Origin of the sequence: Massilia cavernae (genome assembly GCF_003590855.1) — a bacterium.
Lineage (GTDB): Bacteria > Pseudomonadota > Gammaproteobacteria > Burkholderiales > Burkholderiaceae_D > Telluria_A > Telluria_A cavernae.
In genome coordinates this window covers 1-56,324 of the sequence record NZ_QYUP01000087.1, presented here as the reverse complement: position 1 = coordinate 56,324, position 56,324 = coordinate 1, and the positions used below count along the sequence as shown (strand labels likewise).

Annotated in this window: 52 protein-coding genes (1 of these 52 running past the window's edge); 28 read left to right on the top strand and 24 right to left on the bottom strand. The window is 66.6% G+C overall.

The window, feature by feature from the left end:
- On the top strand, positions 1–809 hold the 3' portion of the coding sequence (locus tag D3872_RS08895) for a 4-hydroxyproline epimerase (protein WP_119810428.1). The gene continues 127 nt to the left of window position 1, outside the view; 809 of the gene's 936 nt are visible here — the last part of the coding sequence; its start codon lies beyond the left edge, outside the window; its stop codon occupies positions 807–809.
- A 3-nt stretch (positions 810–812) separates the two neighbouring features.
- Here D3872_RS08895 and D3872_RS08890 read toward each other — a convergent pair whose 3' ends face one another.
- Positions 813–1,790, bottom strand: a complete 978-nt coding sequence (locus D3872_RS08890; RefSeq protein WP_119810449.1) for a M14 family metallopeptidase — start codon at positions 1,788–1,790, stop codon at positions 813–815.
- Positions 1,791–1,890: 100 nt separating this feature from the next.
- On the opposite strand from D3872_RS08890, the gene D3872_RS08885 reads away from it, so the two are divergent.
- Complete coding sequence (locus D3872_RS08885) at positions 1,891–3,072, top strand: acyltransferase family protein (RefSeq protein WP_307719418.1); 1,182 nt, start codon at positions 1,891–1,893, stop codon at positions 3,070–3,072.
- Here D3872_RS08885 and D3872_RS08880 read toward each other — a convergent pair.
- From D3872_RS08880 to D3872_RS08870, 3 genes are read right to left on the bottom strand one after another with little or no spacing between them, the layout of a single operon-like run.
- Positions 3,053–3,526: a hypothetical protein gene (locus D3872_RS08880; protein ID WP_182915740.1), complete on the bottom strand. Its 474-nt coding sequence runs from the start codon at positions 3,524–3,526 to the stop codon at positions 3,053–3,055. The two genes, D3872_RS08885 and D3872_RS08880, sit on opposite strands and share 20 nt — an antisense overlap.
- A 36-nt stretch (positions 3,527–3,562) precedes the next feature.
- Positions 3,563–4,447 carry a pirin family protein gene (locus D3872_RS08875; protein WP_119810447.1) on the bottom strand — a complete coding sequence of 295 codons (885 nt, stop codon included), beginning with the start codon at positions 4,445–4,447 and terminating at the stop codon, positions 3,563–3,565.
- Positions 4,448–4,483: 36 nt separating this feature from the next.
- On the bottom strand, positions 4,484–5,080 hold the full coding sequence (locus tag D3872_RS08870) for an FMN-dependent NADH-azoreductase (protein ID WP_119810426.1): 597 nt from the start codon (positions 5,078–5,080) through the stop codon (positions 4,484–4,486).
- Between the two features lie 114 nt (positions 5,081–5,194).
- On the opposite strand from D3872_RS08870, the gene D3872_RS08865 reads away from it, so the two are divergent.
- On the top strand, positions 5,195–6,112 hold the full coding sequence (locus D3872_RS08865) for a LysR family transcriptional regulator (RefSeq protein WP_119810446.1): 918 nt from the start codon (positions 5,195–5,197) through the stop codon (positions 6,110–6,112).
- 8 nt (positions 6,113–6,120) lie between these two features.
- Here the strand turns inward: D3872_RS08865 and asd are convergent, their stop codons facing one another.
- Positions 6,121–6,969, bottom strand: coding sequence for an archaetidylserine decarboxylase (gene asd / locus D3872_RS08860; RefSeq protein ID WP_119810425.1), 849 nt, complete (start codon positions 6,967–6,969; stop codon positions 6,121–6,123).
- 161 nt (positions 6,970–7,130) lie between these two features.
- On the opposite strand from asd, the gene D3872_RS08855 reads away from it, so the two are divergent.
- Both D3872_RS08855 and D3872_RS08850 read left to right on the top strand, forming a co-directional pair.
- A complete protein-coding gene (locus D3872_RS08855; RefSeq protein ID WP_182915739.1) occupies positions 7,131–9,269 on the top strand; it encodes a TonB-dependent receptor plug domain-containing protein in 2,139 nt (712 codons plus the stop codon).
- 153 nt (positions 9,270–9,422) lie between these two features.
- Entirely contained in the window at positions 9,423–11,609 is a 2,187-nt protein-coding gene (locus D3872_RS08850; protein WP_119810423.1) for a TonB-dependent receptor plug domain-containing protein, read from the top strand.
- 1 nt (position 11,610) lies between these two features.
- Here D3872_RS08850 and D3872_RS08845 read toward each other — a convergent pair whose 3' ends face one another.
- Positions 11,611–12,849 carry an MFS transporter gene (locus D3872_RS08845; protein ID WP_119810422.1) on the bottom strand — a complete coding sequence of 413 codons (1,239 nt, stop codon included), beginning with the start codon at positions 12,847–12,849 and terminating at the stop codon, positions 11,611–11,613.
- 69 nt (positions 12,850–12,918) lie between these two features.
- On the bottom strand, positions 12,919–13,581 hold the full coding sequence (locus tag D3872_RS08840; RefSeq protein WP_119810421.1) for a ribonuclease HI family protein: 663 nt from the start codon (positions 13,579–13,581) through the stop codon (positions 12,919–12,921).
- A 129-nt stretch (positions 13,582–13,710) separates the two neighbouring features.
- Between D3872_RS08840 and D3872_RS08835 the strand changes: the two genes are divergently transcribed.
- Together D3872_RS08835 and cydB are read left to right on the top strand one after the other, a co-directional pair.
- Positions 13,711–15,108 (top strand): cytochrome ubiquinol oxidase subunit I, encoded by a 1,398-nt coding sequence (locus D3872_RS08835; RefSeq protein ID WP_119810420.1) that lies wholly within the window; start codon positions 13,711–13,713, stop codon positions 15,106–15,108.
- Positions 15,105–16,118, top strand: a complete 1,014-nt coding sequence (gene cydB, locus D3872_RS08830) for a cytochrome d ubiquinol oxidase subunit II (RefSeq protein WP_119810419.1) — start codon at positions 15,105–15,107, stop codon at positions 16,116–16,118. Before D3872_RS08835 ends, cydB begins: the two co-directional genes overlap by 4 nt.
- A 57-nt stretch (positions 16,119–16,175) precedes the next feature.
- Here the strand turns inward: cydB and D3872_RS08825 are convergent, their stop codons facing one another.
- Complete coding sequence (locus D3872_RS08825) at positions 16,176–16,874, bottom strand: YXWGXW repeat-containing protein (RefSeq protein WP_119810418.1); 699 nt, start codon at positions 16,872–16,874, stop codon at positions 16,176–16,178.
- A gap of 200 nt (positions 16,875–17,074) precedes the next feature.
- Positions 17,075–17,338: a hypothetical protein gene (locus D3872_RS08820; RefSeq protein ID WP_182915738.1), complete on the bottom strand. Its 264-nt coding sequence runs from the start codon at positions 17,336–17,338 to the stop codon at positions 17,075–17,077.
- Between the two features lie 223 nt (positions 17,339–17,561).
- Here D3872_RS08820 and D3872_RS08815 point away from each other — a divergent pair, with 223 nt between their 5' ends.
- The 8 genes from D3872_RS08815 to D3872_RS08780 all read left to right on the top strand — a co-directional run bounded on the left by D3872_RS08815 (position 17,562) and on the right by D3872_RS08780 (position 28,851).
- Positions 17,562–18,533 (top strand): hypothetical protein, encoded by a 972-nt coding sequence (locus D3872_RS08815; protein ID WP_119810417.1) that lies wholly within the window; start codon positions 17,562–17,564, stop codon positions 18,531–18,533.
- 27 nt (positions 18,534–18,560) lie between these two features.
- On the top strand, positions 18,561–20,723 hold the full coding sequence (locus tag D3872_RS08810; RefSeq protein ID WP_119810416.1) for a penicillin-binding transpeptidase domain-containing protein: 2,163 nt from the start codon (positions 18,561–18,563) through the stop codon (positions 20,721–20,723).
- Positions 20,724–20,811: 88 nt separating this feature from the next.
- Complete coding sequence (locus D3872_RS08805) at positions 20,812–22,035, top strand: hypothetical protein (protein ID WP_119810415.1); 1,224 nt, start codon at positions 20,812–20,814, stop codon at positions 22,033–22,035.
- 10 nt (positions 22,036–22,045) lie between these two features.
- The gene (locus tag D3872_RS08800; protein WP_119810414.1) at positions 22,046–22,597 is read left to right on the top strand and encodes a hypothetical protein; all 552 of its coding nucleotides are present in this window, start codon (positions 22,046–22,048) and stop codon (positions 22,595–22,597) included.
- 9 nt (positions 22,598–22,606) lie between these two features.
- Positions 22,607–23,620 (top strand): hypothetical protein, encoded by a 1,014-nt coding sequence (locus D3872_RS08795; RefSeq protein ID WP_119810413.1) that lies wholly within the window; start codon positions 22,607–22,609, stop codon positions 23,618–23,620.
- Positions 23,617–24,609: a hypothetical protein gene (locus tag D3872_RS08790; RefSeq protein ID WP_119810412.1), complete on the top strand. Its 993-nt coding sequence runs from the start codon at positions 23,617–23,619 to the stop codon at positions 24,607–24,609. The genes D3872_RS08795 and D3872_RS08790 overlap by 4 nt, the downstream gene beginning before the upstream one ends.
- Before the next feature lie 107 nt (positions 24,610–24,716).
- Complete coding sequence (locus tag D3872_RS08785) at positions 24,717–26,699, top strand: SPFH domain-containing protein (protein WP_119810411.1); 1,983 nt, start codon at positions 24,717–24,719, stop codon at positions 26,697–26,699.
- A 7-nt stretch (positions 26,700–26,706) separates the two neighbouring features.
- Positions 26,707–28,851: a bifunctional serine/threonine-protein kinase/formylglycine-generating enzyme family protein gene (locus tag D3872_RS08780; protein ID WP_119810410.1), complete on the top strand. Its 2,145-nt coding sequence runs from the start codon at positions 26,707–26,709 to the stop codon at positions 28,849–28,851.
- 168 nt (positions 28,852–29,019) lie between these two features.
- Here the strand turns inward: D3872_RS08780 and D3872_RS08775 are convergent, their stop codons facing one another.
- The 9 genes from D3872_RS08775 to D3872_RS08735 form a co-directional block, all read right to left on the bottom strand.
- The gene (locus D3872_RS08775) at positions 29,020–29,526 is read right to left on the bottom strand and encodes a DUF1801 domain-containing protein (protein WP_119810409.1); all 507 of its coding nucleotides are present in this window, start codon (positions 29,524–29,526) and stop codon (positions 29,020–29,022) included.
- Positions 29,527–29,542: 16 nt separating this feature from the next.
- Entirely contained in the window at positions 29,543–30,862 is a 1,320-nt protein-coding gene (locus D3872_RS08770; RefSeq protein WP_182915737.1) for an FHA domain-containing protein, read from the bottom strand.
- Between the two features lie 64 nt (positions 30,863–30,926).
- Positions 30,927–31,889, bottom strand: coding sequence for a PP2C family protein-serine/threonine phosphatase (locus D3872_RS08765; protein WP_119810407.1), 963 nt, complete (start codon positions 31,887–31,889; stop codon positions 30,927–30,929).
- A gap of 5 nt (positions 31,890–31,894) precedes the next feature.
- Positions 31,895–33,148: an MFS transporter gene (locus D3872_RS08760; protein WP_119810406.1), complete on the bottom strand. Its 1,254-nt coding sequence runs from the start codon at positions 33,146–33,148 to the stop codon at positions 31,895–31,897.
- Positions 33,149–33,266: 118 nt separating this feature from the next.
- Positions 33,267–33,719, bottom strand: a complete 453-nt coding sequence (locus D3872_RS08755; protein WP_119810405.1) for an SH3 domain-containing protein — start codon at positions 33,717–33,719, stop codon at positions 33,267–33,269.
- An 11-nt stretch (positions 33,720–33,730) separates the two neighbouring features.
- Positions 33,731–35,158, bottom strand: a complete 1,428-nt coding sequence (locus D3872_RS08750) for a hypothetical protein (protein ID WP_229459231.1) — start codon at positions 35,156–35,158, stop codon at positions 33,731–33,733.
- Positions 35,133–37,493, bottom strand: a complete 2,361-nt coding sequence (locus D3872_RS08745; RefSeq protein ID WP_119810404.1) for an FtsW/RodA/SpoVE family cell cycle protein — start codon at positions 37,491–37,493, stop codon at positions 35,133–35,135. Before D3872_RS08745 ends, D3872_RS08750 begins: the two co-directional genes overlap by 26 nt.
- Complete coding sequence (locus D3872_RS08740) at positions 37,490–38,464, bottom strand: protein kinase domain-containing protein (RefSeq protein ID WP_119810403.1); 975 nt, start codon at positions 38,462–38,464, stop codon at positions 37,490–37,492. Before D3872_RS08740 ends, D3872_RS08745 begins: the two co-directional genes overlap by 4 nt.
- Positions 38,465–38,535: 71 nt before the next feature.
- A complete protein-coding gene (locus tag D3872_RS08735; RefSeq protein ID WP_229459230.1) occupies positions 38,536–39,036 on the bottom strand; it encodes a YMGG-like glycine zipper-containing protein in 501 nt (166 codons plus the stop codon).
- Between the two features lie 201 nt (positions 39,037–39,237).
- Here D3872_RS08735 and D3872_RS08730 point away from each other — a divergent pair, with 201 nt between their 5' ends.
- The gene (locus tag D3872_RS08730; protein WP_119810402.1) at positions 39,238–40,371 is read left to right on the top strand and encodes a metallophosphoesterase; all 1,134 of its coding nucleotides are present in this window, start codon (positions 39,238–39,240) and stop codon (positions 40,369–40,371) included.
- Positions 40,372–40,464: 93 nt separating this feature from the next.
- Positions 40,465–41,889 carry a M20/M25/M40 family metallo-hydrolase gene (locus D3872_RS08725; RefSeq protein ID WP_119810401.1) on the top strand — a complete coding sequence of 475 codons (1,425 nt, stop codon included), beginning with the start codon at positions 40,465–40,467 and terminating at the stop codon, positions 41,887–41,889.
- 9 nt (positions 41,890–41,898) lie between these two features.
- Here the strand turns inward: D3872_RS08725 and D3872_RS08720 are convergent, their stop codons facing one another.
- Positions 41,899–42,750, bottom strand: coding sequence for an MBL fold metallo-hydrolase (locus D3872_RS08720; RefSeq protein ID WP_119810400.1), 852 nt, complete (start codon positions 42,748–42,750; stop codon positions 41,899–41,901).
- Positions 42,751–43,009: 259 nt separating this feature from the next.
- On the opposite strand from D3872_RS08720, the gene D3872_RS08715 reads away from it, so the two are divergent.
- Positions 43,010–44,179 carry a PQQ-dependent sugar dehydrogenase gene (locus D3872_RS08715; protein ID WP_119810399.1) on the top strand — a complete coding sequence of 390 codons (1,170 nt, stop codon included), beginning with the start codon at positions 43,010–43,012 and terminating at the stop codon, positions 44,177–44,179.
- Positions 44,180–44,691: 512 nt separating this feature from the next.
- Here the strand turns inward: D3872_RS08715 and D3872_RS08710 are convergent.
- Positions 44,692–45,066 (bottom strand): Lcl C-terminal domain-containing protein, encoded by a 375-nt coding sequence (locus D3872_RS08710; RefSeq protein WP_119810398.1) that lies wholly within the window; start codon positions 45,064–45,066, stop codon positions 44,692–44,694.
- Positions 45,067–45,535: 469 nt separating this feature from the next.
- On the opposite strand from D3872_RS08710, the gene D3872_RS08705 reads away from it, so the two are divergent.
- Together D3872_RS08705 and D3872_RS08700 are read left to right on the top strand one after the other, a co-directional pair.
- Positions 45,536–46,759 carry a DUF1565 domain-containing protein gene (locus tag D3872_RS08705; protein WP_119810397.1) on the top strand — a complete coding sequence of 408 codons (1,224 nt, stop codon included), beginning with the start codon at positions 45,536–45,538 and terminating at the stop codon, positions 46,757–46,759.
- Positions 46,760–47,013: 254 nt separating this feature from the next.
- Positions 47,014–48,153, top strand: coding sequence for a PEP-CTERM sorting domain-containing protein (locus D3872_RS08700; RefSeq protein ID WP_182915736.1), 1,140 nt, complete (start codon positions 47,014–47,016; stop codon positions 48,151–48,153).
- A gap of 16 nt (positions 48,154–48,169) precedes the next feature.
- Here D3872_RS08700 and D3872_RS08695 read toward each other — a convergent pair whose 3' ends face one another.
- The 4 genes from D3872_RS08695 to D3872_RS08680 all read right to left on the bottom strand — a co-directional run bounded on the left by D3872_RS08695 (position 48,170) and on the right by D3872_RS08680 (position 50,574).
- Entirely contained in the window at positions 48,170–48,553 is a 384-nt protein-coding gene (locus tag D3872_RS08695; RefSeq protein WP_502567383.1) for a DUF6841 family protein, read from the bottom strand.
- A 63-nt stretch (positions 48,554–48,616) separates the two neighbouring features.
- Positions 48,617–49,054 carry a DUF6691 family protein gene (locus tag D3872_RS08690; protein ID WP_119810394.1) on the bottom strand — a complete coding sequence of 146 codons (438 nt, stop codon included), beginning with the start codon at positions 49,052–49,054 and terminating at the stop codon, positions 48,617–48,619.
- Positions 49,055–49,064: 10 nt separating this feature from the next.
- Complete coding sequence (locus tag D3872_RS08685) at positions 49,065–49,493, bottom strand: YeeE/YedE family protein (protein ID WP_119810393.1); 429 nt, start codon at positions 49,491–49,493, stop codon at positions 49,065–49,067.
- A gap of 70 nt (positions 49,494–49,563) precedes the next feature.
- On the bottom strand, positions 49,564–50,574 hold the full coding sequence (locus D3872_RS08680; protein ID WP_119810392.1) for a porin: 1,011 nt from the start codon (positions 50,572–50,574) through the stop codon (positions 49,564–49,566).
- 135 nt (positions 50,575–50,709) lie between these two features.
- Here D3872_RS08680 and D3872_RS08675 point away from each other — a divergent pair, with 135 nt between their 5' ends.
- The 8 genes from D3872_RS08675 to soxZ form a co-directional block, all read left to right on the top strand.
- Entirely contained in the window at positions 50,710–51,678 is a 969-nt protein-coding gene (locus tag D3872_RS08675; RefSeq protein ID WP_182915735.1) for an MBL fold metallo-hydrolase, read from the top strand.
- Positions 51,679–51,700: 22 nt separating this feature from the next.
- Positions 51,701–52,126: a DsrE family protein gene (locus D3872_RS08670; protein ID WP_119810391.1), complete on the top strand. Its 426-nt coding sequence runs from the start codon at positions 51,701–51,703 to the stop codon at positions 52,124–52,126.
- 76 nt (positions 52,127–52,202) lie between these two features.
- Complete coding sequence (locus tag D3872_RS08665; protein ID WP_229459229.1) at positions 52,203–52,571, top strand: ArsR/SmtB family transcription factor; 369 nt, start codon at positions 52,203–52,205, stop codon at positions 52,569–52,571.
- A gap of 95 nt (positions 52,572–52,666) precedes the next feature.
- The gene (soxC, locus tag D3872_RS08660; RefSeq protein WP_119810389.1) at positions 52,667–54,016 is read left to right on the top strand and encodes a sulfite dehydrogenase; all 1,350 of its coding nucleotides are present in this window, start codon (positions 52,667–52,669) and stop codon (positions 54,014–54,016) included.
- Positions 54,000–55,067, top strand: a complete 1,068-nt coding sequence (locus tag D3872_RS08655) for a c-type cytochrome (protein WP_119810388.1) — start codon at positions 54,000–54,002, stop codon at positions 55,065–55,067. Before soxC ends, D3872_RS08655 begins: the two co-directional genes overlap by 17 nt.
- Before the next feature lie 74 nt (positions 55,068–55,141).
- Complete coding sequence (locus D3872_RS08650; RefSeq protein WP_119810387.1) at positions 55,142–55,576, top strand: pseudoazurin; 435 nt, start codon at positions 55,142–55,144, stop codon at positions 55,574–55,576.
- Positions 55,577–55,599: 23 nt separating this feature from the next.
- Positions 55,600–56,061, top strand: coding sequence for a thiosulfate oxidation carrier protein SoxY (soxY, locus tag D3872_RS08645; protein WP_119810386.1), 462 nt, complete (start codon positions 55,600–55,602; stop codon positions 56,059–56,061).
- A gap of 34 nt (positions 56,062–56,095) precedes the next feature.
- Positions 56,096–56,324, top strand: a 229-nt coding sequence (gene soxZ / locus D3872_RS08640) for a thiosulfate oxidation carrier complex protein SoxZ (protein WP_119810385.1), incomplete at its 3' end; no start/stop codon positions are given.

Genomic DNA, 56,324 nt, shown 5'->3' with positions numbered 1-56,324 from the left:
ACCACCTGCGCTCGGCCGTCGTGTGCGAACCGCGCGGTTCCGACGTGCTGGTCGGCGCCATTTTGGTCGAGCCTCACGAAGCCGATTGCGCGGCCGGCGTCATCTTCTTCAATAACGTCGGCTACCTGGGCATGTGCGGGCACGGCATGATCGGCGTGATCGCTTCGCTGTCCTTCATGGGTCGCATCGCGTCCGGCGTGCACCGCATCGACACGCCGGCCGGCGTGGTCGCGGCGGAGTTGCACGCGGACGGCAGCGTCACTGTCAACAACGTGGCTTCATGGCGCTCGCGGCATGCGGTAACGGTCGATGTGGATGGATACGGGCCCGTTACCGGGGATGTGGCCTACGGCGGCAACTGGTTCTTCCTCGTCGCCGATCATGGCCTCGCACTGGATCTCGCGAACGTCGAGGTGCTCACCGCGTTCTCGGTGGCGGTGGGCGAGGCGCTTGCGGCCAACGGCATCACGGGTGAGGGCGGTGCGCTAATCGATCATATCGAGCTGTTCGCGCCTTCGTCGACGGGCGCCGACAGCCAGAGCTTCGTCCTATGCCCCGGCAAGGCCTACGACCGTTCGCCTTGCGGGACCGGCACGAGCGCCAAGCTGGCCTGCCTCGCGGCAGACGGCAAGCTGGCGGAGGGAGAGGTGTGGCGCCAGGAGAGCATCATCGGCAGCGTGTTCGAAGCGTCGTACCGGCTCGATGAAGGGCGCGTGATGCCTAGCATACGCGGCAAGGCCTGGGTCAACGCCCAGGCCCAGCTGATACTCGATGACAGCGATCCCTTCGTGTTCGGGATCAGGCGCTAGTATTTACTCGTAACGCTCGAAGTCCGGATTCTTGCGCGTCATGTAGTACCACTCCTGGTTGGCACCGGCGTTCACGTCGGGGAACAGGATCTTGCCGTCGAAGTCCGCCGTCACCGGCGTGCCATCCGCGCGCACCCCAATCTGGTCGCCCGCGGCCACGTCGTCGAAGCTCGACCACACGCGGGTGAACTTGTCGCCCGGATCGAGCTTGTCGTGCACCGCCACCATCGACAGCGTTTCCATTTCCTCCAGCGGCACCGGCGCCGGTTCCGGCGCGTCGATCAGCTTCAGGAAGGCGAGGGTGTTCATGATGGCGCGGTAGGCGACTTCCGGCGCTTGCGGGTCGTTGTGCTGGCCGCATTCGAGCGTCAGCGCGTAGCCGCCGGTGCTGCGCATGTATTCGGTGGTGCCGACGCCGTAGCGGATCACGGTCTGGAGCTGGGCCGCATCGCCCTTGCCCATGCGGCGCTGCACGCCGTCGCCGTAGGTCTTGAGCCAGCCGTCGACGAAGCGGCGCACGCCCAGGCGGCGGGCCAGCGCGCGTTCCTTCTCGGCGTGCACGAACGGTTCCAGCGGGCCCTTGTTGTTGCGCGGGCCGACCATCACGAACGGCTGGCTCTCCGCGTTGAACGAGTGCAGGTCGAGCAGCACGTCGTGGCGCGCCAGCAGCGGGCAAAGCCAGTTGGCCACCTGGTCTTCGAAGTCCTGCGGATTCTCGTTCGGGAACAGGTTGCGGTTCAGGTTGCGGTCGCCGGCGCGGCGGTTGAGCGCATACGCGAGCGGGTTCACGACCGGTACGAAGGTGACGCTGCCGGCCGCGATCTTCAGTTCGCCGCTGTCGAGCTGCTCCATCACGCGCAGGATGGCCTTGGTGCCGCAGGTCTCGTTGCCGTGTACCGCGCCCTGGATGATCACCGACGGGCCCTTGCCCAGGCCGGTGTAGTTAATCGATTTGAACTGCATGTCGCGCGTTGAAGTCATTGCCGGGCTTTCCTTTGTCAGGTCGTGCTGCGGTACCGCCGTGGTCCGCCGAATCCGCTATTTTATCGGGAAACGCTGGCATCGGCAGAATCGCCGTGGCATCATCTGCCCTCGATTTTCAAGGTTCACGAATGACTGCTCCAAGCTCCCCCGCCGCATCTACGGCCTCGACACCCTCCGCGCGCTCGCCATCGTGCTGGTCATGCTGCACCATTACGTGCTGTTCGTCAGCGGTACCGATACTTTTGGCTGGGTCGGCGACATCGGCTGGGTCGGCGTCGATCTGTTTTTCGCGCTGTCCGGCTACCTGATCGGCAACCAGATATTCGCGGCGATGCGCAGCGAAGGCGGCTTCTCGCTCACCCGTTTCTATGCGCGCCGCCTGCTGCGGACGCTGCCCAACTTCTACGTGGTGCTGGCGCTGTATGCGCTGTGGCCGTGGTTCCGCAGCGGGCTCGAACTGCCGCCGCTGTGGCAATTCCTCACCTTCGTCCAGAACATCAACCTGACGCCCGGCACCGCGTTTTCGCACGCCTGGTCGCTGTGCATCGAGGAGCAGTTCTACGTCGTGCTGCCTGCGCTTGCGCTGCTGATCGCGTCGCTGCGCGGCTCGCTGCGCTGGGCATGGGTCGCCGTGGCGCTGGCCTTCGTGGCGGGAATGGTAATCCGGGCCACCTTGTGGCACGAACTGGTCGACGGCAGCGCACGACCGGGCCTGAACTACTTCAAGTACATCTACTATTCGACATTCTGCCGCTTCGACGAGCTGGTGGCCGGCGTGGCGCTGGCGCTCCTGAAGAACTACCACGGCGATGCGTGGCGCCGCCTGACGGCCCACGGCAACGTGGCGCTGGGCGTGGGTGTGGCCGTGCTGGTGTTTACCTTCACGCTGCTGCTGCCGATGGAGGACCGCCAGGACCTGCTGCAGACCGTTATCGGCTTCCCGCTGCTGGCGCTGGGTTTCTCGCTGCTGATCGTGGCCGCGCTCAGCGAACGTTCCATCCTGCGCACCACCCGCGTGCCGGGCGCAGCCAGCCTCGCGCTGTGGGCGTACGCCATCTACCTGACCCACAAGCAGGCCTGCATCCTGGCCAAGGCGCCGATGCAGGAGCTGGGCTACGGCCCGGAATCGCCGGTGACCATCGCCGCCCTGATGGCGCTGTCGCTGCTGTCGGGATGGGTGTTGTACAAGCTGGTGGAGTCACCGTTCATGGCGTTGCGCGACCGCTATGTTCCGAGCAATTCGGCACGACCCACCACTCTTACGCCTGCGCCTCAATAACGTCGAAGGCGGAGTGCATCCCGCCCAGGAAGTGCAGCAGGTCGCGCGAGCGCGCGGCCAGGTCCTCATGCGCGCTTTGCGCGATGCGGGCGCGCAGGCCGGGAATCGCTTCCTGCGTGTGCGGGCTGGCGTAGGCGTTGATCAGCAGCGCCATCAAGTCCACCGGATTGCCGCAGGAACGGCGGACCCGCGCCTCGATCACGCCAAGCAGCGCGCGCTGCATGCGCGGCGTGGGGTTGGCGATGTGCGCGAAAACGGTGGGGGTGTTGGCGATGGACTCGCACAGCGACCGCTCGATGGCGTCGGGCTTGAGGTCGGAGGCGATGTCGAAATAGGCCGGGTTCCAGTGCGTGCGCGCATAGGCGTGGCCGGCGGGGAATGAGTTGACGGTCTCGAAGCCGCAGGCGCGGCTGACGTAGGCGAGGGCGTCGAGGATTTTCGGAAGCAGTGGCATGCCGTGAGTTTAACGCATGCCACTGCGCCGGTGTTGTCAGGCCGCGAAAAGGCCGTTCCGGTAGTCTTCCACCGCCTGGACGATCTCCGCCTGCGAGTTCATCACGAACGGGCCATACTGCGCGATCGGCTCGTTGAGCGGACGCCCCGCGACCAGGATGAAGCGGCTGTCGCGCGCCGCCACGATGCGCACGCCGTCCGCTTCCGGATCGTTGGCCAGGATCGCCATGCGCGCTTCCGGCACGCAGCCTTCGTCCGCCACCACCTGGCCGCGGTACACATAGATGAAGGCATTGTGCCCCGGCGGCAGCAGCTGTTCGAAGCTGGCATGCGCCGGCAGCGTCACGTCGAGGTACAGCGGCTCGGTGCCTTCGCGCTGCACCGCGCCCGCCACGCCGTGGGTCGAACCCGCGATCACCTGGACCTGCGCGCCGGCTTCGGTCTCGAAGCGCGGGATCTCGCCGGCAGGGATGTCGCGGTACCACGGCGCCATCATCTTGTCGCGCGCCGGCAGGTTGAGCCACAGCTGGAAGCCTTCCATCAGGCCGTCGGTCTGCTCCGGCATTTCCGAGTGCGCCACGCCACGGCCTGCCGTCATCCATTGCACGCCGCCGTCGGTGATCAGGCCTTCGTTGCCGCCGCTGTCCTTGTGGCGCATGCTACCGGTCAGCATGTAGGTGATGGTTTCGAAGCCGCGGTGCGGATGCTCCGGGAAGCCTGCAATGTAGTCGCCAGGCTTGTCGCTGCCGAAGGCGTCCAGCATCAGGAACGGGTCGAGGCGGCGCTGGAGCGGCTGCGTGAGGATACGGTTGATCTTCACGCCGGCGCCATCGGTCACGAACTGGCCGTTGATCAGGCGCTCCACGCCACGGCCACGGCTTACGCGTTCACTTGTTATCTTGGTTGCCACTTGCTGTGTCATGTCCATCTCCAGTTTTGCCTCGCCGGTCCGGATGGATCAGGCGAATACTTCGTTCACTTGCGCGTCGGCGTCGGCCTGCGCCTTCGCCACTGCCTCAGGACCCATGCCCATGCCTTCCGAGTAGACGAAGGTCACGTCGGTCATGCCGAGGAAGCTGAGCAGCATTTTGATATGCGGCACCTGGGTGTCGGTCGGCGCATCCTTGTGCATGCCGCCGCGCGCCACCGCCACGAAAACCTTCTTGTCCTTCAGCAGGCCTTCCGGGCCGCTGGCGGTGTAGCGGAAGGTGACGCCGGCGCGGGCGATCGCGTCGAACCAGCTTTTCAGCTGCACCGTCATGCCGAAGTTGTACATCGGGGCGCCGATGACCACGGTGTCGGCCGCCTGGATTTCAGCGATCAGCGCGTCGTCCAGCGCCACGCGGGCAGCTTGTTCCGGGGTGCGCTGGTCGGCAGGCGTGAACAGCGCGCCGAGGGTCGCTTCGTCGATGGCCGGGTGCGGGGTGACGGCCAGGTCGCGGCGAACAACGCTGGCGTTGGCCGAAGCTGCCAGCCTGGCGACGATGCCGTCGGCGATGCGGGTGGACTCGGAACCGGTGGAGCGGGCGCTAGAGTTAATTTGCAGGATGTTCATGTGTCGTTCCTTCGTGTGTGGTTTGGTGTTCGATGAGGTACACTTTAGACGTTCCAAAACCAATCCGGAAGTCGTTAAAATGGATAACATTATTCAGCCAGTGGAACAATCATGATGGACGTCGAACCGAATGACCTGCTGTTGTTTGCCCGGATCGTCGAGGCGGGCAGCTTCAGCCAGGCCGCCGAAAGGGTGCAGTTGCCCAAGTCGACGGTGTCGCGCCGGATCTCGCTGCTGGAAGCGAAACTGGGCGAACGCCTGCTCCAGCGCACGACGCGCAAGCTGGTGCTGACCGAATTCGGCGCCAGCCTGCTGGAGCACGCGCAGAAGGTGGTGGAGGAAGTGGAGGCGGCCGCCGCGCTGGCCCAGCATCGCCAGGCGGCGCCCAGCGGGCGGCTGCGCATCTCCGCGCCTGGCGACTTCGCCAACATCGGCCTGACCGGCGTGATGGCCGAGTTCATGAAGCGCTATCCGGCGGTGTCGGTGGAGCTGGACCTGTCGCCGCGCAGGGTTGACCTGGTATCCGAGAACTTCGACATCGCGATCCGGATGGGAGACCTGCCGGAGGATTCGACCTTGAACGCGCGGCGGGTGGTGCTGGAGCGCACCGGCTTGTACGCCGCGCCGGATTACATCGCGCGGCGCGGCATGCCGCTGCATCCGGACCAGCTGGAAGGCCACGACCTGCTATGCCTCCTGAGCCGCAGCGGCGGCGCCAAGCCGTGGGTGCTCACGCGGGGAAAGACCACGTGGGAGAAGGAGCTGCCGGCGCGGATGAGGGCCAACTCGCCCGACCTGCTGGCGCGCATGGCGTTCGCGGGGGCGGGCATCGCTGCCAGTTCGGACTTGTTCGCCGGGGCTTACGAGGAACGCGGTGAACTGGTGAGGGTGCTGCCTGACTGGAGCCTGCCGGTGGCAACCGGCTGGGCGGTGTTCCCTGGCCGCAGGCTGATGCCGGCCAAGACCAGGGCCTTTCTCGACATGATGGAAACGATGTGCTGCGAGGAGGCGCGCAAGCGGCAGGTGGAGTAGATGAACCCTTAAGGCCTGTTCCCCATCATCTCCCCCAGCCGAATGTCCTTCTCGGGCGACCACTGCGGATTGAACTTGATGGCGCCCTCCTTGAACAGCATGACGATGGTCGATCCAAGCAGGAAGCGGCCCATCTCTTCACCCTTTTTCAGGACGATCTGCTTGTCGTCGTAATTCCACTCGCAGATATTGGGCGCGCGCGGCGGATTGACCACGCCGTGCCACACGGTTTCCATGCTGCCGACGATGGTGGCGCCCACCAGCGTCAGCACAAACGGGCCATATTCCTCGGACTCGAACACGCACACGACGCGCTCATTGCGGGCGAACAGGCCGGGAATACCGCGCGCTGTGGTCGGGTTCACCGAGAACAGCGCACCCGGCACATAGATCATGCGCGTCAGGCGGCCGTCGCACGGCATGTGCAGGCGATGGTAATCCTTCGGGCTCAGGTACAGGTTGGCGAAGTGCCCATGCTGGAAGTGCGCGGCCAGTTCCTTATCGCCGCCGACCAGTTGCGCGGTCGTGAAGCTGTGCCCCTTGGCCTGGAAGATCTGATGATCGTCGATGTCGCCGAACTGGCTGATCGCGCCGTCCACCGGACAAATGAAATCGGCCTGCGCCAGCGGACGCGCGCCTTCCTTGAGCGGGCGGGTGAAGAATTCGTTGAAGCTGCTGTAGCTCTCGATGTCCGGGTTGACCGCTTCGTCCATGTTGACGCCGTACTTGTCGACGAACCAGCGGATCAGGCCATGCGTCATGCTGCCGCCTTTCGCGCCCGCGACGCGGCCGGCGAAAGTGGTCAGCGCCCGTTTCGGCAGGAGGTATTGCGGCAGTACTTTAATGCGAGACACGATGGCAACCTGTAATCAAGACGATGCCGAATTATGCCTTCCCGGAGCAATATTGGCGAATTTGCTTGGCAAGCGTATTTACGGGAAGAAATATTTTTCAAGGAGACAACAATTTGCTGTGAATTTTGTAGACAATGATGTCTACTTTGACTTCCGGTATATGCATGCCTCCTGTTCTCCTTACCTTCCGCCTGCCGCTGGTACTCGCGGCGCTTGCCGCCCCGGTTGCGGCACAGACGCCGCCCACCGCAACGCCGGCCAGGCCACCCGCGCAGAAGGTGGACGAGCAAGATATCCAGAAAGTCGAGATACGCGGCAGTACGGAAACCTACAACCCGCGCCGTGACGACACCGCCACCAAGATCGTTGTCAAGGGCGACGAGATCACCAAATATGGCGATACCAACGTCATGGAGATCCTCAAGCGCCTACCCGGCGTGTCGGTTGGCCCGCGCGGAATCCAGATGCGCGGACTGGGGAGCGGTTACACCCAGTTCCTGCTCAACGGAGAGCGTCCTCCGATCGGCTTCTCGACCGACCAGATCCATCCGGACGAGATCGAGAGGATCGAGATCATGCGCGCCGCCAGCGCGGAGTACAGTACGCAGTCGATCGCGGGCACCATCAACATCATCATGAAGACGAACGTCAGGTTCAAGCCGAAGGGCGGGGCACAACGGAGCGTGTCCGTTGGAGCCGGGGCCAGCAAAGGGGGCGTATCGCCATATGTGGGCGTGTCGATGTCGGAGCCGCTCGGCAGGTTTGCGTATGCAGTCAATGCGAACGCTTCGCGCAACGTGTTCGAACGTGAATCGCACAATATGGACGAGGGTTACGACGCGGCCGGCCAGTTGATCCGCTTGCGCGGCACCAAAGTGGAAAGCCGCAACGAAAGCTCCTCCATCAGCGCGACGCCCCGCCTGACGTGGACTTTGGAAAACGGCGAGAACCTGACGCTGCTATCGTCGCTGCATGCCAACCGTTCCAAAAACCGCATGCACTGGGAAACCGAAAGCACCCTCGGCACGCCGTATACATACCGCACGGTGGACAGTTCCTCGCCGAGCGAGCGGCGTTCCATGCGTACCGATTTCAACTGGCTGCATAAGCTCGGCGCGGGAGCAAAGCTCGACCTGAAGGCCGGCGTCACCTATAACAGCTTCCGCGGCGATTCGCGCAGGCTTGCGCTGGCAGCCAACGGCGCGCCGGTGCAGGATGACCTGACCGCAAACGAGTCCGGCGAAACGGGTTTCAGCTCGATCGGCAAGTACTCCACGCCGATCTTCGAGGGGCACTCGCTGGGCGCGGGATGGGACCTTGGCTTCACCGGGCGCGACGAGGACCGCTTCGAAAGCATCGGCAGGAACGGCGCGGCGCCTGTCATCTCCGACGAGATCTACCGCTCCGAGGCAAGCCGCGTTGCAGTGTATGCGCAGGACGAATGGAACGTCACGCCGCGCTGGTCGGTGTACGCCGGCGCGCGCTGGGAAGGCATCCAGACCATCAGCTCGGGCAATACCTTCGACACCTCGCGTTCCCGTACCCGTGTCCTCAGCCCGCTGTTCCACACCCTGTACAAGCTTCCCGGCATCCGCGGCGACCAGTTGCGCGGAGCCCTGACCCGCACCTACAAGGCGCCCGCCACCCAGTCGCTGATCCCGCGCGGCTACCGTTCACTGAACAACAGCGCCACCGTGCCGGACAACCTCGGCAACCCGGACCTGAGGCCGGAACTGGCCTATGGCCTCGACCTCTCGTACGAGCATTACTGGGCGCCGAACGCGCTGCTGTCGGCCAGCGTGACGGCGCGCGAGATCGACGACTACACCCGCAACGGGCTGGTGCTGATGCCCGACGGCCGCTGGGCGATCATGCCGGTCAATAACGGCAAGGCGCATGTGCGTTCGATCGAGCTGGAAGCGAAATTCCCGGTGAAGGCGCTGAATCCGGACGCGCCGGCAATCGAACTGCGGGCTAACGTGGCGCGCAACTGGTCATGGGTGGATTCCGTTCCCGGCCCGCACAACCGTCTCGACAGCCAGACGCCCGTCACGGCCAACTTCGGCCTGGACTACCGCACCGGCCCTTACAGCATGGGCAGCAGCTACACGTTTGCCAATGGTGGACTGGTACGGGTTTCAACCGACCAGACCCGCTATCAGAACGTCAAGCGCGACCTGGAAGCCTACGTTGGGTGGAGCCGGAACAAATTCAGCCTGCGCCTCGCGTTGCAGAACATCCTGGCGCAGGACACGATCCAGGACGTTACCTACACCAACAAGGCAGGGACTACCCACAGGTAGTCAACTCGCCCGGATACGCGACCGCACGCGTTTCCGTCAATATGGGATTCTGATGTCATGCATGAGGCATAAGCCGAAGTCATTCCCCCAAAAATCACAAAATCGCCATCGCTTCGGCGACAATTGCGCCCTCGTTCTCTAGCCCGGATATTCATGCACCACGCCGAACCGCTTCGCCTCACCCTGCTGGCAGCAGCACTGTCGCTTTCCTTTTCCGCCTACGGCCAGCAGGCGATGGCGCCCGCCAAGCCTGAAGCAACGGTCAAAATGGACGACGAAGAGAAGATCCAGAAAGTCGAAGTGCGCGGCAGCGCCGACACCTACAATCCGCGCCGCGACGACACCGCCAGCAAGATCGTGGTCAGGCAGGACGAGATCGTCAAGTACGGCGACACCAATGTGCTGGACGTGATGAAGCGCCTGCCGGGCGTGACGGTCAGCGGCTCCGCGATCCGCATGCGCGGGCTGGGCAGCGGCTACACGCAAATCCTGCTTAACGGCGAACGCCCGCCGGTCGGGTTCTCCATCGATTCGCTGTCGCCCGACTCGATCGAGACCATCGAGGTCATTCGCGCGGCTAGCGCGGAGTACAGCACGCAGTCAATCGCGGGCACGGTCAACATCATCCTCAAGAAATCGGTGAAGGCGACCGCGCAGCGCGAGTTCAAGGCCGGGCTGATGGCGGGTAACGGCAATATTCAGCCGAACGCCAGCCTGACGATGTCCGACCGTGTCGGCAAGTTCTCGTACTCGGCAAGCCTGAATTTCGTGAAGAACGAGTTCGACCGCGACACGCCCTCGCAGGAGGAGGGTTTCGATGCGGCCGGCCAGTTGATCCGCCTGCGTAACACGCTGTCGGAGGACGAGGGCGGCTTCAAGGCGGTGAACTTTGGTCCGCGCCTGGTCTGGAACTTCGAGAACGGCGACACGCTGACCTCGCAGTCCTTCCTTAATTCCAGCCGCTTCGAACTGAATGCGAAGCGCGGGGTGCAAACGCCAGCCGGGGCGCCGCCGCCTTATCCCGGCATGGACGTGGTGCTGACCAACCGGAGCGATTCGTTCCGCACCGACCTTAATCTGGTGAAGAAGCTCGGCGACGGCGCCAAGCTCGACGTCAAGGCCGGAACAAGCTTCAACCACCAGCAAAACGATGCACACCGCCTGGGGTACAACGCGGCCGGCGCGCTGGCGCTGGACGACGTGAGCGATACTGCGACCGACGAAACCGGTTACAGCACCACCGGCAAATATTCGTCGCCGATGGGCGAGGGGCACGCGCTGGCGATGGGCTGGGATGCCGGCTACACCGAGCGCCAGGAAGACCGCTTCGAACGATTCGGCATGGCGATCCCGCTGCCGTTCGCGACCGACGACCGCTATCTGTCCGAGGTTGGCCGTGTTGCGCTCTGGGGCCAGGACGAATGGAACGTCACGCCGCGCTGGTCGGTCTACATGGGCATGCGCTGGGAAGGCATCCAGACCACCAGCTCCGGGAATACCTTCGACGCGTCCAGGTCGCGCACCAGCGTCTGGAGCCCGCTGTTCCAGACCCTGTACAAGCTCCCTGACAGCAAGGGCGACCAGTTGCGCCTTGCCGTGACGCGCACCTACAAGGCGCCGAACACCGGGTCGTTGATCCCGCGCGGCTTCCGCTCGCTGAACAACAGCTCCTCGGAACCCGATTACCTCGGCAATTCGAGGCTCAAGCCCGAGCTGGCGCTGGGCGTCGACGCCTCGTACGAGCACTACTGGGCGGAAGGCGCGCTGCTGTCGGTGAACGTGTCGGCACGCGAGATCGACGACTACACGCGCAGCGGCCTGGTGCTGCGCGAGGACGGCCGCTGGGTCGTCATGCCGGTCAATAATGGCAAGGCGCATAGCCGCACAATCGAACTGGAAGCGAAATTCCCGCTCAAGGCAATCCTGAAGGATGCGCCGGCGATCGACGTGCGGGCGAACATTGCGCGAAACTGGTCCTCGGTCGATGCGGTGCCCGGCCCGGATAACCGGCTGGATAACCAGACGCCGCTGTCGGCCAACTTCGGCTTCGACTACAAGCAGGGCGCGCTGACCACCGGCGCCAGCTTCAACTTCGCCAACGGCGGCGTTGTGCGCGTGTCGAACGAGCAGACACGCAACCAGAGTGTGAGGCGTGACCTGGAAGCCTACGTGCTGTGGAAGTTCAGCCCGAAGACGCAGCTGCGCGTGGCGGCGTCGAACATCCTGGCGCAAGACTTTATCAGCGACGTCACCTACGCGGACAAGTTTGGTTCCACGCGCAGCGTGTCGGTCTTCCTCGGCGGCGCCACCTTGCGCGCCACGCTGGAAATCAAGTTCTGAGCTAGCCCTTTAAGCGGTGCGTCTTGAAGTAGCGCACCGCCAGGAAGATCGCGCATGCCTGCAGCAGGGCGCAGGCGAAGAAGGTGCTGCCCACGCGCCAGTCCTGCGGCGGCAGGTGGCTGGTCATGCCGAGGATGGTGGTGCCGGCGATCGGCATCACGATGATGCCGGCACTCGATATCGACTGCAGTGACCCCATCAGCTCACCCTGTTCGTTGGCCGGCGAAGCCTTCGAGATGATCCCCTGCAGCGCCGGGCCTGCGGCGAAGGCCAGCAGGTTGGTCATGATGAACACGTACATCATCCATCCCTGCGTCGCCAGGCCGTACAGCACAAACGTGATGCAGCCCGACGTCAGGCCGAGGAGCGCCAGCCGCACCTCGCCGAAGCGCCGGATCAGGATGCCCAGCAGGCCCGCCTGCACAACGGCCGCCGCCAGGCCCACACAGAACAGGGCGATGCCGTTCTCGCGCGGCGTCCAGTCGAAGCGGAAGGTGGTAAACAGCACCCAGGTCGATTGCAGCGTCATTTGCGCGAACACCATCAGCGTGTACACGAACACCACGCCACGGATGTCCGTGCGGCGCAGCAGCTTGAGGATGGCGGAAAACGGATTCACGCGTGCCAGGGAAAACGGTGAACGGCGCGACGCCGGCAGCGATTCGGGCACGGCGAAGTAGCCGTACACCAGGTTGGCGGCCGAAAGCGCCGCGGCCACGTAGAACGGCAGGTGCAGGTTGACGCCGCCCAGCAGGCCGCCCAGCATCGGGCCGCAGATGAAGCCCAGCCCGAATGCCGCGCCGATCTTGCCGAAGCTCTTGGCGCGGTTGTCGTGGTCCGAAATGTCCGACGCGTAGGCCGACGCCACCGACATGCTGGCCGAGGACATGCCGCCGACCACGCGGCCGATGAACAGCCAGGCCAGGTTGGGCGCCCATGCGGTGATCAGGAAGTTCAGGCACATGCCGGCCATCGAGTACATCAGCACCGGACGGCGGCCCACGCGGTCGCTCAGCGCGCCCAGCGTCGGCATGAAGATGAACTGCATCAGGCCAAACACCATCGTCAGCACGCCGAACCACATGGCCTGCTGGTCGCGCGCGGCGACGAACTCGCCCACCAGCAGCGGCATCACCGGCACGATCAGACCGATGCCGAGCATATCGATGAAGATGCAGACAAGGACGAAATTGAGGTTGCCGGGGCGTGCCGGCACAGTCGCGGAGCTGCTGGAGGTCATGAAGGTCAGCCCCGTGGGGCGAGAGAAGCCGAAGCGGTAGTTTAACGCAGCTTGCCGCCTTCGGACAGGTCAGGTTTCCGCGGCCGTTGGAACGCACGCCCGTTGCGACAGGGCGTCTGCCAGGCCGTTTCTGTGGCGCGGGATCCAGCGCAGCGTTACGCCGTCCAGCCGCGCGAGCAGGGCCTGCGCCGTTGCGCGGTATTCGGCCAGCGCGCCGGCCGCTTCGCTCGGATGCGCGTGCATGTCGTCGACGACGACCTGGCTGTCGCCGTACACCGCCAGGCCATGCGCGCCGGTTTCCACCGCCGCCTCCAGCACCGCGATCAGGGCGAGGTATTCCGCCTCGCTGCTGTTGCCGTGGCCTGCGGCGCGCGAGATCTCGATGCGGGCGTCGCCGGGACCCAGCAACAGGCCGCCGATGCCGCAGCGGCCGGGGTTGGGGTGGGCCGATCCATCGAACCAGGCGCGCCAGGCGGCGGGTTCACCTTTGCGTTCAGTGCGCGCGGATGCCGTAGCGGCGCGGTGTGCCCGCGCCTGCTGCCTGACGGCGTCGGCATCGCGCAGGGCGGCGCGCGTGGCCAGCAGCGACGCCAGTCCCGCAGTCCCGGCGCTCAGCTCGAGGGTGCGGCGCAAGGCTTGTTCTTCAGGGATACCTGCGCTGGCGGACAGCCTGCGCGCGGCGCTGCGTTCAGTCTTGTAGGCAGCTGCTTGCAGCTCGGAAAAGTAGTACATGCACCGAGGATAACCGTTTTCAACACAATTGACATTGCTGGTCGTTTTTGCAACACTCGGAGGACGAACTTTTACCCGCATCCCGCGATCTGATCCATGCACGTTCACGGGAACAAGCAGGAGTGATCAATGGAAACAATCGCCGGATTCGATGCAGTCCTCCTGTCCCGGATCCAGTTTGGATTCACGATCGCCTTCCATATCATCTTCCCGGCTTTCACCATCGGCCTGTCGGCCTTCATCGCCACGCTCGAGATTTTATGGATGCGCACCGACAAGCCGCACTACCACACGCTGGCGCGCTTCTGGACCAAGATCTTCGCGGTGTCGTTCGCGATGGGCGTGGTGTCGGGCATCGTGCTCGAATACCAGCTGGGTACCAACTGGAGCCGCTTCGCCCAGGTGTTCGGCAACGTGCTTGGGCCGCTGTTCAGCTATGAAGTCCTGACCGCGTTCTTCCTCGAAGCCAGCTTCCTCGGCATCATGCTGTTTGGCTGGAACCGATTTCCGCCTTGGCTGCACACGATGGCGTCGGTGTTCGTCGCGCTCGGCACCGCCATCTCGGGTTTCTGGATCCTCGCCGCCAACAGCTGGATGCATACCCCGGCCGGCTTCGGCATCGAAAACGGCATCACCTATCCCATCAGCTGGTTCGAGATCATCTTCAACCCCAGCTTCCCCTATCGTTTCACGCACATGATGATCGCCACCTACCTGACCACCTCGCTGGTGGTGGCGGCGACCGGCGCGCGCTACATGCTGGGCGGCCGTTTCCGCACCGAGGCGCGCACGATGCTGCACATGGGGCTGGGCATGCTGGCGGTGATTGGGCCGCTGCAGGCGGTGGTGGGCGACCTGCACGGCCTGAACACGCTGCAACACCAGCCGGCCAAGATCGCCGCCATCGAAGCGCATTGGGACGGTTCGAAGCCGGCGCCGCTCATCCTGCTCGCCTGGCCCGACGCAAAGGCCGAACGCAACTACGCAGAGGTCGCGATCCCCGGCCTGGCCAGCCTGATCGTCACGCACAGCTGGGAAGGGCGCTTCAAGGGGCTGCTCGATTTTCCGAAGGAGGACCGGCCGCCGGTGTGGCCGGTGTTCTTCAGCTTCCGCATCATGGTGGGGCTGGGCGTGCTGATGATCGCCATCGGCGTGTTCGGCGTGTTCCAGTGGTGGCGCAAGCGGCTTGACGAGACGCGCTGGTTCCTCAGGCCGCTGTCGCACGCGTGGCCGGTCGGCTTCATTGCGCTGCTGGCGGGCTGGATGGTCACCGAGATCGGCCGCCAGCCGTGGATCGCCCACGGTATCTTGCGAACGCGCGATGCGGTGTCGCCGATCACTGCTGGGCAGGTGATGACCTCGCTGGTGATGTTCGTGCTGGTGTACGGCGTGGTGTTTTCGATCGGCGTCTGGTACATCAACAAGATGATCGAGAAGGGGCCGCAGCCGTCGCTGCCCGGACCCGAAACGCTGCCGAGCCGGCCGCTGGCGGGCGGACGCCCCGACAACACCGAGGAGCCGGTATGAACGAACTTTCCTATACGCTGCCGGTCATACTGGCGCTGGTGCTGGGAGTTGGCGTGGCCATGTACATCGTGCTCGACGGTTTCGACCTCGGCATCGGCATCCTGTTCCCATTTTTCCGCGAGGAGATCGAGCGCGACCAGGTGATGAATTCCGTGGCGCCATTTTGGGATGGGAACGAAACCTGGCTGGTGCTGGGCGGCATCACCCTATGGACCGGCTTTCCGAAGGCCTTCGCGATCATCCTTCCAGCCATGTACCTGCCGGTGCTGGTGCTGCTGCTGGCGCTGATCTTCCGCGGCGTCGCCTTCGAATTCCGCTGGGTGGCCAAGCCGCACCACCGCAAATGGGATGCGGCCTTCGCCGGCGGTTCGACCTTGGCGGCGTTCGCCCAAGGCCTCATCCTGGGCGGGGTGCTGCAGGAAATCAAGGTGGTGGACGGCCGGTTCGCCGGCACGCCATTCGACTGGCTGACCCCGTTCTCCGTCATGTGCGGGCTGGGGATGGTGGCCGGCTATGCCTTGCTCGGTGCAACCTGGCTGCTGCTCAAGACCGAGGGCGACGTCGAACGGCACGCGCGGCGCATGGCGGCGCCCTTGCTGATCGGTATGCTTGGCTTTATCGTGCTGGTGAGCATCTGGACGCCGCTGCAGATCGGGCGCATCGCCGAGCGCTGGTTCAGTACGCCTAACATCTTCTTCCTGGCCCAAGTGCCGGTGGCGACCGCGCTGTTCTCGTGGTTATGCTGGTACGGCATCCGCAACGGCCGCACCTTGCTGCCGTTCGCCTCGGCGATCGGAATCTTCCTGCTGGCCTTCGGCGGCCTGGTCGTGTCCAATGTCCCTTACCTGGTGCCGGCGTCGATGACGGTGTGGGAAGCGGCCTCGCATCCGTCGACGCAGATGTTCTACCTGATCGGCGCGGCTATCCTGCTGCCGATCATCATCGCCTACACGGTGCTGGTGTTCTGGCTGTTCCGCGGCACGGTCAAGGCGGATCAGGGCTACCACTAATATAAAACGCCACCGGGGTTGCCCCAGGTGGCGTTGTTTCCTGCACCTTCCCGCTAATTAATAGCGGCGGTCGTTGGCAGGACGGGCGTCGCGGTCGTTGCGGACGCCGTCGCCGTCGATGTCGGCATCGCGGCGGTTCGGTATGCCGTCATTGTCGAGATCGCGGTCACGGCGGTCATCGATGCCGTCACGGTCGCGGTCGCGGCCAGGACGGTGCCAGCGCGGCTGCTCGAGCACCCAGTGGCCGTCGCGTTCAATCCATGTGTGCGGACGGTATTCGTAACCGCGACGTACGGCGATCCACTTGCCCGGCCTCCATTCATAGCGGCCGCGGCGCCATTCCCAGTGGCCAGGTTCCCAGACATGGCCATGACGTACGCGTGGGACGCGTTCATGGCGTGGCGGCGGTGGCGCGACACGGATGTAGTCGACGTCGCCGTCCGAGATCACGACCCAGTCACCCTGGTTGAGGCGATAGCCGCGGTCGGCACGTTCCCATTCCGGCGCGCGGTAGCGGTAGCCGCGGCGGTCGCGTTCCCAGTGGCCGGGAACCCAGTCGTGGCGGTCGCCGGTCCAGTTCCAGTAGCCCGGCGCCCAGATATAGCCGGAGCGGGGAGCAGGTACGCTTTCGTAGCGGGGCGCCGGCGGCGCGTCGCCGATCACTACGCTGAAGCTGGACTGTGCTACCGACGACAACGGCATATAGGCTGCGGCGCCGAGGGCGATCATCGTTGCGAGGGTAAGTGTCCGTTTCATTTTCTTCTCCGTGTTGAGATTGCGTAAGTTCACTATATCAAGCACGGATGCACGTTCAGTTCAAATGATGCAAGAGCTTACAACTGAAACACTTCACCTAAATCTTCACTGAGGTGGTAACAATTTGCGGCGGGAACTAACAAAGCTTCCGGCCGCCGGACGCAGGTGGAGTCACTCCGGCAGCGCCCGGGCCTTGCGGGTCAAAAAGTGCTCCGGTCAGCCATACGAACGGCCCTCAGGCGCGCTTCTTCTTCTTCCAGCGACTGCAGCTTTTCGGCGTCGGTCATGCGCTTTGCGCTGACCACGACCACCGGAATTGCCTGGTCTGGCGCTGCGCTGGCCACCACCGTTGAGCGGGCTGCCGCAGCATGCGCTTCCGGAATGGCGTCGAAGGCGACGGTGACTGGGCCGGCGACTGCCAGTGAGACGAGGAAGACTGCTTCCATGTGTTTGAGGATGTTCATGATGGCGTTCCTTTCAGAGCTGGTTTCGATGGAGTCACTGTAGCCACGGGGCGCCGCGTCCACTACCGGATTGCGACAAGCCGCAGATTTTGCGGCGCGACCTGTTAAAAATGCGCGATGAAACGGCTTACTGTCGGGATAGGGTTTCCATCTCCCCCAGCTATGCCTGGTCAGGCCCACGCACAGGCAGCGCAAGGGGCCGCCAACCGGGAGCGGGCACGAAATGAAAGGCCGGATCGACATTGCATGGCAGGCGTGGGCGGAGCGCCGCAAGGCGTGGCGGCGCGGGCGCAATTTCGATGCTGCGCGACGCAAGCCTGTCGCGCCGCCGCGGCTGCGCTTGCCTGTTCCCGGCCCGGCTGCATGGGTCGGCGTGGCAGGGATACTTGCCGCGCTGGGCGGGGCGGTGCTGATCGCCGGCCACGCGTGCAAGCTGGCGGAGGACGCGGGCTCGGGGATTGGCTCTGCAGCGTCCGTCTTCCAGCCCGCCGTGCCCGGCGCGGCCTTCACTGTGTCCGATGCTCCGGGTGTGTCGCTGCTCAAGCAGGCGCATGGAACTGTGCTGGTCGCGGCAGGCATGAAAGCGGCGCCGGCGGCGGCAGTGGACCTGTGCCGGCAAGCCCTGCGGCCGGGCGCCCGGATGCTGCCGCTCAGGGTGGGCTACCAATTCAAGGACGTTGCGCGCTGGGCCGCGCGCAACGAAGCGCGGCCGGGAACTGTCGCGATTCGCAATGTACTGCTGGCGGCGCCTGCGTCTGGCGACGTCCCGCGCGTGACCGTTACCGGCGACCCCGGCGCCGACGCCCTGCAGCTGGCGTGGGAAGGCGGCACGGCCGCGCGCTGGATCAGCGACGCCAGCGGCGGTGCCGTGCGAGACCAGGGCCGGGGCATGCTGAAGCGCGAGGGCTGGCTGGTATGGAACGAAGGCGCGTTGCGCATCCAACGGCGCGCCAGCGGCTCCTGTGGATCCGGCGAACTGCTGCTGCAGGTGCTGCGGCCCGGGCAAGCTGCCGCACGCGCGGCGCAGGTGCATGCCTTTGGCGCCGTCGGCGCGCAAGCGCCAGCGCGCGCTGATGCCCCCGGCGCGACTACCAGTCCCTGCGGCGCCCGCAGCGACGCTCGAGAGACCTATCCCTGTTCCAGCCCTCGAGGCGGCGCGCCCTGGGTGCGCCTTGGCGCTCGGTCGGGCTGGTAAGACGACTCGCGCCGCGCGCCTGTGCGCATGGGGCAGGTCCGCCGCTTCTTCCCGGCCGCGCGCGTCTGCCTGGAATGGCACAATAAAGCTGGTCGACGAAACGCGCGGCTTACTGGCACGCCCCTGTACCGCATGGCCGACGGCTCCTTCGTGCGCGAACAGGTGCGCGTATTCAACAGCGAGCGCCGTTTGCTTGCCTGGCGCATACGTCCGCTGGCGGCGCAGGGCGAGTGGCAGGCCAGCGTGGGCGGGGCGCCCGCTGCGCTCAGCGCATCGATGCCGCTGGCCGCCAGCCGCCTGTTCGCGGAACTGCCCGAGGGCTGGGCGCCATGGGTTCGCATTGCCGCCTGGTCCGACGCAGGCGCCGCGTGCATCACGCTAGTCCTGCCGCGTCCCGCGCAGGCCGGCGAGCGCGTGCAGCTGATGCTCGCCGGGCGTGTGCTGGCGGTCGATGGCGCACGCCTGAACGGTCCTCCGGCCGACGCCTGCACTGGTCGTGCCTGTCCCTCGCGCGGCGCCGCCCAGCTGCTCGACCTCGACCTGATGCCCGGCACGCGCAGCCTCACCGTCCATGCATCGCCGCTCGACATGGCGGCGCTGGCCAATCCCGCCGACCAGCAGTACCGCCACATCCGGGTTGAAGCGGGCCGGCTTGCATGGCATACGCTGCGAAGCGGTGGCGCGCCAGCGCAGCCCCGGCTACCTGCTGCCATCCGGCTGGCCGACCGCAATGGCGTGCTGCTGTGGAGCGGCGGGACGCCCACGGCCGCCGCTATCGACGCCGGCCTGGCGCCGCTGCTGGGGCTGCGGAGGGACCACGCCAACAGCCTGGCTGGCATGCTGGCGAGGCTGCCGTCGCCGGCAGGCGCGCCGCATGAAGCGCGCCTCAGCCTCGACCTCGTACTGCAGGCGGCCAGCCAGCGTATCCTCGAATGCATCGGCATGCGGCGCGGCATCTGGGACGGCTCCAAGTGCCATGGCGGGCAGCCGGCGCCTCCTGGCCGCCAGGCCGGGATCGTGCTGGTCGATGCGGCCAGCGGCGACATCCTCGCTGCCGCAGGCGCCGGCTCCGGCACTGTCACGGCGGCTAACTGGGACGAGGTGCGCAACTTCGACCGCACCAATCCCGCGCGCAGCCCGCTGCGCTTGCCGGCCTTCCAGCACGACGGCGGCGCCCACCGCAGCCCGGGTTCCACCTTCAAGGTGATCAGCGCGCTCGGGCTGGAACTGGCGGCGCAGCGCGACGCACGGCTGGATGGCTTGCTGGCCGGCCTGCCGCTGGACGCCATCAACGAGATGGCTGCGCAGCGCGGCTTCGCGTTCCAGACCAATGCCGCCGCCTATCCGGCCAACACGCGGCTGGCCCACATCACAAATTACCGTGACCAGCACCTCGACCGGCGCGCCCAGGACGGGCGGCTCGGCCTGGCGCAGGCGCTGTCGTACAGCCTGAATACCTGGTTCGCGTGGTCGGGCGAACTGGCCGACCGCAGCCTGTTTGGACGGCCGGACGGCGGGGCTCCCGATTTACAGCCGCTGGAGGAGGGGGCGCTCGACACGGTGCGGCCGATCGCGGGCATGGCGCGCCGCCTTGGCTTCGGGCGCGCGTGGCGCCTTGACGGCGGCCTGCTGCCAGCCGACTACGCGTGGCAGCAATGGGACGCGCTGCAAGCCAGCCCGGCGCGCATCGACCCGGTGCATACACGCCATGAGCTGCGCCAGATGGCGATCGGGCTGCGCATGCAGGCGACCCCATTGCAGATGGCACTGGTGTCGGCCGCGGTCGGACAGGGCGGCGTCGCGGCTCCGCGCCTGCTGCTTGCCCTTGATGGCCACGATGCGCACGAAGCGGTGGTGGAGCCGCTGGGCGTGCGCCTCGACCGCGTGCGTGCCGGCATGAAGGGTGTGGTCGACGCGGGGACGGCGGCCGGCGCTTTCCGCGGTCAAGGTCTGCGGGATATCCGGCGCGGCATGTCCGGCAAAACCGGCACCGCCCCCACCATCAGCGCCGGCGGGCGCGAGCTGTCGACGGTGTGGTTCACCGGCTGGCTGGAACCGGGTAGCATCCCCGGCGAAAAACGGCGGCTGGCGGTGGCGGCCTTCGCCAGCCACTCGGAGGCAACCGGCGGCGAGCATGCGGCACCGATGGCGGCGGCGCTTTTGGCGGCGCTGGCGACGACTGGCCCTTGAGCGGATTCAACTGTGCAGTGCGGTTCTTAATTATATGGCATCATTTTTTCAAGCCGCCCCGGGCGGCATCGGCTGAGACGAGGATGGCATGCGATTGCCGGGAACCCGTTACCAGGAGCACGGCTGGGAGCACGTCCGCAAGCTGCTGGGGCACTGCTCGCTGCAGGCGCTCGCCGGCGCCTGCCCGCAGTTGCTGGACGACGCGGCCGAAGCGGACAGCCTGGCCGCTTACCTGGACGCGATGGCCGAGAGCCTTCACACCACCCGCCGCAGCGCGCGCGCGTCGGCCCAGGCCAACAGCTACGGCGATACGGCGCTGGAACTGGCGCTCGCGCTGGTGTGCGAACTGCAGGCGCGGCCCGCCGACTGGAGCGCCTTCCGCCACGCGGTCGCTGCCGAACACGCGCGCTGCGGCGCGTTCTGGGATGCGCCCGGCGGCGAGGCGGCCTTGCGCAAGAAGGCCAACGACATGTTCGCGGTCCTGCGCGACAAGGTGGACTCGGACAACTACCAGGCCGCCTGCGGGCGTCCGTGCAGTCCGAACCGCATATACGCCTACCGCATGCTCGACACCGCGGCCGGCGAGATCGCCCGCATATTCGCCGCGTGGCACGAGCATCCGGAACAGGTGGCGGCCATCCTTGGCCGCGAGCCGGGCGGCGTGCCGATCGAGGCGAGGCAGATGCGCGGTAGCGGGGCTTGCCGTGCCGAGTGGGTGGTCCGGTGGAGCGCATCGCTGGAGCGCTTCGGCGGCGGCACCGGGCCGCTGCACACGAAGTCGAAGCGCTTCGCCAGCCTGAAGAACAGCCCGGACAAGATCCAGGCCATGCTAGCCGAGATCGGCGAGTACGAGGAACTGTCGTCCAACGGCGACTGCGACCGGTTGCTGGATGCCGCCGAAGCGACCGAGTGGATCGAAGACCTGTGGCGGGTGCTGGACGAGTCGGACGCCGCGCAGGCGCGCGAGGACGATGCGGTACCGGCCCTGGTGAGCGAGCCGGCCCCCGGCGAGACCGCGCTGGCCAGCGCGGTTTGCCTGCCCCCCGGCTATATGGAGCTGGCACGCTCGGCGAAGGACGGCGCCAGCTGGACGGCGCGCACGCTTGCGGCCAGTTCGCTGCCGGTCTACCTGGCCGTGTACCTGAAGATGATGGGCGGGGCCGACGACACCTATCCGGACGCCTGGCTCGATCCAACCACCGGGCAGCTGCCGACGATGCAGCAACTGGCCATGCTCGACCAGGTCTCGCTGCCGACCTTGCGCAAGCGGCGCGACCAGGCAATCGCCAGGCTTCTGGAAAACCGGCCCTAAGGAGAACGATATGAGCAACCCAGTGAACAACGCCGCAAGGCTCCAGGCACATGTGCTGATTTCGCGCAGGGTGGAGGGCGACAGCCTGCTGCTGGCGGACGATATCATCGCCTCCGCGCTGGATAGCAGCCGGCCGCTGACCGCCACCGAACGGCACGCGCTCGAACTGTCGCCGCTGACGCTGCGCCGCTTCCGCCACCTGGCGCTGGAGCACCGCGCCGCCGGTGCGTGGAAAGGCAGCAGGGGCATGCTGCGCGCCGCCAGCAGCGGCCACGAACTGCAGGCGCTGGCGACCGACGACGGCTGCTGGACGCTGCACTTCGTCGAGGACGGCGGCGCATGGCGGGTGATCCTTGCGCTGGCGGCCAATGCACCGTATGCCGCGCGCCTGCTGCGCGAACGGCCGCTCCTGCGGGTGCGCGACGGCGAGGGCGGCGCGGTGATGCAGGGCCACCTCGATACGGACGGCGAGTGCGAGGCCGCCTGGCCGTTCCCGGACGCACCCGCCGCCCATTTCCAGGCGCTTGGCGGCGGTTTCACCATCCAGCCCGCGCGCGCATAGGACGCTGCAATGGGCATCTTCAGGCGATCCGAATGCGTCGGGGCACTTGCCGCCCTCGGCGCGGACACCGTTGCGCTGCGCATCGCGGCGCCTTGTATCGTGCCGCCCGGCTGCGTCGGCGTCGCCTGCGACCGGCAGGGCGTCACCCACCGTGTGTCCGAGGGCGAACGCGTGAATCCTCCGGCCGGCGCCGCCGCATGGTGCTTCCATCCCGGCCCCTACACCGCCGATCTGGTACCGTTCGAAGCGGCGCCCGAGGCCGGCATCAGCCTGGCCTGGGTAGTCGACAGCCCCGACCCGCGCGTCGGCCAGCAGCGCTTCGACCTGTTCCTGGCGAGCGAATGCGGCGAGCGGCTCGACGCTGCCGCGCTGGCGGCGTCGGTCGAAGCCGCACTGCGGCGCGAGCTGGCGCAGGGCCAGCTGGACCTGCCGCCATGCGCCACGCTGGCCGAATGGGATGCCTTCCGTGCCGGTTTCGACGAACTGATGTACACCCGCTTCGGCATCACGGTTGAACACTGCGCGCCGTCCGACCTGTCCGGTGGGCGCGACTATGCCGCCATGCTGCTGGCGCGCGCAGCCGCGACGACGCAAGCCGAAGCGCCGCCTGCGGCTGCGGCGCCACCCGCGCCGCAGGCCGCCGACGACGCACGCGCGCTGCGGCGCCTGTTCCTGGAGCTGCCCCGCATCGCGGCGGCACTGCGCATGTTCGACTGGCCGCCAGGGCAGTTCCAGCGGCGCCAGGCGCTGCTCCAGCGGCTCGGCGATGCCGGCCTGTCGGTCGCCACCATGCCTTCGCTCGAACTGGAGGCGCCCGGCAGGCCGCTCTGCGCCAGCCAGCAGGCTCGCCGCATCGGCCACAGCATGCGCGCCGCCGTCTCGCTGGACGAGGCCTGGGCGATGCTCGCAAGGCTCAAGGGCGGCGAACCGCAAGCGGCCATCTTCGACGATGCCGAACGCATCGCGGCCAACCTCGAACACGATTGCGCCGCGCGCCGCGCCGCGGGAGGGTATGCCGCATGAGCGCCGCAGAATGCCGCAGCATCCTTGCCGACGGCAGCGTGATGACCATTTGCGCCACCCGGCGCGAGCGGGCCGGCCGCGCCGACGTCAAGTGCGCCGGCGCCGGCGGACCGCAGCTGGCGGAGCGCATGCAGCAGGTGGTCCGGCTTGCACGGCTCACCGAGCCGCGCTTCGACAGCCGCGACCAGGTGCTGCTCACGGCCGACCGCGCGCCGGCCCCGCACGAACGCGACTGGGAACTGGCCGCCGTGCTGGCCGACCGCATGGCGCGCGGCGTGCTGCCGCCGCAGCCGGGACTGGCCGCCAATGGCTGGTCGGACGAATGGCACCTGGGCCGCGTCGGCGGCCACGCGCACGGGGCGGGACGCGAGGGACTGCTGCTGGGAGGTCCCGGCGGCGTCACCCATTTGGGCGCGCTGCACGGCCAGTCCTGCGCCAGCGGCGCGGTGTCGGGCGCGCGCGCCTGGTTCCCGCTGCATAGCGGCGGCATCAACGACAGCCTGTGCTGGGTCGAGGTCAGCGTCTATCCGCTGGCGGCGCCGGCCGGCGAGGAGGAGGACACCATCGCGGTACCTGGGCTGGACGTGACCGGCCAGCTGGCGGTGCGGCAGGCGCTGGCAGCGGCGCGGCGCTTCGACGCGCGTGCCGAGGGGCGCTGGCGCACCGCCGTCCGCTTCGGCCAGCCCCGCTTCCACGGCAAGTCCTACGAACTGGCGCTGGTGGTGGCCGACCGCATGGCGCGCGGGCGCGAATTCCTGGCCCGCGGCAGGGTGATCGCGACCGGCTGTTCGTCGGCCTGGCAATCCGGAAGGGTCGATACAGTGGAAGGGCTGGCGCCGAAATGCGCGCTGATCCTGGCGCAGGCGGCGCCCGGCGACCGTATCCTGCTGCCGCGCGCATGGGAAGCGGGGCTGGACGCCGGCTTCGCAGCAGCGGTAAAGGCGAAGGGCGCCAGCATGGCCTGCATCGAGCATATCGGCCTACCCTGAGGGGCGCACGATAGAGAACGCGGCCGTAAACCAGCCTTTGCTAGAATCATTTTGCGTACAACATGATGTCATCGAAACAAGGACAGCTTTACTCACCAGGAGTTCAAATGTTCCAGATGTTCGGCTTCGGCGGCGTCAAATGTCCGCGCTGCGAGCACAAAAATACCGGCGACTCCGGCTATTGCGCGCGCTGCGGGCTGATTCTTGGCGCGCCGCGCAGCGAGCCGGTGCTGCGCGAGAACCGCTGGATACCCGCGCCCGACGAACTGGCGGTATTCTTCGGCGTGCGCGAGCTGTCCGGCCTGTTCGTCAAGACCTTGCGCGTTCCCGCCACCACCCGCGCCTACATCCTGCAGGGCGACAAGGCCACCGAAGTGCCGCAGGGCGAGTACGAGATCGAGGGCTTCTTCACGCGCCTGAACAACCTGCTGCGCGACCAGCATGCCGAAATCCTGATCACCCGCAGCGCCGCCTTGCCGGTCGACTTTTCGTTCGAGGGGCTGCGCACGGCCGAACACCTGGCGGTGTCGGCCAGCTTCCGCGCCAGCGTGCGCATCGAGCAGGTGCCGGCGTTCGCGCGCCACTTCATGACCGCGCCCGGCACTGTGACCACCGCGCAGCTGCGCGACCTGCTGGCGCCGTCGGTGCGGCAGCTGGCGGCCGAATTCATGGCGGCCCAGTCGCTGCGCGACATGGCCGGCAACCGCGATCTGCGGTTGCAGCTGGACGAGCGCCTGCAAAGCGCGCTGAGGATGCGGCTGGCCGAATTCGGGCTGGCGGTGGCTCAGGTGGACACGCTGGACGTCCATCACGACAAGTACGACGCCAACCGCGAGCGGGTGGGCAGCCTGTGGATGGTGGCGGACGAGCGCCACGTGCAGCTCGAACACGAGAAGCACCTCGACCAGCTGTACACCGACGAGGAATGGCAGCGCATCCGGCGCGAGGAGCAGGATGCGCGCATCGCCTACCGCCGCGCCGAGATGTGCGAGGACCAGGGCATCGGGAAGGCCGAACTGTCTGTGCTGAACGCGGAGCGCATGCACGCGATCCGCGCGCGCGAGATCGACCTGTACGGCCGCATCGCCGATTCGAAGAACCGCAGGCAGGCGCTGGAGCGCGGCGCGGCCGACGTGCTGGCCGAGCTGGAACACGAACTGGCGAAAAAGGTCGGCGCGCGCGCCGACGAAGTGGCCGGATGGGAACACCTGCGCCAGGTCGCGCGCATCCGCATGCACACCGAAATCGAGGCGGCGCGCCGCGATGCGCGTAACACGGCGGTACTGGCGCAGCAGCGCTTCTCGCACCAGCTGGTGCGCCAGCAGATCCAGAACCGGATCGAGCAGGCACTGGCGATCGAGGACGAGTCGCGCAAGCGCAGCGAGCTGGCGCGCCTGCACCAGGACCAGGCCGAGGCCCATGAATTCGACCGCGCGCTCGACCGCGAACAGCACCGCGCCAGCCTGCAGTCGCTGGAACTGGCGAATGCAGCCCGCCGGCGCGAGGCCGAGCGGGTGCAGGAGTGGGAGGATGAACAGGCGCTGCTGAAACGCCGTGAACTGGCGCGCAGCGGCGAGAAGGCAGACGCCCAGGCCCAGCATGAAAAGCTCATGCGCACCATCGATGCCGATGGCAAGTACATGCGGCAGGAACTGGGACTGCAACTCGACGCCGAAGAGCACCGCCATGCCCTGCAAAGGCAGGAGCACGAAGCACGCTGGCAGCACGAGCTGCGCCGTATCGGCAGCTTCGATGCCGCCAGCGATACCGCCAAGCTGGCGCTGGCCCCTGGCGAGAACGTGGCCATCCTTGGCGACTACATGAAAACCCAGGTGCATGCGTCGATGAGCGCGGGGCAGCTCGAATCGCTGGCCGGCACGTCGCCGCTGGACGCGGCGCGGATGGCCGACGAAAGGGTGCAGCAGGACCGCGCGAGGCGCGACGCCGAAGTGGAGAAAGACCGCCAGCATCAGGCCAGCCTGCTGGCGATCCACAGCGGTGCGGCGGCGGTGCGCACCTGCCACAACGGCCACGCCTCCGGCCACCACGACCGCTTCTGCGCCCGCTGCGGCGCCGCGCTCCAGCCTTGAGCTTTCCATGCAAACCGCGCGAGAAAAAATCCGCGAACTGCGCGCCCTGCATGACGACGGCCTGCTGAGCCAGCAGGAATTCGACTTCCGCAAGAATGCCATCCTCGACGCCGAGTTTCCGGCGCCGGCCGGCCGCGCGGCACGCCCCCTTCCGCGCCAGGGCACCGAAATCGGCCTGATGGCCGGCATGGAGGTCGGCCCGCCCGACCGCCGCTACCGGCTCGAACGCCAGATCGCGCACGGCGGCATGGGCCAGGTATGGCAGGCGGTGGACATCGCGACCCACGCCGAACTTGGCCACGGCGCCATGGTGGCGCTGAAGATCCTGCCGCCCCAGCTGACCCAGAGCGCAACCCGCGCCAAGCTGCTGGTGGAGGAGGCGACCGAGGCGCGCAAGCTGGCGCACGAACACATCGTGCGCGTCTACGAGTGGGCGCGCGACCCGGCCACGGCCAGCTATTTCATCATCATGGAATGCCTGGAAGGCGAGGACCTGGACAGCATGCTGGCGCGAGGGGGGCCGCTGCGGCCGGCGCGCGCACTCGAACTGGCCGAGCCGATCGCCGGCGCGCTGGATTACGCGTGGGAGCGGCGCCGCCTGGTCCACCGCGACCTCAAGCCGGGCAACGTGTTCGTCACCTCCAGCGGCGAAGTGAAGCTGCTCGACTTCGGCATCGCGGCGCGGGTGCGCACCAGTGCCAGCAGCGCCGCCATCGAGGCGCCCGCCAGCTCTGGCACCGCCGGCTACCGCGCGCCGGAGGCGGGGACGCACCAGCGGGCGCCGGAACGGACACTGGACGTGTATGCGGTGGCGGTGATGATCTACCAGATGGTCGAGGGGGAGATGCCGTTCGACGGCGCCCGCACCGAGTTCCACCATCCGGCCCGGCCGGCATCGCTGGACGAGGCGCAGTGGGCGGTGCTGCAGGCGGGATTCGCATGGCGCGCGGAGGACCGTCCCGCGTCGGTGGCCGAGCTGGTGAAGGCGCTCAGGACGGCCGCGCTGCCGGCGCCCGCCGAGTCAAAGCCGGAAGCGCCGGGGTTCAGGCGCTTGATTCCGCCGGCGTGCGACCCGCAGGCGGAAGCGGCGCGGGTAGCGCGCGACCGGGGGCGCCGCGAGCAGGAAGCGCGCGAACGGGCCGAACGCGATTCGGCGCGCCGCACCCGGCGCGAGGCGCTACGCCAGCAACTGCGCGCGAAACGCGCCGAGGAATGCGAGAAAGCCAGGGCCGCGCAGGAGGAGGAGCAGCGCCGCGCGCAACAGGCGAAGGCCGCCGCGGCTTACCGTGCCGAGCAGGAGCGCGCCCGCGCCGGAATCGCGGCGCGCACCGAAGCCGATCAAGGCGTGCTGCGCGACCGATTCCTTGACCGTTCCGGCATGGGGCCGCAGCTGGTAGTGGTGCAGGCCGGCCGCTTCCTGATGGGTTCGCCGGAACACGAGCGCCGCAAGGCGATCGAGGCCGGCGCCCAGCCGGAATGGCTGGCGCGCGAGACGCCGCAGCGCTGGGTCGGCATCGGGCGGCAGTTCGCGCTCGGCCGGTTCCCGGTCACTGTGGGCGAATGGCGCCGCTTCGCCGTCGCGACCGGATGGCGTCCGCATGCCGGGGCCGACTGGGCCGAGCCGCGCTTCAGCCAGAACGACGACCATCCGGTGGTCGGCGTCACCTGGGGCGATGCGCAGAACTTCGTACGCTGGCTGGGCGAGCAGACCGGCCAGCACTACCGGCTGCCGAGCGAGGCGGAATGGGAATATGCCTGCCGCGCCGGCACCAAGAGCGCGTTCGCCTTCGGCGACACGATCGACACCAGCATGGCCAACTACGATGGCAACTACAGCTACGGCGGCAGCCAGAAGGGCGTGTCCAGGCATGGAACCACCCCGGTCGGCAGCTTCGCGCCCAACGGCTGGGGCCTGTACGACATGCACGGCAACGTGTGGGAGTGGGTGCAGGATGTGGTGCACGACAGTTACGAGGGCGCGCCGCCGGACGGCCGGCCGTGGGAAGAAGGCGGCGACCAGGGCCGGCGCATCCTGCGCGGCGGTTCATGGCTGTACCACCCGCGCTACCTGCGTTCGGCGCTGCGCAACGGTTTCTCCGCGGTGCTCAGCAATGACATCGTCGGCTTCCGCGTCGCGCGCGAGCTTCACTGACGGGCTGGCGCAAGGCCGGGCTGTGAACTAGACTGGTAGGGCAAACCGCTGTTTGGAGAGTGTCATGAAAATTCCACAAGACCTGCGCATTCCGGCAACCGTATTCACCCTTGAAGCCATCATGCTGATCGGCCTCGCGCTGATCTTCTTCGTGCTGGTGCCGCCGACCTAAGCCTTGCGCGACGTACGGCCGCCTTTGCCTGCCGCTGCCAGTCCCGCCTGGTAGCGCTCGATGTACAGTTGCGCCGGTATGCGGCGGATTGCCTCGCCGATCACGTCGAGCGGTACGTCGTCCAGTTTCTTGAAGCGCACGCAGGCCTTGCCCATATCCAATTTCTTCTTGCCCGACGCGGCCCAGGCGTCGCGGAACCAGCGCACTTCGTCCGTTTCGTTTTCCTCGGTGCAGCCTGAATACAGGCCCATCAGGTAGAGCGACACGTAGTTTTTCTGCGACGCCAGGCCTGCGAATGGCAGCGGCTGCTTCGGGTCGCAATGGTACCCGGCAGGAAATATCGAGTGCGGCACCGCGTAGCCGATCATTCCGTATTGCATGCCCTCGGCATAGCCGCCATCGAGATTGGCGACGATGACATTGCGCACCGCTTCGACGATCTGGCGGCGCCCGCCGGGCAGGGTAGCGAGATAGTCGGAGATGGTGGCGGCGGGCGATTGCATGGCGCCAGCGTAACCGCTACCGCACGTTTAGGCAATGCCCGGCGTCGATAGCCGACTGCTGTCCGGAAGCGGCATCCACGCGCCACAGGCCGCCGTTATGGTGGAACACGACCGGCAGGGACGCGGCCGCCGGCAGCGCCGGATGGCCAGTCAGCAGCAAGCCCGGATGGTGCTCCGGCTCTACGATGTAGAAGCATTCATCATGCGCGCCACCGTCGGTGCGCAGCAGGATCACGCCGCCGGGCGGCAGCGCGCCGACCTTCAGCATGACGATGCCGCGGATGCTGGCCGACAGTTCGATGGTCATCCCCAGCCGGAGCTGCACCGGCTGGTGCTTGCCGGGCGGGGCGCCGTCCAGCAGCAGGCCGTAGCGCGACACGTCCTCGATCTCGAAGCCGGCGCCGGTGTGGCGGATGACGGCATGGCGCGCGGACAGGCGCCGTGTCAGGCCGCCTTCCTCAGGACCTTCCTGGCCATAGTGCCGGAGCAGCACGTCCGCTTCCGGATCGAGGGATTCGAACCTCCCCAGCACGCATTCGCGCAGCGCGAAAATGCGCATGTGGCGCGGCAGCGTGCCGCCCGGCGCGTTGGACAGGCAGCCGGCGATGCCGGGATGCGGATGGTGCGCAGGCTCGGCCGGCACCTCGATTTCGATCAGGTCCTCATCCCACGCGATGCTCGAATAGCCGACCGTCACCTGGCCGCTGCGCGCGTCGAGGTCGAGCCGCGCGATCGAGCCGTTGCGCGCGTCGACCCCGATGTCGAAGCTGCCGCCGCCCGCCTGCGCGCTGATGCGCGCGATGGAGGCGTCGTCGGCGCTGATGCGGACATTCTTGTGGGTGGCGAGGAAGGCGTTGTGGATCTCGCCCAGGCTGGCGTCGGGACGGGGCACCAGGACGATCAGGGTGCATACCCAGCGCCGCGCGACGCGGCCCGCTTCGCTGCAGTGCAGCTCCGCTTCGATGCGGTACTGGCCGTGCTCCTTGCCGCGCGCGTTGAACTCGACGAACTGGGGCCGCCATCCGCCGTGCAGGTTGCGCTCGTAGGCATGGCGCGAGGCGCCGCCTTCGAACAGCGCCGACTTCAGTTCCATCGTGACAGCGGCCTGCGCGCCGGACGGCATCCCGCGCAGTTCGACCTTGATGGCCTGGCGGCCGCCGGCGGCGCGCGGATCGAAGCCGCTGATGTGCAGGTGGGAGCGGGGCGCGGCGTGCTGCGGCAGTTCGACTGGGGCCGGCGCGGGCGCGGGCTGCGCGTGTCCGCTGGAGCAGGCCAGCTCTCCAGGCAGCACCCATTGGGTGCAGTACGGGTGCTCCGGATTACCGCATTTTTTCATCGCTCGCCAGGACATTCGGTGATCCGGGCAGCTTACCCGTTCTGGCGCCGGGGTGGCGCAGGTTTCAGGCCGGCTGGCCAGGTAAGGCGGTCTCGTCCGTGGAGGCGGCCGGGCGCACCCGCAGCACGATGGCGGTCAGGTTGTCGCTGTGCAGGCCGCGCGGCGGCTGCCGCTCGATGGCGTCGAACAGCGCGGCACAGGCGCTGTCGGCGCCCGCTTCCATCGCCAGCAGGGCGGGCCAGCGCGCGACCCAGGCCGCGCCATCGGGGCAGGACCAGAAACCGTCGGTGGCCAGTACGTAGTCGCAGCCAGGTTCGAGTTCGACCGCGCGCCGGTCGGCCATGTGGCGCAGGAAGGGCGGCAGCAGGGCCGGCGTCAGCGCAAACAGCGGATCTTCCAGCCCCGCCGGATTGGCGAAGGCATTACCGAGGATGAAGGCCTGCGAGATCTGCGGGCGGTGTTCGCCGTGCACCTGCTGCCACCATTCGCGTTCGCGCAGCAGTCCGGCCATGGCGAAGGCGGTGGCCGGAACATGGTCGATGGTCAGGGGCTCGGCCTTGCCGCGGCCGATGCGGTACAGGCGCGAATCGCCGGCGTGGAACAGCAGCGCGGGCTGGCCGGGCGGGAGTTCGAGCAGGGTGAGGGTGGTGCCGGGCCGGTGCGCCTGGTCGCCGGCGCCGGCGAACTGGCGCTGCAGCGCCGCGTGCAGGGCTTCGAGGCGGGCCGACAGTTCGTCGACCGTCGCGCACGCCGGCATCGCGCGCAGGCCGTCGGCGGCTGCTTCGGCGGCCTCGCGCCCGTGGCCGTGGCCGCCCATCCCGTCCAGCACCGCAACGCGGGCGTGGCCTTCGGGCCAGCCGTCGACCTGGCCGGATACCGGCTGCTGGCCATGCATCCAGGCGCATTTGCCCTTGGTGTCGATGAGGAGGAAGTTGTCCTGGTTTTCAAGGCGCGGCGACGGGCCTGCGCCGACGCTGCTGTGCGCCGCGACGTCCAGGCGTGGGCCGAAGTCAAGGCCGCCGCTCATGGCGTTCAGATCGGGTTCGCGCGCTTGCCGGCCGCGAGGGCGGCGGCATTGACAAGCAGGCATGCGCCGGCGGCGGCCAGTGCGTACCTGACGCCGACGTGGTCGGCCACGCGGCCCCATACCACGCTGCCGAGCGCATAGCCGCCGGCCATCACGAACAGGTAGATGGACAGGGTGCGCGCCCGTATGCTTGGCGGGAAGGACGACTGGGCCGCCGCGTTCATGGTCGACACGATGGCGGACCAGGCCATCCCGCCGCCGACGATCAGCGGCACCAGCATTGTCAGCGAGCTAATGAAGGGCATCAGCATCAGCATGGCGCCGTACACCAGCAGCGCGCCGGTGAGCAGCCTGGTCTTGTCGACGCCTGCGCGCAGGCTGGGAAGGCAGAACGCGGCCAGCACCGCGCCCGCGCCAAGGCTGCCCATCAGGGTGCCGAAGGTGCTCGAATCGCGGTGCAGCACGTCGCGCACGAACAGCGGCAGCAGCGCGGCGAAGGCGATGCTGGCGAAGAAGACCGTGCAGACATTGAGCAGGATGCGCTTGTAGCGCGCGCAGCCGAAGGCGGTGGCCAGGCCGGTCTTCATGCTGAGGATGAAGGAGTGCGGCGCTTCGGTGCGCGGCAGGCGCTCCTGCCACCAGGCCCAGTACACCGTCAGCAGGCCGATGAAGGACAGCGCATTGATCAGGAACAGCGCGCCGGCGCCGATCCAGTTGAACAGCAGGCCGCCCAGCGCGGGGCCGACGATCGAGGCCACGCTGTAGCTCAGGTTGTTGAGGGTGGCCGCCGCTTCCAGTTCGTCCGGTTCCACCAGCCCCGATACCGAGGCCTGCCAGGCCGGCCACATGAATGCCGACCCGGTGGCGAGCGCGAAGGTCAGCGCAAGTACCGGCCCGGCCGAGGCGTTGCCGGTGATGACCAGGACCGCCATCCCGCATGCGCACAAGGCCATGTAGAGGTTGCAGAAGAAGAGGAATTTGGGCCGGTCGACAGCATCGGCGATCACGCCGGCGAACAGCGCGAACAGGAAGATCGGGACGTAGCTCGCGGTCTGGACCAGGGTGGTGACGGCGGCCGCCTTCGACATCGAGGCGATCAGCCAGGCCGAGGCGAAGGTCTGGGTCCAGGTGCCGAGGTTGGAGACGAGGTTGGCGGTCCACAGGCGCCGGTAGCGCGGATGCCGTAGCGGTTTCGACAAGGGTACCCGGATGCGCAGCGGTTGCGCAGGCAGCGGGGAAGAGAAACTCGGTTTCGGCATCAGCCTAGTCTACGGAGAGCGCGGCGCAGCGTCAACAAACTCAGGCCCGGGTTGCCCGCCCTATGGTTTTTTCGCGGCATTGGGGACATGTCGAAATGACAGGCATGAAGAATTGATCTCAGCGCCTGGCCGGTTCCTCATCGGCGCGACGCAGCCACAGGCTGCTGGCCCAACCGGTCACCTTCCGTCCCTCGATGGTGGCGCGTACCTGCCACCAGTCGCCCTCGCGAGCGCCGGTCGCGGCAACCTCCGCGCCGGCCGGCACCACCACGATGCGGCGTGCGCTGGTGCCGGCGCCGCTGCGCAGGTTCAGGGCGCGGAACACCAGGTAGCTGCGTTGCGGCGCGGCGGCCGTGGCCGTGCGCGCGCTGGAAGCTGTCGCGCCGGCGTGCGCGGGCAGAAGTGCCGCCAGCAGGCTGCCGGCGGCCCAAGTGCCGGCCACGGTAACGGCGAGCGCGCGCGCGTTCAGGCGGCGCCACCAGCTTGCCGGCGTCAGGAAGGCCGCCAGCACAAGCGTCAGCAGCAGCCCCGTCGCGTAGGCGGCGAGTGTCAGGAGCGGGATAGCGGACATGATAGTGCCAATCAGGCATCGAAACGCAGTACGTAATGGCCTGCTACCAGGTGGTGCCCGGCCGGCAGCAGGTAGGGCTGGTCGGCGGTGGCCTCGCCGATGGCGGCCACGAAGCGCATCTTGTCGTCGAGGTGGTAGAGCGCCTGGGTGGGGCTGATCCGGCCGATCCGGTAGCCGCCGGCGGCGGCTTCGAAACTGAAGGCGCTGCGCGACAGGCCGATGCGGTCGGCGCCCCCAAGCACGCGCAGGCTGGCCAGCATCGGCGTCGCCCGGCCGAATTCGAAGCGCACTCCGGCGGCCACCGGCACGCTGGGCGGCTGCGCCAGCGACACGGTTGCGCAATAGCGGTCGGCCATTTCGGGCGCCACCGGCGCCAGGGCGATCGGCGCGCCTTCGACCGGGGCGAAGCTGGCCGGTGCGCTGATGCGCTGGCGGCCGGCGCCGGTTACCGCATGGAGCTGGTCGTCAGCGTCGACCGAGAAGCGGATCACGGCGTCGTCCCCATTGGCGGTGACGCCGAGCGCACTGTCGAAGCCCACTTCCATCGACTCCATGCCGGTTTCGCGGTAGCGGCTCAGGCGCGGCAGGGCCAGCGCGGCCAGGCTGACGCATTGCTGCGCGGCCGGCGCGAAGGTCGCTTCGTTTTCCGGCGGCGGACGCATGGTGCCCGCGTTGGCATCTAGGCTGCGGGTCTTCCACACTGCCGCCGGCTTGGCCGCAGCCGGCGCGCCCACGCGCGCCACCTTGACGAACAGACGCGCGGCGCCGTCCTTCAGGACGTAGCAGCCGCCGATCGGATCAAAAGTGCATTCGAGCGTGTCCTTGGGCCTGACCTGGAGCTCGATGGGGGCGTCGGGTCCGTCATTGATCAGGAGGAGCGCTCCGGCGGGGCCGAACGGCCAACCCGGCACCGCGTGGCTGGCGGTGGCCTTGTCATGCCCGATCAGCGCCAGCCGCTGATCGGGGTAGATGGCGCACACTGGCTTCCAGACCGCGCTGTCGGTCGATGCCGTCACCGCGTACAGAATTTTTTCGTCCGGCGCGGGCAGGTAGACGGCATGGCCGAAGCGCACTTCGACCTGGCCCGGCTGCAGGGCATCGGCGCCGACCACGTCGTAGCGCACGTCGTCGCCTTTGAGCAGGTCGCCGAAATCCTTCTGGTGCAGCGCCGCCAGCGACTGGGCCAGGTCGCGCACGCGCGCGCCGCGGGTCAGGTGGCGGTCGTCGTCGACGTCGTCCTGGGGCAGCATCAGCGTCACGTGCGAGAAGCAGCGCGTGGCCGCGCGGCCGCGGTGTTCGCGCGGCGAACGTTCCAGCAGGTCGCGCAGCAGCGGCTTGCGCGAGAACAGCGCCAGTCCCGGCGCCTGCCATATCGCTTCGGCATTGAACACGTCGCCCACCTTGCCGAGCACCTCATGTTGGACATAGACCGGCATCATGATTCTCCTCTAAAGATTGTGCGCTCACCGCACCCAGTATTAGCAGGGGGCAGATGAAAAACAGCAGGTGGCTGCCGCCCGCGGACAGGAAGCTCATGGGCTGCCCCATCACCGGAAAGATCGCCAGGTTGGTGCCCCAGGACAGCAGCAGGTGCCCCAGCACGAAGGCGGCGCCGCCGCACAGCGCGAAGCAGCGGAAGCGCCCGGACCAGGCCTGGCGGAAGTCGCGCGTGGCGCTGCCGGCGGCATGCGAACGCACCGCCGCCTGCAGCAGGCCGGCCAGGAACAGCGCCTGCAACAGCCACAGCGCCAGTCCGGCAGCCAGCCCATGGCGGTTGAGGAAGAACGATGGCGCGAAATCGTCCTGCACCGCCGGGATGGCGAGCGCGTTCGAGCCGGGCAGGCCGAGCGAGGCGATGCCCAGCATCCCGTCCTGCCCGAACCATGCGCCGTCGGCGATGGCGCGCGCCCCCGCCAGCAGTTGCTGGCCGGTGTGCGGGTGGCGGGCCGGCTCCAGCCAGACCATGAAGCGGTCTGCGTAGAAACCCCATTCCGCCAGCTGACCCGGGCCTGCGCCGCGCAGCAGGACGATGGCGCCGGCGGCGGCCAGGCCCGCACCGAGCAAGCCTGCGCTGACGGCATGCCGGCCGGCCGCGAGCGCCCACGCGAGCAGCATCGCGGCGCTCCACAGCGACAGCAGGATCAGCGGCGAGAAATCGTCGACCTGCACCAGCGCGACGCCCATCAACGCGAAAAACAGCAGCACGGGTGCGCCCAGCCGCAGCCAGCGCAGCAGGCGCGGTTCGTGTTCCGGCAAGGTGGCGTGCCAGCCCAGTCCCACCGCCAGGCAGTGCGCGGTGAGCGCGGTGAGCGCCAGCTTGGCGAATTCCACAGGCTGCAGGTCGAACACGCCGGTCTCGCCGCCGAAGGCCACCTGGAGCAGCAGCGCAACCAGCGCGCCGGCGGCAAGCAGCGCAAGCAGCGGCTCGAGCCGCGATTGCGGCAGCAGTGCAGGGCGGCCCCGCAGCCACAGGCGGACCACCGTGCCGGCTCCAAGGCCGAGAGCCAGCAGCGCGCTGGTTTTCTGGAAGTGGCGCAGCATCGACGATTCCATCGAGGCCAGCCCGAGCTCGAGCTGGGCCAACAGGCCGACCGCGACCAGCAGCAGGCCCGCCGCCGTGGCCAGCGCAAGGCGGCCGGGCGCCAGCATGCATGCCCACAGCGCGGCCCAGCCGAGCAGCAGGGAGACGCCGGCGCCGACCGGCGTCGCGCCGCGCAGTGCCAGCAGCACGCACAAGCCGGCGGCGGCCAGCGCGAGGTTGGCGGCGCAGGCAAGGCGGATTGGCATGGAGGCACGGCGAGCGAGCGGCCAGGCGCCGCGCAACCATGCCCAACCCGCCGCCAGTGCGAGCAGGCAGAACAATGCGGCGCCGGCCTGGGCGGCAGCCGCGCCGCCCAGGCCCCACATGCTGCGCCGTTCCCAGCGCCATTCGACCGGCTGCGGCAGCAGCGCGCGCGGCTCTGCATACAAGGCCACCTGCCGCTGCGGCGCGATCAGCAGGCGCGCGCCATCGATGGCCAGCGCGAAGCGGGTGCGGCCGGCCACCATGCCGGCGACGCCGGACAGCGTTTCCTCGCGCGGCGCCAGTTCAAGGGATCGGCTGCCGCTGGACACGATGACCGGCGAAGGCTCGTCGTCGCCCGTCCCGGTTTCCAGGCGCAGCACGCCATCGATGCGGCGCACGGTTGCGCTGCCGGGTGCGGCAGGGCTGGCCGCGAGCCGGTTGTCACAGAACAGGTTGCCGCCAATGGTGAGCGGACGCGCGCCCTTCAACGCTTCCGGCGCGAGCCGGTTCCATGCCGCCGCGGCACGCGCCGGCACCGAAGCGCCGGGACAGGCGTCCTGGGGACGGCCGTCGCGCAGCAAGGTTGCGCCGTCGTACCGCCAGGCGTGCCCGGCGCCTTCGAACGCGGCGCGTCCACCGCCGGCGGCCGTGACCGTGAAGCTGGCGCCGCCGATGCGGAACTCCTGGCCCGCCTGCAGCGCGATGCTGCCGGTGCGCGTGTCGCGGCCGCCGCGGCGCAGTATCAGCTGCTGCGAGGCGCTGGCATTCCTGATCCACCATTGTCCGGCGGCGTCGCGGCGCAGGCACAGCTGGCTGGCGTCGGCCAACGGGGCGGCGAGCTCGCGCCGGCCGAGGGTGATGGTTTCGCCTGGCGCCAGCGCGACCGCGACCGAGGACGGGAACCACGCGGCTGGCGCGCGCGCCAGCGCCACCAGCTGCAGCAGGCAGAGGAGGGCGAGCAGGGGAATGGCGAAGGCGCGCGGGTTCATGCGAGGACACCCGCTGCGGCGCGTATGTCCGCGATCATGCGCGCGACCTGCAGCGCATGGGATGGGCGGCCACCAGGTTCGGCCGCGATCAAGTTGCGCAGCAGGGCAAGCGCGGCGGTGGCGCCGCTGCGCCGGCCTGGATGCGCGTGCCGCCGGATGCAGCGCACGAACAGCGCCGCCTCTGTGGGCGAGAGCACCTGCGGCTGCGCGCTGCCCAGTTCACGCTGCATCCTGCGCGCGCCGGCAAGCTGGTGCTCGCGCCAGGCCTTGCCGCAATCGCTGCAGAAGCGCAGCATCAGTCCATCTGTGACGAGGTAGTAGAACAGCGCGCCGAGCGCGAAGTAGTCGCTGCGCCAGTCGGTATCGTAGCCGCCGTGGGCGGCCGGGAAGAACTGCTCCGGCGCCTGCCAGCTTGCGGTGCCCGCGTAGCCGGCATCCGCGCCTGCGCCGCGTGCGCGGCTGGTACCGAAGTCGGCCAGCTTGGCGCGCCCGCGCCCGGCGTCGAGCAGGACGTTGCCGGGCTTGAGGTCGAGGTAGGTCCAGCCATATTGGTGTACCTTGGCCAGGGCGTGGTTGACCTGGTCGAGCCAGCGCAGGATGGCGGGCAGGCCGATGCGGCGGCCGGCTTCGCGTTCGCGCGCCAGGTGGTGGGCGAGGTCAGTGTCGAGCAGTTCGAGCGCCATGACCGGCAGGCCGTCATGCTCGCCGCAGTCGAGCAGGCGCACGATGTGGCGCTCGTCCCATGGACGCAGCGAACGGAGGAAGGCGATTTCGGTATTGGCGCTGGCGATCCAGCGGCTGCGCTGCGACGGATGCGCGCGCGCCATGTGGGGGCGGTTGACCAGCTTGAGGGCGACGTCGCCGTGCGGGCCGGCGGCCTGCCACACGAGGCCGTAGCTGGAACCGGCGAGCTGCCGGCGCAGGCGGTAGGCGCCTGCGGCCAGCGGTACGAGCTGTCCTGCCTGAAGCATGATCCCCCCCGAATGGCACTGACGGCACGTGCCGTCAGCGCTTCCTAGCGGGGGGAGGGGGAAACTACGCCTTAGCGGCCGTAGTAGCCGTAGCCACGGTCGTCGTCACGGTCGTCGTCACGGTCGTCGTCATGGTCACATCCACGGTAGTGGTAGTGGTGATGGCGGCGGCGGTGGCGTTTCTCGACATAGACCACCTGCGGCGGTGCGTAGTAGCGGACCGGCGCTTCATAATAAACGGCACGCGGTTGCGTATAGACGCGCTCCTGTACGTACACCGGCGCCGGCGCGTAGCCGCGGCCATAGTAACTGGTGTCGTTGTAGTAGCGGCCGTTGTCGTAGTAGCCACTACGGCGGCTTTCGGAGCGGATCGAATTGCCGACTGCCGCGCCAAGCACGCCGCCGACGAGGGCGCCGTCACGGCCGCCGGCCGAGTGGCCGATCGCTGCACCGACAACTGCGCCGAGGGCGGTATTGACGCCGCGATCGTTGGCCATCGTAGCGGTCGAGGACAGTGTGGCGACGGCGACGAGGGCGGCGCCCAGGAATTTTTTGTTCAAGATAGTCAACATGGCGGTTCCTCGTGCCCACAACCGGATCGGAAAGATCTCAAACATAGCCGGGCATGACTCCACTATAGCGGCTGCACATTGGCGCGCTATTGTTAATACAGAATATTACAAATGCTGCGCCTGTGTAACATCAGGCGCGGGGCTTGCAGGACGGCGGATGCGCCCCATGTAAGCAGTCTCACGATTCCTGCCAGGCCGTCCATGCCCCCGCGCGCCATCCTTATCCTTGTTTCCCTGTCCGTGCTGCTGCATGCATATGTGGGCTTGCGCCTGTTGCCGCCGATGGCGGCGGGCGCCGCCGGCACCGTGGCCGCGGTGCTGTTGCTGGCGGTGTCGGCGCTCCTGGTTCCGGGCGGGCTGCTGGCCTCCCGCATGAAAAAGCTTCGCTGGCCCGACCAGCTGGCGTGGGCCGGCATGGTCGCGATGGGATTCTTTTCGTCGTTGCTTGTATTGACGGTGATACGCGATGTGACGCTGCTGATCCTGGCCATCGTGGGCGGCGCCGGACCGTACTTCGCGCGCGGGAGCGCTCTTGCGGTGCCGGTGCTTGCGCTGGGCGTGACGCTGGCCGGCCTGGTCAACGCGCGCCGCGTGGCGAAGGTAGTCGAGGTGGAGGTGCCTATCGCCGGCCTGCCGGACGCGTTCAAGGGCTATTCGATCGCGCAGATATCCGACGTCCACGTCGGCCCGACGATCAAGCGCGGCTACATGAACGCCATCGTCACCAAGGTCAATGCGCTCCGCCCCGACGCGATCGCGATCACCGGCGACCTGGTCGACGGCAGTGTCGAGCGGCTGCGGCTGCATACCGCGCCGCTGGCCCGGCTGTCGGCGCCGGACGGCACCTTTTTCGTCACCGGCAACCACGAATACTATTCCGGCGCGAGCCAGTGGATCGCCGAACTAAGGCGGCTGGGCGTGACGGTGCTGAACAACGAGCACGTGGTGCGCGAACGCGACGGCAGCGCGCTGCTGATCGCGGGGGTGACCGACTTCACCGCCCATCACTTCGACCCGTCGCAGCGCAGCGACCCGCGCGCGGCGATTGCCGGCGCGCCGCCCAACGTGAAGGCAAGGGTCCTGCTGGCGCACCAGCCGCGCAGTGCGCCGGACGCCGCCGCGGCGGGCTTCGACCTGCAGCTGTCGGGCCATACCCACGGCGGCCAGTTCTATCCCTGGAACCTGTTCGTGCCGCTGCAGCAGCCCTACACCGCGGGCCTGGACCAGGCCGGGACCATGTGGATCTATACCAGCCGCGGCACCGGCTACTGGGGGCCGCCGAAGCGCTTCGGCGCGCCGTCCGAGATCACACTGATACGGCTGGTCCCCGCGTGACGCGGCGCATTGACAGTGCTGAAAGAGAAGCATTTTTCACAGAGATGCGCTATTGTCTGGATCTTTCAAAAAACGATCCAAAGGATACGCCGCATGACCCGCACGCCGCTGCTGTTGACCATCCTCGCCAGTTCCATTTTCGCCCACGGCGCGTTTGCCGCCACGCCGGGCAACGACCCGGCCGCGCTGGTGAAGGTCCGCGACGCGGCGCTTGCCAGCGACTGGGCCTACGAGCGGCTGGCCGACATGACGGACCTGATCGGCCCGCGCCTGTCCGGCTCCGCCGGCGAAGCGGCGGCGGTGCGCCAGGTGGCGGACGCCATGCGCAAGCTGGGTGCGACCGTGACGCTGGAACCGGTTAAGGTGCCACACTGGGTGCGCGGGCAGGAGACGGGCGAGCTGGTCGACTACAAGGGGCGCCCGGACGGCGTGACCCAGCGCGTGGTGCTGACCGCCCTCGGCGGCTCCGGGGCGACGCCGGCGGCCGGCCTGAACGCGCAGGTGATCGTGGTGCGCAGCTTCGATGAACTGAAGGCGCGCGCGGCGGAAGTGAAGGGCCGCATCGTGCTGTTCGACGTGCCGTTCGACCAGCTCATGGCCGACCGCGGCCTGGCCGGACCGGCCTACGGACAGGGATCGAACTATCGCAGCAACGGCCCGCGCATCGCCGCGGAACTGGGGGCGGTGGCTGCGCTGGTGCGTTCGGTCGGCGGCGCGAACTACCGCATCGCCCATACCGGCGCCACGCGCCTCGACGACAAGGCGCGCATCCCGGCGGCTGCGGTATCGGTGGAAGACGCGATGCTGATGTCGCGCCTGGCCGCACGCGGCCCGCTGGCCATGCGCCTGTCCCTGACGCCGAAGACTCATCCTGACGCGGACAGCTTCAACGTCATCGCCGACTTCCCCGGCACCGACAAGGCCGATGAAATCGTGATCGTGTCGGGCCACCTCGACTCGTGGGACCTGGGCACCGGCGCGCATGACGACGGCGCCGGCGTGACCAGCGCGATGGCGGTGGTCGACACGCTGAAGAAGCTGGATTTCCGCCCGCGCCGCACGATCCGCGTGATCGCATGGGCCAATGAAGAAAACGGCACGCGCGGTGCGCGCGCCTACCTGGAATCGAACAAGGACAAGGCCGAGAAGCACTTCGCCGCGATTGAAAGCGACAACGGCGCGGGCCGTCCGTTCGGCATGCGCATGAGCGTCGGGCCGCAGGCGGTGAAGCTGTTCGCGCCTTTGCAGGCGGTGCTTCAGCCGATGGGCGCGGGCGCGTTCCGCCGCGAGGACGTGCTGGGCACAGGCGATTTGTCGGGACTGGAACAGGCGGGCGTGCCGAGCTTCGCGCCGCTGGTCGACACCTCGACCTACTTCCACTACCACCACACGGCGGCAGACACGCTGGACAAGGTGAATAAGGAAGACCTGCGCCGCCACGTGGCGCTGATGGCGTCGACCGCATGGTACCTGGCCAACATGGAGGAGCCGATCGGGCGCTGGAGCCTGGCGCGCTAAGGGCCCGGATTACAGCGCGTTGAGCGGAATCTTCAGGTAACGCACGCCGTTCTCTTCCGCTTCCGGCAGCAGGCCCGCATTCAGGTTGACCTGGATGGCGGGCAGTATCAAGGTCGGCATCTCCAGCGTGGCATCGCGCTTCGTGCGCAAGCCGACAAACTCTTCCTCCGTCATCCCGTCGCGAATGTGGATGTTGCGCGCGCGCTGGTCGGCGACCGTGCATTTCCACGCAGGGCCGCGTCCGGCCGGCGGATAGTCGTGGCACATGAACAGCCGCGTCGCTTCGGGCAGCGCGAGGATGCGGCGCGCGGACTGGTACAGCGTGGCCGCGCTGCCGCCGGGGAAGTCGCAGCGCGCCGTGCCCACGTCGGGCATGAACATCGTATCGCCCACGAACACGGCATCGCCCACCTGGTAGGCCATGTCGGCCGGCGTGTGGCCGGGCACGTGCAGGGCGCGCGCCTGCAGGCGGCCGATGGCGAAGGCTTCATCCGGTTCGAACAGGTGGTCGAACTGCGCGGCGCGGTCCAGGCTGTGGCGGAAGATGCCGGAGAACGCGCGCTGGACGCTGCGGATCGGCGCACCGATGCCGACTTTTCCGCCCAGCCGCTGCTTGAGGTAGGGCGCGGCGGACAGGTGGTCGGCGTGGGCATGCGTTTCGAGCAGCCACTCGACGGACAGCGCCTGTCCTTCGACAAAGGCGGCGACGGCGTCGGCCGATGCGGTGGAGGTGCGTCCGGATTTGGGATCGAAATCGAGCACCGGATCGACAATGGCGCAGGCGCCGCCCGGTTCTTCATAAACGACGTAGGAGACGGTGGCGGTCGTCCGGTCGAAAAACGCCTGGATCCTTGGCTGCATGGCTGATGCTTAACGAGTGAAAACGGGGCCGATTATAGCGGATCGGCTGCCGGCCCCGCCAGTCGCGAGGGCTAGAAATTCAGGCGCGGCAGGAACCCGCCAGGGATGATGCCGAACACCGCCAGCACGACCATGATCAGCAAGATGATGTGCCGGCCCGACTGTACGGCAGAGCACATAGCCGGGAATTCGCATTAGCGGCCGCGTCCGCAATCCGGTAGGATGCGCATTGTTATTTTTACATTCGGGGAGAGAAGCGATGATCCAGGCTGGCCGCAGGACTTTCATGTATGTTGCTGGCGCATGCGCCGCATTGGCCGGCGCCAGCGCGTTCGCCCAGCTGGCGCCGAGCGACGCCCCGCCATCGGCCAAAGGGTGGCGCGCGGTGACGGTGGCCGAAGGCGTCGCCAATCCCTGGGGCATGGCATGGCTACCGGACGGCAAGCTGCTGGTGACCAGCAAGAAGGGTACGCTGCATGTCCTGAACGGGAAGAAGTTCGATGCGGTGCCGCTCGAGGGGCTGCCTGAAGTCTTCGCAAGCGGGCAGGGCGGCCTGCTCGATATCGCGCTGCACCCGGCCGACAAGGCCAATCCGCGCGTCTACATGACGATGTCGACCGGCACCAGCGAAGCGAACCGCACGACGCTGGTACAGGGCATCTATGACGGCAAGCGGGTGCATTCGATCAAGAAGATTTTCCAGGTGCAGCCGGACAAGAGCGGCGGCCAGCATTTTGGCTCGCGCCTGCTGTGGCAGCCGGACGGAACGCTGTTGATGAGCATCGGCGATGGCGGCAATGCGCCCCAGCGGATTGGCAACATGCTGGCGCGCGAGCAGGCGCAGAACCTGGCTTCCCATCACGGCTCGGTGCTGCGCCTGACCGACCAGGGCAAGCCGGCGCCGGGCAATCCGCTTGCGGCCAAGCCGGGCGCGCGGGCGGAGATCTGGAGCTATGGCCATCGCAATATCCAGGGCATGACGCGCGATCCCGCCAGCGGACGCGTATGGGCGACCGAGCATGGGCCGCGCGGTGGGGACGAGCTGAACCTGATTGCCGGCGGCGCCAATTATGGATGGCCGGTGCAGAGCTATGGCGCGGATTACGGGTCTGGCGATGCGATTGGAAAGCGGGCTGTCGCCGGCATGGTGGACCCGAAAGTGGCATGGGTACCGTCGCCGGCGCCCTCGGGCCTGGCTTATTACACAGGCAGCCATTTCCCGGGCTGGCGTGGTAGCCTGTTCAGCGGCGGCCTGGCCGCGATGGATGTGCGCCGGATTGCGCTCGACAAGGATGGCAATGTGACGTCGCAGGAGCGGCTGGATATCGGCAAGCGCGTGCGTGACGTGCGGCAGGGGCCGGATGGGTATCTGTATCTGCTGACGGACGAGTCGAACGGACACTTGTTGAGGATCGAGCCGGCCAAATAGCCAGGCTCCGCTTTTGGGAGCCTGTGCTTGCAAGCGCAGGCCGTTTCGCAGGCGAATTGCATGCGATTCGAAACCCCTGCTCCACCGCCGCGGGCCGTATTCCGGAATCGGGCGGGTCAAGGCCCGGCCGTTTCCGCCCTGCGGTCCAATTCATCAGAATTGCTCCGAGAAACCCTGTACTTCAGGGCAGGGAGTGAAAGGAGCCGGGCGCGAAGCGCCCGCAGCCATTAAAGTGAAAAAATGTTTTGAACTCTGTTGTTGGTCCACGGTCAAATTCCATAAGTGCCGCAGTAAGCAATTACGCGCTGGGGCATGATTTACTAGTACCGCTTTTTCCAATCCGCAGTCGCCTTAGGCGAGGTCGAGAGATATCCTGCGGATTGAATAAGAAGCTGGGCTCTTTCAGCCCGGCTTCCGTCTGGGGCATCAGACGCCAGCAGTGGGAATCCCCTTTTGTTCACGAAGGGGAGGATGTCAAAGAGAAGCACAGCGCGTGCGATCACTGTGCGCGCTCATCCTTTTGCCGCCATCCGCCTGACTGCGCGCGCATGGCCGCGGAACGGCCGTCCGTAGACGGTCTGGATACCGCTGGCGAAATTCTGTCCCCACACCAAATGCGGGTGGCCCGCCTGCGGCTCCCGCGACCAATACCACTCGCGCTGGAATTCTTCCCTTTGATTGGCGAACAGCAGCGACAGTTCGCGCCGTGACGGCAGTTCGCCGCCGAGCTCGCGCGCCCAGCTCGTGGCAGGCGCCCATCCGGCCTCCGCCACTTCCCCCGGAAGCAACACCAGGTGGTAGTCCTGCTCCCCGTCCTTGCCAAGTATTAAGCCGGCATACCGCTCGCCCTCCCCAAGCACATTGCCGACTGCGGTGTTCTCGCTCATGGGTAAGGTCTCCTGTGAATGGCTCTAGCACTCAGACAAGTCTGCAGTGCGCTAGTTGCATCCTTCTGTTCATTTTCTTTCCAGAACAAGCTCTTGGTGTGTTGATACTGCCGGGAAATTTATTTCGGAAAATGTTGAACCAAGTCAGTTTCCACGCGTCAAAGTTTTACGCATCAACTTTGACGACTGGGCTTTGTGCCGGGTCCGGCACAGGTCACCGAGCAGTGTGTTTAGCTCTTTGATACTGCGAAGAAATTTATTCGCAAAAATGTTGAACCAAGTCAGTTTCCAAGCGTCAAAGTTTTGCTGATAAATGTTGGAGCCCCCGGCCAGATTGGTTCGGAATGCTTCGCTAACTCACCTTTAACTCTTTGATACCGCGAAGAAATTTATTTGCAAAAATGTTGAACCAAGTCAGTTTCCACACGTCAAAGCTTACTCATCACTTCTTTAAAGGCAGGACCCACGCATGACCAAATTCTCCACTTTCGCCGCCGGATTCCCCATCAACGCCAAGCTGGCCTGCAGCGCCGCGATCCTGGTCGCCGCCTCCTCGTCGGCCTTCGCCCAAACCGCGAGCTCCGCGTTCGACGTCCGTGGCTATATCAGTGGATCGACCGCGGCTTCGGCCCCGTCGACCGTCGCACCGGCAACGACCTATAACATCTACGTTGCGCCAAGCGGTTCCGACACCGCAGCCGGCTCCAGGGCGGCGCCGTTCAAGACCATCGCCCGCGCCATCAAGGCCCTGCGCCCGAGCACCACCATGTGGGTTGCGCCAGGCACCTATGCCGGCGGTTTCCAGAACACCGTGTCGGGCAACTCGGCCAGCCGCATCTACTTCGTCTCGACCACCAAGTGGGGCGCGCGCATCGTGCCACCGGCAAACTCGACCCGCGACGTCGCCTTCGACAACCGCGGCAGCTACGTCGACATCGTCGGCTTCCAGGTCGACGGCACCACCTCGGCAGGCGGCAAGGCCTGGCGCTACGGCATCTACAACGGCGGTTCCTACGACTCGATCCGTGAAAACTGGGTGCACCACATCGCCAAGACGATCCCGTGCACCAGCGGCGGCGGTTCGGCGATCGGCGCCGACAGCTATTACAAGGGCGTGAAGGCGGACATCATCTCGAATGTCGTCAACGACATCGGCCCGGCCGGCTGCCACTTCGTCCAGGGCATCTACATGAGCACCTCGGGCACCATCAAGAACAACGTGGCCTACCGTGTCGCCGAAGCGGCGATCCACCTGTGGCACGACGCGAACAACGTCATCATCACCAACAACACCGTAACCTCGTCCGGTACCGGCATCATCGTTGGCGGCGGCGACTACTACTTCACCACCGCAGGCGCGAACAACGTCCACGTCTACAACAACATCGTGTACGACAACAAGTACGGCATCTCGGAGCAGGGCAAGACCGGTACGTCCAACACCTACCGCAACAACCTGGTGTACCAGAACACCTACCCATGGACGCTGAAGAACGGCCTGAAGCACACCGGCACCGTGGCCACCGTGCCAGGTTTCGTGAGCTACAGCCGTACTGGTACCCAGAACCTGAAGATCACCGCGGCTTCGGCCGCAGTGGGCAAGGGCACCTCGACCTACGCGCACGCCACCGACATCGTTCGCCGCGCACGTAACGCCAGCACCGGTTTCGATATCGGCGCGTACCAGCACTAAGCAGCAAATCCATCAGCAATGAGCGAAAAGGGCGGCCTGTTGGGTCGCCCTTTTTGCGCTTGTGAGGCAAGCTTGGCGGCGTATATGTTGGATTTTCTCTGCAGCAATAGAGTCGCGATATCGTTATTGTATTTGCATCGTCATTCGGTGTAACTGTTGTAGAGAATACACTTAAACGCGCGATTCTTGCATGAAATGTGGATTTGCTATCAGTAACAATGTTATTGTGTAGGAAACCTCCTACTTTCCACTTCATGGACCGCCGCACCGCCTATATTCGCCGCAACGCACGAGAATCGAAGACCCGGAAGCGTTGGGCGATCGGTGTCATGCTTGCTGTCGCCGTTTCCTCGGTCGTGCTGTTCGCACCGAAGGAGAATGAGCCTGTCCGTGCGGCCGAACGGCGGGCGGCAAGGCCGGCGGCCGCGCTTCCCGCGGCTTTGCATGCGTCCGATCCGGCGCCGGCCGCAGCGGCGCGGCGCGTCTATCCATACTCCATCATCCCCGGCGGCGTATCCGGCCCGGCGGAACTGGCGCAGGTGATCAGGACCGACAAGGTCGTCGCGGCGCACTACGCCTCCTTCGACCTCGAAAAGGCCAAGGAACTGATTGTCGCCAAGCCGCGTGGGGTGTACGTGTCGTACCGCAAGGGCGACAAAGTGTATTGGACCTCGAAAAGGCTGATGCTCGAGCAGGGCGAAAAGTTGCTGTCGGACGGAACGAATGAAATGCGCGCGCGCTGCGCGAACCGGATATCGGATGTGCCGATGTTGCCGGTGGCGGCCGACGAGCCTGGCGAAGAGGAGCTCAATGCCTCCTTCGATCTTTCGTCGGACTTCCAGTTTGCGTCCAATGACCTGGACGAGGGGGGGCTCAGTGGATCCACAGTCCATGTCGTCCCGGCGGGTTTTGCGGGCGGAGATCATGGGTCAGCAAGCGGCAGCGCGTCGCCGTCGGGCCCCAACCGTGCGCCTCTGCCTTCGCCCGGCGGGAGCGGCGGCTTGTCGCCCACGTTGACATTCCCCTCGCTTGATTTGCCACCGCCGCCGGAGCAGCCTCCGGCGACCCTGTTGCCCTTGCCCGGCGAAGAAAAAGAGACGGAAGAAGAGACGGAACCGTCCCCGGCCCCATCGCCGCCGGACCTGCCCAAGCCGCTCGACCCGACGCCAGGCCCTGGGCCCGAAGTGCCCCCGATTATTCCTGGCGTTCCGCCGGGGCAGCCCCAGCCACCGGGGCAGCCCCAGCAACCGGGGCAGCCCCGGCCGCCGGTGCCGGACGTGAATTTGCCTCCGCCCGTCGCGCAAGTGCCGGAGCCGGGCACCTTGTGGCTCAGCGGCGCGGCATTCGCAGCAATGTTGGCGCTGCGCCGGAAGCGGAAGCCCACGAAGGGTTAAGCAGCGGGGAGGGTCGTCACCTGGTGCGCGCCATCGCAACCTGGATTCGCGGCCGTCCGCCGGCGTCCCGGCGCACGATATAGCGCGAGCGTTCGCTGAGCTTCTCGACTCCGGCCTCATCGAATCCGGGCCAGCGTACGTCCACCGAGAACACGCCATCGCTCAGCGCTTCGCTGCGTTCGATGTCGGGCCGCGTCGACGCGACGCCCTGCGAGTGATACCACTGCGCGGCCTGTGCGAAAAACGTTTCGATCTGGGGATAGTCGGTGATGACGATTGCGTCATCGTCAGACACTACCATTGCCGGAACAACGAAGCACTGCGCCACAGACGCGAAGTCGCCCTCGCTCAGCGACTCGCCCAGCCGTTGTAAGAGAACTGTTACGGAAGCCTCGTCCATTGGAACACCCCGCCATGCGCCATCCTTGCGCAACAGGTGTCAGCTTAGCACCAGGACCTGCGTTCAGGCGATCCGGCTGGCGCGGACCGACGCGGCGCGCTCGAACAGCTCGAACATCATCATGCCGGCGGCCATTGCGGCCGTGAAGATTGCAGGCTTGGCGCCGCCCGCAGCAAGCGAGGCGAGGGCAGGTCCGGGGCAGAAGCCGGCCAGGCCCCAGCCAAGGCCGAACGCCAGCCCACCCACGACCAGCCTGCGGTCGACCCGGCTTGCCGTTGGCAGCCGCATCGGATCTCCCAGCAGCGACTTGCCGCGTCCGCGCGCAAGCAGGAACGCCGGTACGGCGACGGCGATGGCGCCGCCCATGACGAGTGCCAGCGAGGGGTCCCACAGGCCGGCAATGTCGAGGAATCCAAGCACCTTGGAAGGATCGGTCATGCCCGAGACGATCAGTCCTATCCCGAACACCAGGCCGGCGGCCAGCGAAGCAATCATCCTCATCGTGTTCTCCTTATCCTATCAGGTGGCGCACGACAAACACGATGGCGAAGCCAGCGGCCATGAACGCGGCCGTCGCCGCCAGCGAGCGCGGCGAAAAGCGCGACAGGCCGCATACGCCGTGCCCGCTTGTGCAGCCGGCGCCATAGCGCGTTCCAAGCCCGACCAGCAGCCCGGCGGCAATCAGCGTGCCGGTGCCGGCCTCGACCCGGACCTCGGGCAGGGGCGCGAACAGCTGCCAGGCCAGCGGCGAGCCAACCAGGCCCGCCAGGAAAGCGATTCGCCAGCCGGTGTCGCCTTTCGCGGCCGACAGCAGGCCGCCAGCGATGCCGCTGACGCCAGCAATGCGTCCATTCAGGAGGATAAAGGCGCCGGCAGCCAGGCCGATGATCGCGCCGCCCGCAAGCGCGGTCAGAGGAGTGAAGCTGTTCCAGTCAATCATGGGGTGCTCGTTATATCAGACGCCGATGGCCTGGTACGGCGGTGTCGCCGCCGTACCAGGATGCTGCAGTTTAGAACGTGTGGCGAATACCCACTGCGTACGCGACCGGGTCTGCGCCCAGGGCGGTCGCAGGCGGGGTGATGGTGCTGCCCGCTGCGGCGAGGCTGAACGCGGCGCGGTCGTTGTTCACCGTCGTGCCATACGAGGCATACACGTTGGTGCGTTTCGACAGAGTATAGGCGTAGGACACGGCATAGCCGTTGCCGCGCGCGCCGTTTTGCAGTTTACTCTGCTGCAGGTTGCCGTACAGCTTGCCAGGGCCGAAGGCCATCGCCGCGCCGAGGTTGGCCTGGCTGTAGCGGTTGTTCGGTCCGGTCTGGTCGCCGACCATGTAGTTGCCCTTGAATTCAAGCGCGCCCATGGTGTAGGCGGCGCCGAAGATCATCTCGCGGTCGTCGCCGCTGGCGAGCCGCTCGAGGGTCGCGTAGCCGATGCCGGCGTACAGCGCGCCCTTCTGGTATTCGACCGCGACCGTCTGCAGGTCCTGCGACGGGCCGGAGGAGGTCTCGCCCAATCCGATGGCGGCGCTGAACTTCAGGCCTGCCATCGCTTTCGACTTGTAGTTGACCGAGTTGCTGATGCGGCGGGTCATGCGCCCGTTCGCGAACGCATTCAGGTTGGAGCCGTAGAAGCCCTGGCCAAGGATATGCGATGCCGAGCTGATGGTGTCGATCGGCGTGTACTCGCGGCCGACGGTCAGCATGCCCCAGTTGCCCTCGAGGCCGACGACGGCGCGGCGGCCGAACAGGGCGCTGTCGCCGACGCCGGTATCGATACCGAAGCCCGCTTCAACGTTGAACAACGCTTTCATGCCGCCGCCCAGGTCCTCGGTACCGCGGAAACCGAGCCTGCTGCTGGCCTGTCCCGCGTGAATGGCGGTGCGGCTGCTAACCCCGGCGGCGTCCGGGTTTTCATGCGCCAACGCCGCATCGACCAGGCCGTACACTGTTACCGAGCTTTGCGCCGACGCTGCAAAGGGAAGCGTTGCTGCAAGTACTGCAGCCATTATTTTTAGTGCCATCTGTTTCTCCGTTGGGGTAAGGAATGCGGCACAATGCGTTGTCGCTATTGGCCGTCCATGCGTATATAATCATGTATTAAAATTGGCTGCAAGAAAAAAATCAATCGTTGTAGAATGAAACAACAAGGGGACGCGATGGGTATTGCCAACAAGCTGGTGACCATGCTGGTAGTGCTGCTGGCGGCGGGGACCGCGTGGGCGGCGCCGGCACTGCCTCGGCTGGAGGCGATCAAGGTGTCGCCGCACGTGTATTATTTCCGCGGCGAGGCGGGCATGGCCAGCCAGCAGAACCGGGGCTTCATGTCGAATGCCGGCTTTGTCGTCACCCCGGCCGGCGTCCTTGTGTTCGATGCGTTGGCCACGCCGGCGCTCGGCGCGGCGATGCGCGACGCGATCAGGAAGGTCACGCCGCAGCCGATCAAGACCATCATCGTCAGCCACTATCACGCCGACCATTTCTACGGCTTGCAGGCACTCAGGGCGCCCGGCGTCTCGGTCTGGGCGCACCGGAACGCCCGCGCCACCTTGCAATCGGACTTTACCCAGTCGCGGCTGGCCGAGCGCCGTTCGTCGCTGGCATCCTGGGTCGACCAGGACACCCGGCTGGTTCCGGCCGACCGCTGGCTCGACTTCGGCGCTGAAAAGGCGCTCAGGTTCAAGCTGGGCGGGATGCGCTTCGCCGTCATCGACGCCGGCGGCGCGCATTCGCCGGAAGACCTGATGCTGCTGGTCGAAGACGAGCGCGTCCTGTTCGCCGGCGATTTGTTCTTCACCGGCCGGCTGCCCTTCGTTGGCGAAGCCGACAGCAAGGCGTGGCTGCTTGCGCTCGATAAAATCAACGCCGGCCGGCCGCGGGTGGTGATTCCCGGCCATGGCGCCGCTTCCACCGATCCGGTGGCCGACCTGGAATTGACACGGGGCTACCTTGTATTCCTGCGCGAGCAGATGGGCAGGGCCGTGGCGGAGATGACGGCCTTCGATGAGGCCTACAAGGCGGTCGACTGGAGCACGTTCGAAAAGGTTCCGGCCTTCAACGAGGCAAACCGGCTCAATGCCTACGGCACCTACTTGCTGATGGAGCGCGAAAGCTTCGCCAAACCATGATGTCCAACCGAAGGAGAATGCCATGAAATTGTTCCGTATCTTTGCGGTTGTATTGCTGGCGATGTTAGCCGGGGGCGCCGCTGCGGCCGCCGGCGGGCCGCTCAAGGTGGTCTACCACATCAGCCACAGCGACAACGCGACTGGGGCCCTGAACAACATCCGCAACCACCTGGCTGCGGCGCCAAAGGCAAAGATCGTGGTTGTCACGCATGGAGCGGGTATTGATTTCCTACTGGAAGGGGCCAAGAACCCGACCGGCAATCCGTATGACGTGCCGGTGCAGGAACTGGCCGACCGCGGCGTCGAATTCCGTGTGTGCAAGAATACGCTGGATGCACGCAAGATCGACAAGTCGAAGTTGCTGCCGGAAGCCAGCATTGTGCCGTCCGGCGTGGCCGAGATTGCGCGGCTGCAGGCGGAAGAGGGCTACGTCTACCTGAAGCCCTAGCAGCGCAGTATATAATCTGCAACCCATACCGGCGCGCCTGCGCGCCGGCCAGCTCTAAATTTTGGTGAATTGACCCGTGGACAATAACTTTAGCAAGGAACAGATGGCCGAGCTGTTCGATGAAGTTTCCAACTTCTTCTTTCTGCTGTCTGAGCCAACCCGCCTGAAAATCCTGCATTGCCTGTGCCATGGCGAGCGGCCAGTCGGCGAGATCGTGTCGGCCATCGAAGCCACCCAGGCCAATGTGTCGCGCCAGCTCAACATGCTGTTCCGGGCAAAAATCCTCGCGCGCCGCAAGGACGGCACCCAGGTGTACTACCGTATCGACGACCCGGCCACGCTGGAGATCTGCCAGAATGTGTGTACGCGCGTCGCGTCCAACATCATGGGCCGCAACGGCGCCGCCAAAGCCTCCGACACGTTCAACGTCGTCCACACGTCCTGAGTTGCAAAAAACCTAAATGAAAAAAGTTCTTATTAAATATGCGTAATTAGCTATATACTTTCGTTGCAATTAGAATTAACAGGCAAGGAGACGGCATGTTTGGTGAAGTACCGAGGAAGGGGCGTATCCTGCGCGCGCCCGAGAATTTTGTCGACAGCGAACTGGCGCTGGATATCACGACCAAAGGCTTGAACGAGGAAAGGCGCGGATTCCTGCGCAAGAGCTTCATGGCAGCAAGCGCGGCGATCGCAAGCACGTCGGCGCTGGCGCAGGTGGCCGATGGCGATCCCGCCATCCTGAAACTCCCCGAACATTCGACCACGCTCGGTCGCCCGGTGGCGGCGAATCCCTACGGCGTTCCTTCGCGCTTCGAGGGCGCCTTGCAGCGGCGCGAGTCGCCCGGCCTGACCCGCGTGAGCGCGGCATCGGTCTCTTTCACGCCACTGCAAAGCCTGTTCGGAATCATCACGCCGAGCGGCCTGCATTTCGAACGCCACCACCAGGGCTGGCACGACATCGACCCAAGCCAGCACCGCCTGATGGTAAACGGCCTGGTCAGGCAGCAGAAGGTGTACACGATGGACGACCTGATGCGCCTGCCATCGGTGTCGCGCATCCACTTCATCGAATGCGGCGCCAACACCGCCATGGAGTGGGGCAATGTCGCCGTGCCTTCGGTCCAGTACTCGCACGGCATGCTTAGCTGCAGCGAATTTACCGGGGTGCCGCTGTCGGTGCTGCTCGACGACTGCGGATACGACAAGAAAACCGCCCGCTTCGTGCTGGCCGAAGGCGCCGACGGCTCCGGCATGACGCGCACCATTTCGATCGACCGCGCGCTCGACGACGTGATCGTCGCATGGGGCATGAACGGCGAGATGCTGCGCCCGGAAAACGGTTACCCGCTGCGCCTGGTCGTTCCGGGCGTGCAGGGCGTGTCCTGGGTTAAATGGCTGCGCCGCATCGAAGTCGGTGACAAGCCCTACGCCGCCAAGGACGAAGCCGTCCACTACATCGACGCGATGCCGGACGGTATGTACCGCCAGTACACCTCGATCCAGGAATGCAAGTCGGTGATCACGACGCCGTCGGCCGGCCAGCGCCTGCTCGACACCGGATTCCAGAACATCACCGGCCTGGCATGGTCCGGCCGCGGCAAGGTCAAGCGTGTCGACGTGTCGGTCGACGGCGGCAAGAACTGGCGCACGGCACGCCTCGAAACGCCGGTGCTGTCGAAGTGCCTGACCCGCTTCAACATCGACTGGACCTGGGACGGCTCGCCGGCCCTGCTGCAGTCGCGCGCCATCGACGAGACCGGCTATGTGCAGCCGAAGATCAACGAGCTGCGCGAAGTGCGCGGCACCAAATCGATTTATCACAATAACGCGATTCAGTCGTGGCAGGTCGCAGCGTCGGGGGAGGTGTCCAATGTCCAGGTTTATTAAGGCCAGCGTGGCGCTGCTCGGCATGGCGGCGCTGTCCGTTGCCGTCGCAGCCCCGGCCTACACCAACGTGGGCCGCCCAGCCACCGACAAGGAAGTGGCGGCATGGGATATCGACGTGCGCCCCGACTTCAAGGGTTTGCCCAAGGGTGAGGGCAGCGTCAGGAAGGGCATGGAGGTGTGGGAAGGCAAGTGCGCGTCCTGCCACGGCACCTTCGGCGAATCGAACGAAGTGTTCACGCCGATCGTCGGCGGCACCACGGCGGACGACGTCAAGACCGGCCGCGTGGCGGCCTTGCGCGGCAACTCGCAGCCGCAGCGCACCACGATGATGAAGGTGCCGACCGTGTCCACGCTGTGGGACTACATCAACCGCGCGATGCCGTGGACGGCCCCGAAGACCCTGACGACGGAAGAAGTGTACGCGGTCACCGCCTACATCCTGAACATGTCGGAAATCGTGCCTGAGGATTTCACGCTGTCGGACCAGAACATCGCCCAGGTGCAGGCGAAGATGCCGAACCGGAACGGCATGACCACGAAGCACGGCATGTGGGACCCGAAGGGCAAGGCGGACGTGCGCAGCGTCGCGTGCATGAGCAACTGCGGCAAGGACGTCAAGGTGCGTTCCGAGCTGCCGGCGGCGGCGCGCAACGTGCATGGCGACCTGTCGGCCCAGAACCGCAGCTTCGGCGCGATCCGCGGCGTCGACACCACCCGCCCGGCCTCCGAAGCACCGCTGGCAGGCAAGCCGCGTGTTGTGCCGGTGGCGACGGCCGCGCCGGTAGCGGCCGCCAAGCCGGGCGGGCTGGCGCTGGCCAAGGCCAACGCCTGCATGGCCTGCCATGGCGTGAGCAACAAGATCCTCGGGCCGGCGCTCGCCGACATCGCCGCCAAGTACAAGGGCGACGCGGCCGCGGCCACGCGCCTGGCCGCCAAGGTCAAGGGCGGCAGCAGCGGCGCATGGGGGCCGGTGCCGATGCCGGCGCAGGGCCACATCAAGGACGACGATATCGCCGTCATGGTCGAATGGATACTGGGCGGCGCGAAGTAATCGCCACAGGAACGGGAGCGGGGCACAAGCCCCGCCAGTAAAGGCAGCAAGCAAGTCAACTTGGAGAGAAGTGCATGAAGAAAATCGTAGTGGCGGCAATGCTCGGAATGGCCGCCTTCGCAGCTGGCGCGGCAGAGCACCAGGTCAAGATGCTTAACAACGGCAAGGATGGCGCGATGGTGTTCGAGCCGTCGTTCCTGAAAGTGGCCAAAGGCGACAGCGTCAAGTTCATCAAGGTCGACCCGTCGCACAACAGCGCGGCTGTGATCGCTCCGGCCGGCGCGGCGCAATGGAAGGGCAAGATGGATGAGGAAATCACCGTCAAGCTCGACAAGGAAGGCGTGTACGTCTATATCTGTGAGCCGCACAAGGTCATGGCCATGGCCGGTGTGATCCAGGTCGGCAAGCCAGTCAACCTGGCTGATGCGAAGAAGCAGTCGGCCGAGCTGGCCAAGGGCTTCGTGATGAACAAGGACCGGCTGGCAAAAGCGCTGGACTTGGTGAAGTAAATCCAAACTTAGTGGAGATGACTATGAATCAGAATCGACGGGATGCGCTGCGCATCGGTTCCATCCTCAGCCTGGCGATCACGGCCGGCCTGCTGAAGCCTGGCGACGTGCTGGCCGCCGAATGGCAGGCCGGCATGTTCGACGCCAAGACGCTCGCCGACGCCGTCAAGGCGATGGGTGGCGACAACTACACCATCAGCAAGGACGTGTCGGTCACCGGCCCGGACATCGCGGAAAACGGCGCGGTGGTGCCTGTCGCTGTGTCGAGCAGCCTTCCGAACACCGAAATGATCGCGGTCCTGGTCGAGAAGAACCCGAATCCGCTGTCGGCCCGCTTCAACATCCCGGCCGGCACCGAGGCATCGGTCAGCACCCGCGTCAAGATGGGTGGCACCTCGAACGTGCACGCGCTGGTCAAGGCCGATGGCAAGTGGTTCATCGCCAGCAAGGAAATCAAGGTAACCCTTGGCGGCTGCGGCGGCTGATAGTCCCGACCTAACGAACTGAAAGGAAATCATCATGGGTAATCCGATGCGCATTCGCGCCAATGCTTCAGGCGACACCGTCGAGGTCAAGGTCCTGATCCGCCACGACATGGAAACCGGCCAGCGCAAGGACGCGGCCGGCAAGGCCGTACCGGCTCACTTCATCCAGACCCTGGTGGCAAAGTGCAAGGACAAGGTCGTCCTCGACGCCGAGATGGGCACTTCGGTCTCGAAGGATCCCTTCCTGTCGTTCAAGTTCAAGG

Coding starts and splice junctions, on each gene's coding strand:
- D3872_RS08695 (WP_502567383.1), bottom strand. CDS start 48,553: ATGGACGAGGCTTCCGTAACAGTTCTCTTACAACGGCTGGGCGAGTCG.
- D3872_RS08755 (WP_119810405.1), bottom strand. CDS start 33,719: ATGTCCGCTATCCCGCTCCTGACACTCGCCGCCTACGCGACGGGGCTG.
- D3872_RS08790 (WP_119810412.1), top strand. CDS start 23,617: ATGAGCGCCGCAGAATGCCGCAGCATCCTTGCCGACGGCAGCGTGATG.
- D3872_RS08825 (WP_119810418.1), bottom strand. CDS start 16,874: ATGAAACGGACACTTACCCTCGCAACGATGATCGCCCTCGGCGCCGCA.
- D3872_RS08840 (WP_119810421.1), bottom strand. CDS start 13,581: ATGTACTACTTTTCCGAGCTGCAAGCAGCTGCCTACAAGACTGAACGC.
- D3872_RS08700 (WP_182915736.1), top strand. CDS start 47,014: ATGGACCGCCGCACCGCCTATATTCGCCGCAACGCACGAGAATCGAAG.
- D3872_RS08780 (WP_119810410.1), top strand. CDS start 26,707: ATGCAAACCGCGCGAGAAAAAATCCGCGAACTGCGCGCCCTGCATGAC.
- D3872_RS08845 (WP_119810422.1), bottom strand. CDS start 12,849: ATGACCTCCAGCAGCTCCGCGACTGTGCCGGCACGCCCCGGCAACCTC.
- soxY (WP_119810386.1), top strand. CDS start 55,600: ATGAATCAGAATCGACGGGATGCGCTGCGCATCGGTTCCATCCTCAGC.
- D3872_RS08725 (WP_119810401.1), top strand. CDS start 40,465: ATGACCCGCACGCCGCTGCTGTTGACCATCCTCGCCAGTTCCATTTTC.
- D3872_RS08680 (WP_119810392.1), bottom strand. CDS start 50,574: ATGGCACTAAAAATAATGGCTGCAGTACTTGCAGCAACGCTTCCCTTT.
- D3872_RS08810 (WP_119810416.1), top strand. CDS start 18,561: ATGGGGCAGGTCCGCCGCTTCTTCCCGGCCGCGCGCGTCTGCCTGGAA.
- D3872_RS08775 (WP_119810409.1), bottom strand. CDS start 29,526: ATGCAATCGCCCGCCGCCACCATCTCCGACTATCTCGCTACCCTGCCC.
- D3872_RS08650 (WP_119810387.1), top strand. CDS start 55,142: ATGAAGAAAATCGTAGTGGCGGCAATGCTCGGAATGGCCGCCTTCGCA.
- D3872_RS08820 (WP_182915738.1), bottom strand. CDS start 17,338: ATGAACATCCTCAAACACATGGAAGCAGTCTTCCTCGTCTCACTGGCA.
- D3872_RS08760 (WP_119810406.1), bottom strand. CDS start 33,148: ATGCCGAAACCGAGTTTCTCTTCCCCGCTGCCTGCGCAACCGCTGCGC.
- D3872_RS08670 (WP_119810391.1), top strand. CDS start 51,701: ATGAAATTGTTCCGTATCTTTGCGGTTGTATTGCTGGCGATGTTAGCC.
- D3872_RS08800 (WP_119810414.1), top strand. CDS start 22,046: ATGAGCAACCCAGTGAACAACGCCGCAAGGCTCCAGGCACATGTGCTG.
- D3872_RS08730 (WP_119810402.1), top strand. CDS start 39,238: ATGCCCCCGCGCGCCATCCTTATCCTTGTTTCCCTGTCCGTGCTGCTG.
- D3872_RS08890 (WP_119810449.1), bottom strand. CDS start 1,790: ATGACTTCAACGCGCGACATGCAGTTCAAATCGATTAACTACACCGGC.
- D3872_RS08770 (WP_182915737.1), bottom strand. CDS start 30,862: ATGAAAAAATGCGGTAATCCGGAGCACCCGTACTGCACCCAATGGGTG.
- D3872_RS08875 (WP_119810447.1), bottom strand. CDS start 4,447: ATGACACAGCAAGTGGCAACCAAGATAACAAGTGAACGCGTAAGCCGT.
- D3872_RS08750 (WP_229459231.1), bottom strand. CDS start 35,158: ATGATGCCGGTCTATGTCCAACATGAGGTGCTCGGCAAGGTGGGCGAC.
- D3872_RS08785 (WP_119810411.1), top strand. CDS start 24,717: ATGTTCCAGATGTTCGGCTTCGGCGGCGTCAAATGTCCGCGCTGCGAG.
- D3872_RS08870 (WP_119810426.1), bottom strand. CDS start 5,080: ATGAACATCCTGCAAATTAACTCTAGCGCCCGCTCCACCGGTTCCGAG.
- cydB (WP_119810419.1), top strand. CDS start 15,105: ATGAACGAACTTTCCTATACGCTGCCGGTCATACTGGCGCTGGTGCTG.
- D3872_RS08655 (WP_119810388.1), top strand. CDS start 54,000: ATGTCCAGGTTTATTAAGGCCAGCGTGGCGCTGCTCGGCATGGCGGCG.
- D3872_RS08705 (WP_119810397.1), top strand. CDS start 45,536: ATGACCAAATTCTCCACTTTCGCCGCCGGATTCCCCATCAACGCCAAG.
- D3872_RS08850 (WP_119810423.1), top strand. CDS start 9,423: ATGCACCACGCCGAACCGCTTCGCCTCACCCTGCTGGCAGCAGCACTG.
- D3872_RS08745 (WP_119810404.1), bottom strand. CDS start 37,493: ATGAACCCGCGCGCCTTCGCCATTCCCCTGCTCGCCCTCCTCTGCCTG.
- D3872_RS08735 (WP_229459230.1), bottom strand. CDS start 39,036: ATGTTGACTATCTTGAACAAAAAATTCCTGGGCGCCGCCCTCGTCGCC.
- soxC (WP_119810389.1), top strand. CDS start 52,667: ATGTTTGGTGAAGTACCGAGGAAGGGGCGTATCCTGCGCGCGCCCGAG.
- D3872_RS08835 (WP_119810420.1), top strand. CDS start 13,711: ATGGAAACAATCGCCGGATTCGATGCAGTCCTCCTGTCCCGGATCCAG.
- D3872_RS08675 (WP_182915735.1), top strand. CDS start 50,710: ATGGGTATTGCCAACAAGCTGGTGACCATGCTGGTAGTGCTGCTGGCG.
- D3872_RS08710 (WP_119810398.1), bottom strand. CDS start 45,066: ATGAGCGAGAACACCGCAGTCGGCAATGTGCTTGGGGAGGGCGAGCGG.
- D3872_RS08715 (WP_119810399.1), top strand. CDS start 43,010: ATGATCCAGGCTGGCCGCAGGACTTTCATGTATGTTGCTGGCGCATGC.
- D3872_RS08815 (WP_119810417.1), top strand. CDS start 17,562: ATGAAAGGCCGGATCGACATTGCATGGCAGGCGTGGGCGGAGCGCCGC.
- D3872_RS08880 (WP_182915740.1), bottom strand. CDS start 3,526: ATGCCACTGCTTCCGAAAATCCTCGACGCCCTCGCCTACGTCAGCCGC.
- D3872_RS08805 (WP_119810415.1), top strand. CDS start 20,812: ATGCGATTGCCGGGAACCCGTTACCAGGAGCACGGCTGGGAGCACGTC.
- D3872_RS08795 (WP_119810413.1), top strand. CDS start 22,607: ATGGGCATCTTCAGGCGATCCGAATGCGTCGGGGCACTTGCCGCCCTC.
- D3872_RS08765 (WP_119810407.1), bottom strand. CDS start 31,889: ATGAGCGGCGGCCTTGACTTCGGCCCACGCCTGGACGTCGCGGCGCAC.
- D3872_RS08685 (WP_119810393.1), bottom strand. CDS start 49,493: ATGATTGACTGGAACAGCTTCACTCCTCTGACCGCGCTTGCGGGCGGC.
- D3872_RS08740 (WP_119810403.1), bottom strand. CDS start 38,464: ATGCTTCAGGCAGGACAGCTCGTACCGCTGGCCGCAGGCGCCTACCGC.
- D3872_RS08855 (WP_182915739.1), top strand. CDS start 7,131: ATGCCTCCTGTTCTCCTTACCTTCCGCCTGCCGCTGGTACTCGCGGCG.
- D3872_RS08865 (WP_119810446.1), top strand. CDS start 5,195: ATGGACGTCGAACCGAATGACCTGCTGTTGTTTGCCCGGATCGTCGAG.
- D3872_RS08690 (WP_119810394.1), bottom strand. CDS start 49,054: ATGAGGATGATTGCTTCGCTGGCCGCCGGCCTGGTGTTCGGGATAGGA.
- D3872_RS08720 (WP_119810400.1), bottom strand. CDS start 42,750: ATGCAGCCAAGGATCCAGGCGTTTTTCGACCGGACGACCGCCACCGTC.